Annotated in this window: 55 protein-coding genes and 1 pseudogene (2 of these 56 cut by a window edge); 30 read left to right on the top strand and 26 right to left on the bottom strand. The window is 43.6% G+C overall.

From position 1 onward, the window contains the following. Positions 1–149 carry the final stretch of a low specificity L-threonine aldolase gene (locus tag CEW93_RS05135; RefSeq protein ID WP_089538872.1) on the top strand. 904 nt of this gene lie to the left of the window's left edge, so the window shows 149 of its 1,053 coding nt (coding positions 905–1,053); its start codon lies beyond the left edge, outside the window; the stop codon is at positions 147–149. A gap of 327 nt (positions 150–476) precedes the next feature. On the opposite strand, the gene CEW93_RS05130 is transcribed toward CEW93_RS05135, so the two are convergent. Beyond that, positions 477–698 carry a YdcH family protein gene (locus CEW93_RS05130; protein WP_089538871.1) on the bottom strand — a complete coding sequence of 74 codons (222 nt, stop codon included), beginning with the start codon at positions 696–698 and terminating at the stop codon, positions 477–479. A 202-nt stretch (positions 699–900) separates the two neighbouring features. On the opposite strand from CEW93_RS05130, the gene ahpF reads away from it, so the two are divergent. Both ahpF and CEW93_RS05120 read left to right on the top strand, forming a co-directional pair. Next, positions 901–2,457 carry an alkyl hydroperoxide reductase subunit F gene (gene ahpF, locus CEW93_RS05125; RefSeq protein WP_089538870.1) on the top strand — a complete coding sequence of 519 codons (1,557 nt, stop codon included), beginning with the start codon at positions 901–903 and terminating at the stop codon, positions 2,455–2,457. Between the two features lie 142 nt (positions 2,458–2,599). Further along, positions 2,600–3,079: a hypothetical protein gene (locus CEW93_RS05120; RefSeq protein ID WP_089538869.1), complete on the top strand. Its 480-nt coding sequence runs from the start codon at positions 2,600–2,602 to the stop codon at positions 3,077–3,079. A gap of 10 nt (positions 3,080–3,089) precedes the next feature. Here the strand turns inward: CEW93_RS05120 and CEW93_RS05115 are convergent, their stop codons facing one another. Further along, positions 3,090–3,611: a cytochrome b gene (locus CEW93_RS05115; RefSeq protein ID WP_089538930.1), complete on the bottom strand. Its 522-nt coding sequence runs from the start codon at positions 3,609–3,611 to the stop codon at positions 3,090–3,092. 122 nt (positions 3,612–3,733) lie between these two features. Between CEW93_RS05115 and metN the strand changes: the two genes are divergently transcribed. The 4 genes from metN to CEW93_RS05095 all read left to right on the top strand — a co-directional run bounded on the left by metN (position 3,734) and on the right by CEW93_RS05095 (position 6,984). Further along, positions 3,734–4,777 carry a methionine ABC transporter ATP-binding protein MetN gene (gene metN / locus CEW93_RS05110; RefSeq protein ID WP_089538868.1) on the top strand — a complete coding sequence of 348 codons (1,044 nt, stop codon included), beginning with the start codon at positions 3,734–3,736 and terminating at the stop codon, positions 4,775–4,777. Next, positions 4,770–5,456: a methionine ABC transporter permease gene (locus tag CEW93_RS05105; RefSeq protein WP_222432721.1), complete on the top strand. Its 687-nt coding sequence runs from the start codon at positions 4,770–4,772 to the stop codon at positions 5,454–5,456. The genes metN and CEW93_RS05105 overlap by 8 nt, the downstream gene beginning before the upstream one ends. Before the next feature lie 126 nt (positions 5,457–5,582). Next, the gene (locus tag CEW93_RS05100; protein ID WP_089538867.1) at positions 5,583–5,951 is read left to right on the top strand and encodes a hypothetical protein; all 369 of its coding nucleotides are present in this window, start codon (positions 5,583–5,585) and stop codon (positions 5,949–5,951) included. Positions 5,952–6,111: 160 nt separating this feature from the next. Beyond that, on the top strand, positions 6,112–6,984 hold the full coding sequence (locus CEW93_RS05095) for a MetQ/NlpA family lipoprotein (RefSeq protein WP_089538866.1): 873 nt from the start codon (positions 6,112–6,114) through the stop codon (positions 6,982–6,984). Positions 6,985–7,037: 53 nt separating this feature from the next. Here CEW93_RS05095 and CEW93_RS05090 read toward each other — a convergent pair whose 3' ends face one another. Together CEW93_RS05090 and pilB are read right to left on the bottom strand one after the other, a co-directional pair. Beyond that, positions 7,038–7,511, bottom strand: a complete 474-nt coding sequence (locus CEW93_RS05090) for an META domain-containing protein (RefSeq protein ID WP_089538865.1) — start codon at positions 7,509–7,511, stop codon at positions 7,038–7,040. Positions 7,512–7,591: 80 nt separating this feature from the next. After that, a complete protein-coding gene (pilB, locus tag CEW93_RS05085) occupies positions 7,592–9,286 on the bottom strand; it encodes a type IV-A pilus assembly ATPase PilB (RefSeq protein ID WP_089538864.1) in 1,695 nt (564 codons plus the stop codon). A gap of 223 nt (positions 9,287–9,509) precedes the next feature. On the opposite strand from pilB, the gene tpiA reads away from it, so the two are divergent. The 3 genes from tpiA to CEW93_RS05070 all read left to right on the top strand — a co-directional run bounded on the left by tpiA (position 9,510) and on the right by CEW93_RS05070 (position 11,194). Next, positions 9,510–10,259, top strand: a complete 750-nt coding sequence (tpiA, locus tag CEW93_RS05080; RefSeq protein WP_089538863.1) for a triose-phosphate isomerase — start codon at positions 9,510–9,512, stop codon at positions 10,257–10,259. A 22-nt stretch (positions 10,260–10,281) separates the two neighbouring features. After that, positions 10,282–10,563 (top strand): preprotein translocase subunit SecG, encoded by a 282-nt coding sequence (secG, locus tag CEW93_RS05075; protein WP_089538862.1) that lies wholly within the window; start codon positions 10,282–10,284, stop codon positions 10,561–10,563. Between the two features lie 82 nt (positions 10,564–10,645). After that, the gene (locus CEW93_RS05070) at positions 10,646–11,194 is read left to right on the top strand and encodes a hypothetical protein (protein WP_089538861.1); all 549 of its coding nucleotides are present in this window, start codon (positions 10,646–10,648) and stop codon (positions 11,192–11,194) included. Between the two features lie 12 nt (positions 11,195–11,206). Here the strand turns inward: CEW93_RS05070 and CEW93_RS05065 are convergent, their stop codons facing one another. The 7 genes and pseudogenes from CEW93_RS05065 to CEW93_RS05035 form a co-directional block, all read right to left on the bottom strand. Then, positions 11,207–11,713: a hypothetical protein gene (locus CEW93_RS05065; RefSeq protein WP_255503954.1), complete on the bottom strand. Its 507-nt coding sequence runs from the start codon at positions 11,711–11,713 to the stop codon at positions 11,207–11,209. 122 nt (positions 11,714–11,835) lie between these two features. After that, a pseudogene (locus CEW93_RS05060) lies at positions 11,836–12,420 on the bottom strand (cation acetate symporter); the annotation flags it as partial. Between the two features lie 191 nt (positions 12,421–12,611). Then, a complete protein-coding gene (locus CEW93_RS05055) occupies positions 12,612–12,884 on the bottom strand; it encodes a DUF4212 domain-containing protein (RefSeq protein WP_089541039.1) in 273 nt (90 codons plus the stop codon). 324 nt (positions 12,885–13,208) lie between these two features. Next, positions 13,209–13,820 (bottom strand): 3'-5' exonuclease, encoded by a 612-nt coding sequence (locus tag CEW93_RS05050; protein WP_089541040.1) that lies wholly within the window; start codon positions 13,818–13,820, stop codon positions 13,209–13,211. Positions 13,821–13,863: 43 nt separating this feature from the next. Then, positions 13,864–15,669 carry a DUF294 nucleotidyltransferase-like domain-containing protein gene (locus tag CEW93_RS05045; RefSeq protein WP_089541041.1) on the bottom strand — a complete coding sequence of 602 codons (1,806 nt, stop codon included), beginning with the start codon at positions 15,667–15,669 and terminating at the stop codon, positions 13,864–13,866. A gap of 110 nt (positions 15,670–15,779) precedes the next feature. Continuing rightward, positions 15,780–16,523 carry a hypothetical protein gene (locus tag CEW93_RS05040; RefSeq protein WP_089541042.1) on the bottom strand — a complete coding sequence of 248 codons (744 nt, stop codon included), beginning with the start codon at positions 16,521–16,523 and terminating at the stop codon, positions 15,780–15,782. A gap of 117 nt (positions 16,524–16,640) precedes the next feature. Beyond that, positions 16,641–17,921, bottom strand: coding sequence for a glutamate-5-semialdehyde dehydrogenase (locus CEW93_RS05035; RefSeq protein ID WP_089541043.1), 1,281 nt, complete (start codon positions 17,919–17,921; stop codon positions 16,641–16,643). 137 nt (positions 17,922–18,058) lie between these two features. Between CEW93_RS05035 and CEW93_RS05030 the strand changes: the two genes are divergently transcribed. Continuing rightward, positions 18,059–18,451, top strand: a complete 393-nt coding sequence (locus CEW93_RS05030) for a hypothetical protein (RefSeq protein ID WP_089541044.1) — start codon at positions 18,059–18,061, stop codon at positions 18,449–18,451. Between the two features lie 72 nt (positions 18,452–18,523). On the opposite strand, the gene CEW93_RS05025 is transcribed toward CEW93_RS05030, so the two are convergent. Further along, a complete protein-coding gene (locus CEW93_RS05025; protein WP_089541045.1) occupies positions 18,524–20,002 on the bottom strand; it encodes a UvrD-helicase domain-containing protein in 1,479 nt (492 codons plus the stop codon). Between the two features lie 187 nt (positions 20,003–20,189). On the opposite strand from CEW93_RS05025, the gene CEW93_RS05020 reads away from it, so the two are divergent. Continuing rightward, entirely contained in the window at positions 20,190–20,675 is a 486-nt protein-coding gene (locus CEW93_RS05020) for a YfbM family protein (RefSeq protein ID WP_089541046.1), read from the top strand. A gap of 52 nt (positions 20,676–20,727) precedes the next feature. Here CEW93_RS05020 and CEW93_RS05015 read toward each other — a convergent pair whose 3' ends face one another. The 4 genes from CEW93_RS05015 to CEW93_RS05000 all read right to left on the bottom strand — a co-directional run bounded on the left by CEW93_RS05015 (position 20,728) and on the right by CEW93_RS05000 (position 26,366). Continuing rightward, a complete protein-coding gene (locus CEW93_RS05015; RefSeq protein WP_089541047.1) occupies positions 20,728–22,509 on the bottom strand; it encodes an FMN-binding glutamate synthase family protein in 1,782 nt (593 codons plus the stop codon). A 145-nt stretch (positions 22,510–22,654) separates the two neighbouring features. Next, entirely contained in the window at positions 22,655–23,461 is an 807-nt protein-coding gene (locus CEW93_RS05010; protein ID WP_089541048.1) for an acetyl-CoA carboxylase carboxyltransferase subunit alpha, read from the bottom strand. Between the two features lie 121 nt (positions 23,462–23,582). Next, positions 23,583–25,124, bottom strand: a complete 1,542-nt coding sequence (locus CEW93_RS05005; RefSeq protein ID WP_370511938.1) for an exopolyphosphatase — start codon at positions 25,122–25,124, stop codon at positions 23,583–23,585. 243 nt (positions 25,125–25,367) lie between these two features. Further along, entirely contained in the window at positions 25,368–26,366 is a 999-nt protein-coding gene (locus tag CEW93_RS05000) for an RluA family pseudouridine synthase (protein WP_089541050.1), read from the bottom strand. A gap of 500 nt (positions 26,367–26,866) precedes the next feature. Between CEW93_RS05000 and CEW93_RS04995 the strand changes: the two genes are divergently transcribed. Further along, on the top strand, positions 26,867–30,148 hold the full coding sequence (locus tag CEW93_RS04995; protein ID WP_089541051.1) for an Rne/Rng family ribonuclease: 3,282 nt from the start codon (positions 26,867–26,869) through the stop codon (positions 30,146–30,148). 44 nt (positions 30,149–30,192) lie between these two features. Here CEW93_RS04995 and CEW93_RS04990 read toward each other — a convergent pair whose 3' ends face one another. Further along, positions 30,193–30,618, bottom strand: a complete 426-nt coding sequence (locus CEW93_RS04990; RefSeq protein WP_089541052.1) for a YbaN family protein — start codon at positions 30,616–30,618, stop codon at positions 30,193–30,195. Between the two features lie 312 nt (positions 30,619–30,930). Here CEW93_RS04990 and CEW93_RS04985 point away from each other — a divergent pair, with 312 nt between their 5' ends. Together CEW93_RS04985 and CEW93_RS04980 are read left to right on the top strand one after the other, a co-directional pair. Then, complete coding sequence (locus CEW93_RS04985) at positions 30,931–31,506, top strand: biliverdin-producing heme oxygenase (protein WP_089541053.1); 576 nt, start codon at positions 30,931–30,933, stop codon at positions 31,504–31,506. A gap of 46 nt (positions 31,507–31,552) precedes the next feature. Continuing rightward, a complete protein-coding gene (locus CEW93_RS04980) occupies positions 31,553–32,176 on the top strand; it encodes a hypothetical protein (protein WP_089541054.1) in 624 nt (207 codons plus the stop codon). Between the two features lie 73 nt (positions 32,177–32,249). On the opposite strand, the gene CEW93_RS04975 is transcribed toward CEW93_RS04980, so the two are convergent. From CEW93_RS04975 to CEW93_RS04955, 5 genes are all read right to left on the bottom strand, one after another. Continuing rightward, positions 32,250–32,474, bottom strand: a complete 225-nt coding sequence (locus CEW93_RS04975; protein WP_089541055.1) for a hypothetical protein — start codon at positions 32,472–32,474, stop codon at positions 32,250–32,252. Positions 32,475–32,527: 53 nt separating this feature from the next. After that, positions 32,528–34,615, bottom strand: a complete 2,088-nt coding sequence (gene pnp, locus CEW93_RS04970) for a polyribonucleotide nucleotidyltransferase (protein WP_089541056.1) — start codon at positions 34,613–34,615, stop codon at positions 32,528–32,530. 196 nt (positions 34,616–34,811) lie between these two features. After that, complete coding sequence (gene rpsO, locus CEW93_RS04965; protein ID WP_089541057.1) at positions 34,812–35,078, bottom strand: 30S ribosomal protein S15; 267 nt, start codon at positions 35,076–35,078, stop codon at positions 34,812–34,814. 182 nt (positions 35,079–35,260) lie between these two features. Beyond that, the gene (locus tag CEW93_RS04960) at positions 35,261–36,787 is read right to left on the bottom strand and encodes a M48 family metalloprotease (RefSeq protein ID WP_089541058.1); all 1,527 of its coding nucleotides are present in this window, start codon (positions 36,785–36,787) and stop codon (positions 35,261–35,263) included. A gap of 9 nt (positions 36,788–36,796) precedes the next feature. Then, positions 36,797–37,201, bottom strand: coding sequence for a hypothetical protein (locus CEW93_RS04955; RefSeq protein WP_089541059.1), 405 nt, complete (start codon positions 37,199–37,201; stop codon positions 36,797–36,799). A 162-nt stretch (positions 37,202–37,363) separates the two neighbouring features. Here CEW93_RS04955 and CEW93_RS04950 point away from each other — a divergent pair, with 162 nt between their 5' ends. Further along, the gene (locus CEW93_RS04950; RefSeq protein ID WP_370511935.1) at positions 37,364–38,710 is read left to right on the top strand and encodes a YihY family inner membrane protein; all 1,347 of its coding nucleotides are present in this window, start codon (positions 37,364–37,366) and stop codon (positions 38,708–38,710) included. 2 nt (positions 38,711–38,712) lie between these two features. Here CEW93_RS04950 and hisA read toward each other — a convergent pair whose 3' ends face one another. After that, positions 38,713–39,438, bottom strand: coding sequence for a 1-(5-phosphoribosyl)-5-[(5-phosphoribosylamino)methylideneamino]imidazole-4-carboxamide isomerase (gene hisA, locus CEW93_RS04945; RefSeq protein WP_089541060.1), 726 nt, complete (start codon positions 39,436–39,438; stop codon positions 38,713–38,715). 467 nt (positions 39,439–39,905) lie between these two features. Between hisA and CEW93_RS04940 the strand changes: the two genes are divergently transcribed. The 10 genes from CEW93_RS04940 (at position 39,906) to ubiM (ending at position 50,000) form a co-directional block, all read left to right on the top strand. Then, positions 39,906–41,252, top strand: coding sequence for a Na(+)-translocating NADH-quinone reductase subunit A (locus CEW93_RS04940; protein WP_089541061.1), 1,347 nt, complete (start codon positions 39,906–39,908; stop codon positions 41,250–41,252). Between the two features lie 3 nt (positions 41,253–41,255). Beyond that, complete coding sequence (locus tag CEW93_RS04935) at positions 41,256–42,503, top strand: NADH:ubiquinone reductase (Na(+)-transporting) subunit B (RefSeq protein WP_089541062.1); 1,248 nt, start codon at positions 41,256–41,258, stop codon at positions 42,501–42,503. Further along, positions 42,487–43,293, top strand: a complete 807-nt coding sequence (locus CEW93_RS04930) for a Na(+)-translocating NADH-quinone reductase subunit C (RefSeq protein ID WP_089541063.1) — start codon at positions 42,487–42,489, stop codon at positions 43,291–43,293. The genes CEW93_RS04935 and CEW93_RS04930 overlap by 17 nt, the downstream gene beginning before the upstream one ends. A gap of 2 nt (positions 43,294–43,295) precedes the next feature. Continuing rightward, positions 43,296–43,958 carry an NADH:ubiquinone reductase (Na(+)-transporting) subunit D gene (locus CEW93_RS04925; protein ID WP_089541064.1) on the top strand — a complete coding sequence of 221 codons (663 nt, stop codon included), beginning with the start codon at positions 43,296–43,298 and terminating at the stop codon, positions 43,956–43,958. Then, complete coding sequence (nqrE, locus tag CEW93_RS04920; protein WP_089541065.1) at positions 43,958–44,566, top strand: NADH:ubiquinone reductase (Na(+)-transporting) subunit E; 609 nt, start codon at positions 43,958–43,960, stop codon at positions 44,564–44,566. Before CEW93_RS04925 ends, nqrE begins: the two co-directional genes overlap by 1 nt. 9 nt (positions 44,567–44,575) lie before the next feature. Then, entirely contained in the window at positions 44,576–45,808 is a 1,233-nt protein-coding gene (nqrF, locus tag CEW93_RS04915; protein WP_089541066.1) for an NADH:ubiquinone reductase (Na(+)-transporting) subunit F, read from the top strand. A gap of 166 nt (positions 45,809–45,974) precedes the next feature. After that, entirely contained in the window at positions 45,975–47,252 is a 1,278-nt protein-coding gene (locus CEW93_RS04910) for an O-acetylhomoserine aminocarboxypropyltransferase/cysteine synthase family protein (RefSeq protein WP_089541067.1), read from the top strand. Between the two features lie 100 nt (positions 47,253–47,352). Next, on the top strand, positions 47,353–48,411 hold the full coding sequence (locus CEW93_RS04905) for an FAD:protein FMN transferase (protein WP_255503950.1): 1,059 nt from the start codon (positions 47,353–47,355) through the stop codon (positions 48,409–48,411). Then, positions 48,408–48,806: a hypothetical protein gene (locus tag CEW93_RS04900; RefSeq protein WP_146416644.1), complete on the top strand. Its 399-nt coding sequence runs from the start codon at positions 48,408–48,410 to the stop codon at positions 48,804–48,806. Before CEW93_RS04905 ends, CEW93_RS04900 begins: the two co-directional genes overlap by 4 nt. A gap of 9 nt (positions 48,807–48,815) precedes the next feature. Further along, entirely contained in the window at positions 48,816–50,000 is a 1,185-nt protein-coding gene (gene ubiM / locus CEW93_RS04895) for a 5-demethoxyubiquinol-8 5-hydroxylase UbiM (RefSeq protein ID WP_089540725.1), read from the top strand. 31 nt (positions 50,001–50,031) lie between these two features. Here the strand turns inward: ubiM and CEW93_RS04890 are convergent, their stop codons facing one another. Next, on the bottom strand, positions 50,032–50,919 hold the full coding sequence (locus CEW93_RS04890; protein ID WP_089540727.1) for a LysR family transcriptional regulator: 888 nt from the start codon (positions 50,917–50,919) through the stop codon (positions 50,032–50,034). Between the two features lie 120 nt (positions 50,920–51,039). On the opposite strand from CEW93_RS04890, the gene CEW93_RS04885 reads away from it, so the two are divergent. From CEW93_RS04885 to CEW93_RS04870, 4 genes are all read left to right on the top strand, one after another. Continuing rightward, positions 51,040–51,375 (top strand): hypothetical protein, encoded by a 336-nt coding sequence (locus CEW93_RS04885; RefSeq protein ID WP_089540729.1) that lies wholly within the window; start codon positions 51,040–51,042, stop codon positions 51,373–51,375. A 229-nt stretch (positions 51,376–51,604) separates the two neighbouring features. After that, positions 51,605–53,863, top strand: a complete 2,259-nt coding sequence (gene metE / locus CEW93_RS04880) for a 5-methyltetrahydropteroyltriglutamate--homocysteine S-methyltransferase (RefSeq protein WP_089540731.1) — start codon at positions 51,605–51,607, stop codon at positions 53,861–53,863. 259 nt (positions 53,864–54,122) lie between these two features. Then, positions 54,123–55,565, top strand: coding sequence for a phosphatase PAP2 family protein (locus CEW93_RS04875; protein WP_089540733.1), 1,443 nt, complete (start codon positions 54,123–54,125; stop codon positions 55,563–55,565). 134 nt (positions 55,566–55,699) lie between these two features. Beyond that, positions 55,700–56,473: a phosphatidate cytidylyltransferase gene (locus CEW93_RS04870; RefSeq protein ID WP_186727898.1), complete on the top strand. Its 774-nt coding sequence runs from the start codon at positions 55,700–55,702 to the stop codon at positions 56,471–56,473. Here CEW93_RS04870 and CEW93_RS04865 read toward each other — a convergent pair. Next, complete coding sequence (locus CEW93_RS04865) at positions 56,459–57,253, bottom strand: SDR family oxidoreductase (protein ID WP_089540736.1); 795 nt, start codon at positions 57,251–57,253, stop codon at positions 56,459–56,461. The genes CEW93_RS04870 and CEW93_RS04865 overlap by 15 nt on opposite strands. Further along, positions 57,237–57,671: the 3' portion of a patatin-like phospholipase family protein gene (locus CEW93_RS04860; protein ID WP_089540737.1), read on the bottom strand. Its footprint extends 723 nt past the window's final position; 435 of the gene's 1,158 nt are visible here — the last part of the coding sequence; its start codon lies beyond the right edge, outside the window; the stop codon is at positions 57,237–57,239. The genes CEW93_RS04865 and CEW93_RS04860 overlap by 17 nt, the downstream gene beginning before the upstream one ends.

Here is a 57,671-nt window from a genome sequence, read left to right as displayed (position 1 = left end):
CAAAAGTAATCAGTCAAAAACTCCACCAAGAGTTTTCATTTTATGATTGGAATGCTCAGACAGGTGAGATACGACTGGTGATGAGTTTTGATACCACGGCGGAGCAAGTGGATACACTGATTGATGCGATAAAAGAATACCTGCATTAACACACCAGATAAACCAAGGGCATTATTGCCCTTTTTATTTTTATATAAATAAGCCTAAACCATAAAAATTTTATAAAAAAATGAAATTATATTAAAAAAAAATGATTTAAAAATCATTTTTATCTAATATGACAATTATATAAACAGATAGCAGGAAACTACCCCACGCTTATAACTTTTTAGCAATTGGTATCCCTGCACTCATCGCCACGGTGGCTATGGCGGCACTCAAAAGAATCTAATAAATGACAAAACCCCACTTAATCAGGTGGGGTTTTTCTATTGAAAAGCCTTTAAAACCCAAATATGACTTGGGTTTATCAAAAATTAGGCTTTGCTTAGTAGATACTGATAAAGCTCATCTTTTAGGGCAAGTTTTTTGCGTTTTAGCCCTTCAATTTCATCGCTACGGCTATTGGCAGCAACAGGGTCGTTTTCTAGGTTGGTAATCTCTTCATCAAGCTCATTATGCTCATCAAACAGCTTGATAAAATGCAAGTCATTTTCAGTTTTTAGTTTGGTAATAAGTTCACGATGTTCTGGGAACATGACAGACTCCATTTGATAGTGGTGGCAAAGTGCCAATAAACGTTATTATATTACCAACAATTCGCCGATTTATCAAGCCAAAAATACCCAAACGCCATTTAACTTTTATGATTTGAGTGTTTAAAAATCTTAACTTTTCATTGATGATTTGCCACTTTATAATGACACAATAACACCATTAACCATCATCACAGGCAACCTTATGTTAGACCAATCTACCCTTGATGCCGTCAAATCATACAGCACTCACATGAAACGCCCAGTTGCAATGATTATTGGACAAGGCAACCACGCAAAACGTGATGAACTGATTGATTTTCTTGAAAAAATCGCCAGTACGTCCGACAACATCATCTTTGACAAAACCGTTGTAGATACCGATTTATCGCCCATGAGCTTTAAAATCAACAGCGAAAATCGTGATACAGGCATTGTGTTTAGTGGCATTCCAGGCGGTCATGAATTTACATCATTGCTACTTGCGATTTTGCACGCAGGTGGGCACACTATGAAGCTTGATGAAGGCATTCAAGATTTGGTAAAACGTATCCAAAAACCTTTAAAATTTCAAACCTTTGTCTCGCTGTCTTGCCACAACTGCCCTGATGTGGTACAAGCACTCAACCAATTTGCCATATTAAATGATGGCATTGAAAATGAGATGATTGATGGTGGCGTATTTCCTGAATTGGTAGAAAAAAACAACATTCAAGGTGTGCCTGCGGTCTTTTTAAATGGCAAGCCGTTTTTAAATGGTAAAGTAGATACCGCTCGTATCATTGATAAACTACAAAGCGAATATGCTGACCTGCTTAGCGAAGGTGTCGCAGAAAGTCTTGAAACACAAGACGTTACCGTCATTGGTGGTGGACCTGCTGGCAGTGCAGCCGCCATTTATACCGCTCGCAAAGGACTTCGGGTGGCACTCATTGCTGACCGTATCGGCGGACAAGTCAAAGACACCCAAGACATTGAAAATCTGATTTCTGTCCCCTTAACCAATGGCAACACCCTAGCAAGCAACCTTGCCACCCACATCAAAGCATACCCCATCACCGTCAAAGAACACGTCAGCGTAACGAATATTGAAGAGGTCAAAGGTGGCTACCAAATCACCCTAAATACTGGCACAAGCTTTACCACACGCACCATCATCATCGCCACAGGGGCAAAATGGCGTAAACTTGGTGTCAAGGGCGAAGATGAAAACATTGGCAATGGCGTGGCATACTGTCCGCATTGTGATGGTCCTTTCTTTAAAGGCAAGCCTGTGGCGGTCATTGGCGGTGGCAACTCAGGTGTAGAAGCAGCACTGGATTTGGCAGGTATCGTCAAACACGTTACAGTACTAGAATTTGGTGATAATTTGCGTGCTGACCAAGTGCTGATTGATAAAGCCCAAGCTCGTGATAACATCACCATCATCAAATCTGCCGCCACCCAAGAAATCGTTGCCAAAGATGGTAAAGTCAGCCAGCTCATCTATCAAGACCGCACCACAGGCGAAGATAAGACACTGGATTTATCCGCCATCTTTGTGCAAATCGGACTTGTACCAAACTCAGAGGTGGTGAAAGGCTTGGTCAATGTTACCGCTCATGGTGAGATTGAGATTGATGCCAAATGTCGCACCAATAAAGCAGGGATTTTTGCCTGCGGAGACGTTACCACCGTGCCGTTTAAACAAATCAACATCGCCATGGGTGAAGGCTCAAAAGCAGGATTGGCAGCATTTGAATACTTGATGATGAATGCTTAATCTGCTCAACCAAAAACACGCTCTGTTATGGGCGTGTTTTTTTTATGTAATTAAGATTTTACAAATGTATACACAAACAGAAAATGTGCTAAAATGTCATTAACTCAAATATTAATCAATATCATGTCCAAAGGAGAGAGTAATGACTTTGACAACCAAAACTGCTATCGTGTTTAGTGTCATGCTATTTTCTAGTATGGCATGGGCAAATAATGCCACAAAAATCAACGTCGCCAAAGCCGCCATTAAACAAGAAAGCGTTTTTAACTACGCCAGCCCCACCTTAAAACAGCTCATACAAAAAGCCAATAAAATCCAATATCAGATAGAACCTGATATGGGTTGCGATGTGGTAGAGAATTTTTATTTGGGTTTTGGTAATGGCGGAGCAGGCGTGTCAAAACTTCAAGCTCAGGTACTCAATAATGGCGTTACCCGAGCCACTTGGGTAGAAAACTGGGGTGGTGGTCGTTATGGTGAAAAGCAAGTCATAGATTTTTATATGACCTGCACGGGCAATAAATGTGTGATTGATAACGTAAAAAATATCTCAGATAAAATTGATTTTAAACAAGATTTACAATACATCATCAATCACCGCACCTGCAATTGGGCAAACTAAAATAAGAGCATCACTTCATGCGTGCCATCAGGTTGTCCTTAACGATAAACTGATGGTATAACGCTGCACCAATGTGTGCCACCACCAAAAATACCAACACATAGAACACCATTCCTGTGTGTACGCCATTAAAAAAGCGTGCCATGTCTCTGTCAGGACTTAGCATGGCAGGAATGTCCACAATCCCAAAAATACTCACGCCTCGCCCACCATACATGGACATCAAAACTCCCGTTATTGGCAACGCCAGCATGGCAATATATAAGCCCAAATGCGTGATATGAGCAACTGCCGTTTGCCATGTGGGGGCAGGCACAGGGGCAGGGGCTTTGCTAACAAAGCGGTTGGCGATACGCAATACCGTCCACAGTAAAAAGCTTGCTCCTAATGATTTGTGCAATGCAATAAACTCATCACCCTGCTCTATGGCTATCCATGTCGTCAAAAGCAACAACGCCCCCAACCAGTGAAAAATACGAGTGGCAAGACTATATTTATCAGTGTGGCTAATGGGCGTGGTGGTATGATTCATGATGATTCCAAATGTTTTTAAATGACGATTGATAATAAGCAATTTACCATTATACAAATTTATCGCTTTTAAAACCATGATATAATAGCCGTTTTTCTATTTTAAACACGCAAGCAAAACTCATGATACAACTTAATGGCATCAGCAAGGTTTTTCATACCAAAAAAGACGGTAAAATCAGCGAATTTACCGCCGTACAGCCCACCGATTTGAGTGTCAAACAAGGTGAGATTTTTGGGGTCATCGGTGCATCAGGAGCAGGTAAAAGCACACTCATTCGTATGGTAAATCTGCTAGAAACACCCACCCAAGGGTCGGTCATCGTTGATGGTGTGGATTTAACGACATTAAGCGAACGTGAGCTTATCAAGGCACGCCGTAACATTGGCATGATTTTTCAGCATTTTAATTTACTGCACTCTGCCAGTGTTTTTGATAATGTCGCCCTACCACTTGTCCTATCAGGTACACCCAAAGCCAATATCACCCAAAGAGTCGGCAAACTTTTGGCACTGGTGGGATTATCAGAGCGACATCATGCTTATCCTGCCAATTTGTCAGGCGGACAAAAACAACGAGTGGCGATTGCTCGGGCATTGGCTTGCAACCCCAAGGTGCTACTGTGCGATGAAGCGACTTCCGCCTTAGACCCTGCCACCACAGGGGCGATTTTGGATTTATTAAAAAAGATTAATCGCACACTTAACATCACCATTTTGCTCATCACGCATGAGATGGACGTGGTCAAACGCATCTGTGATAAAGTGGCAGTCATGGATAAAGGCAGGGTTGTGGAGCAAGGAAAAGTGGCAGACATTTTTGCCAATCCCACCACCGAATTAGCTCGCACCTTTATTCGCTCTACGGTACATATTGGTTTGCCTGATGATTTTGCAGACAAGCTGTCGCCCACACAAACAGACGGTACTTATCCTGTGATTGTGTTTGAATTTACAGGAAAATCCACAGATTTGCCCTTATTTTCACAAGCCACCAAATCCTTTGGTACAGATTTTAACATTCTAACTTCACAAATGGACTATGTCGGCGGGGTTAAATTTGGCATGACGTTGGCTCAAATCATCGGCTCGCCACCAGACATCAAAGGTGCGTTAGAATTTTTGACCAAAAACGGCGTAAGCATGGAGACCTTAGGTTATGTATGAGCTATATCAAAACTTTATGAATGAGCTGACCCCACAAATGTGGCAAATGGTTTTTAAATCCACGTACGAAACCATCTACATGGGACTGGTCTCCACACTATTGGCAGTCGTGGCGGGCTTACCACTTGGGTTTTTGGCATTTTTGACAGGGCGTGGGCGAATTTTGGCAAACCCAACCTTATTTGCCGTGCTAGATGTCGTCATTAATATCGGACGCTCTGTGCCGTTTATTATTTTGCTCATCATTTTATTGCCCTTTACTCGTTTGTTGGTAGGCACCACACTTGGCACAACGGCTGCCATCGTACCGCTTGCCATTGCTGCCATGCCATTTTTTGCACGCCTGACCACCAATGCTCTTGCCGAAATCCCCACAGGTCTGACCGAAGCAGGCAAAGCAATGGGGGCAACTCGTTGGCAAATCATCAGCAAATATTACTTGCCTGAAAGCCTGCCCATGCTCATCAACGCCATCACACTCACGCTGGTTACCCTGATTGGCTACTCAGCAATGGCTGGTGTGGTTGGCGGTGGCGGACTGGGAAATCTTGCCATCAGTTATGGTGAACATCGGGGCATGATTTATGTCAAATGGATAGCCACCATCATCATCGTGCTGATTGTGATGATTTTTCAAAAATGTGGTGATGTGCTGGCACAAAAGTACGACCATCGTTAAGTGCCATTCTAGCAAGCCATCATTACATTTAAACAACAAAAGCAACCACACAAAGCCTATGATTTGCCCTAAAATAAAACCATGGTATCAATGTGGTCTATCCACACTTTACTTAGGGGATTTATAATGTTTACATTAAAAAGTGCCTTTTGTGTTGCCCTGTTAGCACTGTGTTTGCCTGCTTATGCCGCAAGTTGCAGTTTTGATGCCTACATTGAGGATGATGACTTATATAGCTCCAAAGGCGTAAAGTTATCCACTGTTGGACAAATTATCCGTCAAGACCGTGCCAATTTTTATACAGCTGCTGCTGGCACTGGCGACAGTCCTGACTATTGTGGTTTTGACAAAGCCCACAACCGTGAAGCCCTACAAAAAATCATTGACAAAAGCAAAATCAACAAAGCCACCCAAAATCGCATCAAACGTGGCAATGTCAATGTTACCGTCAATATCATTAATGGTCGCACCGCCCAAGTCAGCACTTATGACTGATTTATCAAAAAAAGCCAGTTTAACGCTGGCTTTTTCTATTTTTGCATAATCTTTTATGATTTTTTTCAAACATTCATATTGAATATACCCCCGTTTTTTGCTTTAATATGACAAACTGTTAATTTGGACAGTTATTTTTTAGCACAAATGAGTACTGATTATGACTTTTAATAAATTTTTTGGTTTATGTGCCATCGCATCAGGCATCGCCCTAGTTGGCTGCGGTGGTGAAAAACCTGCCCAAAATACAGAGCAAAAGCCAACCGAAACTCAAACCACCACTGACAGCAAAGCTGATGCCCCAGCAGGTGAACAAAAAATCAAAGTGGGCGTGATGAGCGGTCCTGAGCATAAAGTTGCTGAAGTGGCCGCCCGTGTTGCCAAAGAAAAATATGGCTTGGTGGTAGAATATGTGGAATTTAATGACTACGCCCTACCCAATACTGCCGTCTCTAAGGGCGACCTAGACGCTAATGCCATGCAGCACAAGCCCTACCTAGATGAAGACAGTCAAAAGAAAAAACTGGATAACTTAGTCATCGTTGGTAACACTTTTGTTTATCCACTGGCAGGCTACTCCAAAAAAATCAAAAACATCAGCGAACTTAAAGAAGGTGCTGTTGTGGCTGTACCAAACGACCCAAGCAACCTAGCTCGTGCTTTGATTTTGCTTGAAAAACAAGGGCTTATCAAGCTAAAAGACAACACCAATCTGCTAGCGACTTCACTAGACATCACCGAAAACCCCAAAAAACTAGAAATCAAAGAAGTGGATACGTCCGTTGCTGCTCGTGCTTTGGACGACGTGGATTTGGCGGTGGTCAATAACACTTATGCAGGTCAAGTGGGCTTGACTGCCAATGATGGTGTGTTTGTAGAAGACAAGGACTCACCCTATGTGAACATCATCGTGGCTCGCACTGACAATAAAGACAGCGACGCAATACAAAACTTCGTCAAAGCCTATCAATCCGATGAAGTGGAAGCAGAAGCTAAAGCTCAGTTTAAAGACGGTGTGGTTAAAGGTTGGTAAGAATGACAACCAAAGAAAATCCCTAAGAGTTCTTAGGGATTTTTTAAATGGTCTTATTTGGCAATGGCGATAAAGCGACTGATTTGCTCATCAGAGCTGACCACCAATGTGGGTAATTTGCCCACCGCCAGCACAAAGTCATACTGACCTTTTAGGGTACTTGGAGCAAGTCTGTCCACCGCCATCAAAGCAGGCTCGCACAGTTTCATGGTGGATGCCATATCACCAATCATCACCTTGGTATCAACCACTTGATAACTGCCCCACAGATGATTACAGGTGTTTTTAAAACGCACATTGTCTTTATCAAAACTGACCACCAAAGGTTTATTGGCAGGATGAAACAGCTCTGTTTTAATCGGTTTGCCCGCCTGATTGGTAACTGACACAAGTTGCCAATCGTACTGTTGAAGCGTGTCGCTACTGACCACCATGGCAGGTACTGTGGTCATGGGTGGCAAAGTCGCCTGACAGCCAAGCAAGCCTGCCATTGTCAAAACTGCGGTAACTGCTAATTGCTTCTGCATAAAAACCACCTTTGGTCAAAATATGGATGGTTATATTATATCACAAATCAACCAAAGGCGATAAATTTATCCAGCCATCATCATTCGGACGTTACCCGATACATCTCTTGGATACTGGTTACGCCCTGCAAAACTTTCATAATGCCTGAACGCCTTAAATCACGAAAACCATATTTTAACGCTTCATCTTTAATTTGAATGGCGTTACCGTCTTCCATGATAATTCGTGAAATGCTGGGGTAGATTTTTAGCACTTCATAAATACCCACACGCCCCTTATAGCCTTCACGACATTCTGAGCAGCCCACCGCTTCATAAATAACATTATCAGGATTTGCCAAATCTTCTTCGGTGAAACCCATTTCAAGCAGACTTTGCTTAGGGACATTGGTGGGACGTTTACACACCTTGCACAAACGGCGAGCCAAACGCTGAGCAATTACCAAATTGACAGACGTGGCAATATTAAACGAAGCAACGCCCATATTACGCAGACGTGTCAGCGTCTCTGGGGCGGAGTTGGTGTGCAAGGTGGACAGCACCATATGACCTGTTTGAGCGGCTTTGATGGCAATCTCAGCCGTCTCCAAATCACGAATCTCCCCCACCATCACAATATCAGGGTCTTGACGTAAAAAGGCTTTTAGGGCCGATGCGAAAGTTAAGCCCACCTTAGGATTAACATTGACTTGGTTGATGCCTTCTAGGTTAATCTCCACAGGGTCTTCGGCGGTAGAGATGTTGGTCTCTGGGGTGTTTAGGATATTTAGCCCCGTATAAAGCGACACCGTTTTACCCGAACCTGTCGGGCCTGTAATCAAGAGCATGCCTTGGGGTTTGTCTAATGCTTCCAAAAACAGCTCTTTTTGGTCAGGCTCATAACCGAGTGCATCAATCCCTAGCATGGCAGACGATGGGTCAAGAATACGCAGCACCAGCTTTTCACCAAAAAGTGTCGGCAATGAGCTGACACGAAAGTCAATGGCTTTGGTCTTGGAGATTTTTAATTTGATACGACCATCCTGGGGGGCTCGTCTTTCTGAGATGTCCATTTGCGACATTACCTTTAAACGAGCGGCGATTTTGCCAGCAAGTTGAACAGGCGGACGAGAGATGATTTGCATGACACCATCCACACGAAACCGCACCCGATAGGTTTTTTCATACGGCTCAAAATGCAAATCCGATGCCCCCATACGAATGGCATCAAGCAGCATTTTATTGACAAATTTAACAATCGGAGCATCTTCTTTGCTTTCGCTCTCTGTGCCGCCATCGTCTTCTTCTATACCGCCATCTATCTCACCTGACAGATTGACATCGCCAAAATCCGAGCCCATACCCCCTGCATAAACACTTTCTATTTTTTTACGCAGTTTGTCTTCTTCTACCACCACCGTCTCAACCGACAAATTAGCATTAAAAGCAATGGCATCAATGGCATCTAAGCGAGTGGGGTCGGATAAACCCACAAACAGTTTATTTCCCCGTTTAAATAAGGGCAATACACCATATTTATTGACTGTTTTTTCGTCCACAATGTCCTTAGGTATCACATCATCAGACAAAGCATTTAAGTCAAATAAAGGGTCGCCAAATTCACGTGATAACACATGAGCAAGCAAAGAAGCATTGACCAGCTTATTTTCTACCAAATACGGTACCAATGCCACCTGTTGTGTCTGCGAATCGGTCAGAGCCTGCATCATTTTATTTGGCTCAATCAACCCATTTGACACCAAAATATGTGCCAAACCGCCAAAATTTTTGGTCATATTTTCTCCTATTCTTTGGCAAAATCATCTGCCTTTTTATATTGTACTGCAATTGCGATGTTTTGTAGCAAGATTTTCGCCCAAATAGACGACTTTCGTGATTAGTGGGGAATTTTTTTGATAAAAATTGGCTGGGGCTGATTTTTTGATATGTTTTGGGGTATAATGTCATGTTTATATAAATTTTAACAAACTTAACAAATTTCACAAAAAAGGATACAAGATGAGCCAAAAATACGTCATTGGCAACTACAAACTCAACCCTGCTACCCAACAAGACGCACTCACGCTTGCCCAAAATCTCACCCCAAGTGCCTGCGTGGTGGGCATTGCCCCCAGCATACTTCATCTGTCTGCCATCAAATCTGTTTTGGCAGATGGCATCGCTTTGGGTGCACAAGACATCACCCACAAAAGTGCCGATGTTGGGGCATTTACTGGTGATGTGTCCGCCACACAAGTCAAAGACATGGGGGCAAATTTTACTTTGGTTGGACATTCAGAACGCCGTCAATACCACGGCGAGACAGATGAGATATTAAGCCAAAAAATCGCCCATGCGTTTCATGCTGGCTTGTCAGTAGTGTTTTGTATCGGCGAGACCAAAGACGACTATGACCAAAAACGCACCCAGCAAGTACTGTCAGCTCAGCTTGAACTGCTTGCTCCTTTTGCCAAGCAAATCCCCCTAGATACCGACCAAACACTGCCCAAGCTCATCATCGCTTATGAGCCTGTATGGGCAATCGGCACGGGACTAACACCCACGCTTGCTGAGATTGAATGCGTTCATAACTTCATCAGTGAAACTCTTAGTACGCTACAAATCTTTGCACCCATTTTGTACGGTGGCAGTGTCAATGACCAAAACGCCACGTCATTTGCTCAGTCGCCCTTGATTGATGGGGCATTGGTGGGTGGAGCTTCCCTAAAAACTGACAGTTTTGCTGCCATCATCACCGCTTTTTCATGATTTTTATACATAAGAGAGTTTTATGTTTAGTTTTATTTTAGCAGTTCACATCATTGTTGCCATCGCTTTGTCAGGCATTATTCTTATTCAGCACGGTAAAGGAGCAGATGCAGGGGCTTCTTTTGGTTCAGGCAGTGCAGGCACTGTATTTGGTGCATCAGGCTCGGGCAATTTTTTAAGCCGTGCCACCGCCATTTTGGCAATCATCTTTTTTTGCACCAGTCTTGCCCTAGCCTACCACGCCCAAGAACAAGCACAAGACCAATTTCGCTTAGATGTGCCAGCTTCAAACACGCCCAAATAGTACAAAATATTGATAAATTTTGTTGCTTGGTAATCAACAAATCTTCAAAACACTTAGGATAGAAAACCGATGGGGGTCATTGATGAATCAAATCATCTTAAAGCGCGTCATACTAAGCTGTTTGTTTGGCTGTCTGGGAGTGGGCGTACTATCTGCCCATGCCACCACACCAAAACAGTTTGATAACATCGCCACCAACAAAAATATCACCAAAGACAAACTGACAGAAAGACTGCTTGGCACATGGCAATGTCATTTTGATGATACTGATAACACCACAGGCATCAGTTATCGCTCCACCTTGCATTTTAATAAAAATGGTACATTTACCAGCAAAAAAATAAGCCACACCAAAAACCCTGATGGCACTTATCATGTCAATACCACTCGGGCATGGTCTTTGGCACAGTTTGATGATGTTTGGATTTTACAAGAAAAAATCATCAATATTGACTATTTTTCTTTTGATAATCCTGCGGCGGAACAAATATTTGACGTAAAACAGATGCTCAATAATCCAGAAACCCAAGAAAGTCTGATGATTTTTGAAAAAAAGGGCAATCAAGACACACTCACCCGTCTTGATGCAATATGGGGTATGGCATTTGGCGAATGTATCAAAGACGACTAATCCATCAGCTTGTTATTTGCCACACACCAGCCCTATCGCTTCATCAGTATATGCCAGCTGTTGCCAGTCTAGTTGTGCCACATCAATCTGACTGGCATTTGTGCTTTGTATATAGGCTTGTGATTTGCTTTGGCAATCAAATAACACAGGCAACTCTTGCACAGGCAAACGCCTTTCAAAAAAATACAATCGTGCTTGCTTGACATTATCTGAAATGGTAGTGGTATTTTTAGTGTCCAAGACAACAAACTGAAAAACATTGGGTTTGATGTATGACCACGGACGAAACCAAGTGGACTTTGGCACAGTTGCCACCACCACCGACCCATCAGGCAGGTTACTTTTGGTGGTTGGATACCATGTGTATTCACTTAATATCTGAAAACTGAGCATACCAAGTCCTGCCATGGTGGGAATAAACCATTTGGGTGTTTTTTTATAAAACAGCTTAATTGGCATGGCAAGCCCTGCAAACAAAAAACCTGCAAACACCATGGCGGTAATGTCCCAAAACATCATCATGATTTCCTTAGTTTATCAAAAAATGTATTATAACCAATTTAATCGCACTTTTTAAGCCACATAAATTAAACCGTCAAAAAAATGCAAGTCCGAAGACTTGCACTTTTTGTGGGGGTTGATTAATGGTCAATCGCAGCCCCAGCACCTTTTGGATAACGCACACTCTCAACAAGGTCTTGTACATCTTTTGGTGGTGGTGCAGTCATGGCAGATACAGCAAATGCTACCACAAAGTTAAGCAATGCACCAATCGGACCAAAGCCCAGTGGGTTAATGCCCATAATCCAACCTGACGCATCATCAGCCAGCATGGCAGTACCAGGGATAAAGAACCAGCCTTTGAACAAGAAGATATACACACAGGTAGTAACCAGACCTACAAGCATACCCGCAATCGCACCTTGGCTATTGATACGTTTGGAGAAAATACCCATCATCAGTACAGGGAACAAAGATGATGCTGCGATACCAAAGGCAAGAGCTACTGTTTGAGCGGCAAAACCAGGAGGGTTCATACCAAGCCATGTCGCCACCGCAATCGCCACTATCATGGATGCACGAGCTGCCATCAATTCGCCTTTTTCACTAATATCAGGTTTGATGGTCTTTTTGATAAGGTCATGCGAGATGGCAGATGAGATGGCTAAGAGCAAGCCTGCGGCAGTAGATAGTGCAGCGGCATAACCACCCATGGCAATGATACCCGCCATAGAGATGAACGATGCAGCACTCATCCAGTCTGCACCTGTCGCCATGCCGTTTACAACAGGGTGGACACCGCCACCTGCAACATAAAATTCTTTGGTAGAGCCTGCTCTTGCCCAAATGGCAATCCCAAAATATAGGGCAAAGGACAGACCCACAAAAATCAAGTTAATGGCAAATTGACTCATGGTTAGTCCTCCGATACGCCAAATTTCTTATCCAAGCGGTTCATATACCAAGTATAGAAAAAGATTAGGGCGACAAAGGTCAAAATTGCTCCTTGCTGACCAAACCACAATCCAATATCCGCCCCCATAAAGGTAATACCCATCAATGCGGGACGAAGTAGCACGGCAAAGCCAAGCGAGCAAACCGCCCACACGACCAAACAGCCCAAAATGACACGAATATTGGCTTTCCAATATTCATCGGCATTATTTTTTGAAACTTCATGTTCTGACATAAGTTACTCCTTTGGTAATGAGCAAGGAAGTTCTACCGTCATGAGTTGATTGGAGAGACTAAACGAAGTGTCTAGTTGTTCTTAGGTGGACGCTTCCTTGTCTTAATTATAGGTGTTTAAATTTCCCTATGTCGGCTATAATAGCATAATGTTTTTTGATTGCAATACATCACAGAAAATTTTTACTTATTTATTAACACAAGTGATACAAAGTGGGGCATTTTGGCGATAAAAGGTTAAAAACACCATATCAACCCATCTAATCATGACTAAAAATCAAACAAATTATTACCAAATTGTAAAAATATTGTCAGAGCTTGTCATCTAAATTCTACGGTGTTGTAACATCAGATACATCATCGCCACATTAATCGCATCATTAAGAGCATCATGGCGGGGCAAATCAGGAATGCCAAGGGTGTTTATCATGGTTGCCATTTTTAGGTCAATTTCAGCATCATAGTATTTGTGTCGGGTCTCTTGGGCGTGATAAATCCTTGATATTTCTATTTGTTTTTGGGGTAGAGTTATTCCCGCCATTGGCTTTAAAAATTTATTGACCATTGCCACATCATATTCTAAAAAATACCCCACCAATGCTCGCCCACCCACAAACTCCAAAAACTGCTTGATGGCTGTTTGGGTATCTAGCCCATCTTTTAAATCCTTGGGACGTAGCCCATGAATGGTAACATTGGTTGCTGTCATGATGCCTTCTGGCTTAACCAACACATAAAAACTCTCATTGGTCAAAATCTTATTGCCACGGATTTTTACCGCCCCAATAGAGATGATGTGAGCTTCTTTGACATTTAAGCTGGTGGTCTCACAATCAAAACTCACCAACTCATCAGGGTGAGACTCATAAAGTGGCAAATATGGTGAGTTAGGTGGCAGTTTGCGTTTTGCCAAGCTGTGTTTTAGGGCGTGCCACATAAAATGTCCTTTTTGATTGATTAATGATAAAATTCATCTGTGCTTATGTATTGGTCAATCCAAACTGTGATTTGACTTCATGTTTAAAACGTTTGACCACCGCCAACGCATCTTTTAGCAAATCACGCTCCAAGGTAGATAACAGCTCAGTATCTACTTGGTTGGGACTGATTGGCTCGTTATTTCGCACATAAAACAGCCCAGCTTTTAAACGAATGTTCATCAAATAACCCAAAGCATCTTTGGTATCTTTGGCAAGACTTTCTGTGATGATGCCCTGATTTTTTAAGCGGTTTAGCCTATCAAACGTTCCTGTTTCATCAATCCCTGCTTTTAATGCCAAGGCACGCACGCCATGCACCACAGGAAACAGCCCCATTTTTTTGATGTCCATATGATGTGTGTCGCCCTTGCCCAAAATCTTGGCAAAAAAGCCTTTATTATGCTCATCAAACTGTGTAATCGCCCGAGCAAACGTCATTTGCACGCCCGCATCATTATCTAGGTGCTGTTTTAGGTGGTCTTTGACTTCATGTAGCAGCTCACTTTTGCCCGCCACCGCTCGTGCGTCCAAAAATATCGCCAAATCCATGAGTGTCTCACCGCTTGGGCTTTTACACCAATGGGCGACTGTGCGTTTAAAGTCAGAAAGCGTTTGACACCATTTGGGATTGGACACCATAATCCCCCCAGCACAAGGCGGATAACCAAAATCGCTTAGCACCTGTGAAAAACGCACGGCATACTCATGCAGAGCCTTCATGTCCATGTCATCATCAGCGATAAGAGCATTATCTTGGTCAGTTTTGAGTACTTGCTCGCCACGCCCTTCTGAACCCATCACCAAAAGGCAACTTTTTGCCACCACATCAGGCGGAGCAATCAGCGACCACGCTTTTTCAAACAACTGTCCATTTAACACCTGCATGAGCCGAGCCAACTCCACCGCTCCCATGCCACTGGCTTGCAGTGATGAGACGGACGTGGTCATTTCATGAGCAATATCAGCAAGTTCACTTAGGCTATTGGCTCGGTGTAACCTTTCGGCAACCAAATGACTGTGGCTTGACATATATGCCAAAATGTCCATTTGTTCCAATATGCCTACAACACGCCCACCCTGCTTGACCACCAAACGCTGAATGCGGTGGCTCATCATAATCAAAAGTGCATTAAACAAAAAATCATCGCCATCAACGCCCAAAAGCTCAAAATTGGCATGACGATATAGCGGACTGTCTGCCCCCACCCCAAGGGCGACCACATCACGAAAAATCGCTTCGGTCAAAATACCAACTTGATTGCCATGTTGTACCAAAACTGATTTGGCTTTGGTTTGTCGCATCAGATGAGCAAGCTCACCTATCATCATCATGCCATCTACCCAAACCGTACCGTCATGATAGGCATCTGCCACTTTGGCATAAAACAGATTGGATACTTCTTGTCCATCATGATTGCCAAGACCGCTTAAACGCTCGGCAATGCCTGCATAAAAATACGCCCCAAAGCGGACATTGGATTGAATGATGTTTAAAATCAATGTCTTAGGAATGGCATATAACAGCGACTGCTCAGCAGCGATAAAGCTGTGGGGGCTTGTTTTTTCAAACAATGCCCGAGCTTCAAAACTGTCATTGGTGCGGTATAAGGCGACCACATCACCATCATCGCCAAGCTCTTTGACCACACCCTTAATCACCACATACAAAGCGTCCATCGGCTCGCCTGCGGTAATGATTGGGGCATTATCATCAAAAAAGACAATTTGTACTTGTTTTTGTAAATCCTTTTGTTCGGTGGGTGTTAGGGTGTTATAAGGGGCAAAATTAAAATTAAATCTATCCATGACAATATCCCTAAAAGATGTGTGCTTTTATTATAAAATAAATATTTACCCTTGCCAATAAAAATAAAAAAGACAACCCAAACAGATTGTCTTTTTAAGGCTTTCAAACACTAAAAACGTTTTGGGTCTTTTGCCGTCTCAAAAATCTCAAACGCACTATTTGCCCCCGTACTCACTTTTTTGCCTTCAATGGTTGCTGTGGCAACAAACTCAATGCCCCCACCTGAACTTTCACCTGTGATGGTGTTTGGCAAAGTCAAAGAGCGTATCACGACACGTTTATCATTCACTGCCACGTCTTTTTTGGTGAGTTTTTCGCCACGGGGCTTAAAGGTACTGCCATCAGCCAATGGTTTATTAAAATCATCATAAATAATATCCAAATCAAGCAGTACCGCCGAATCTAGTGCCACCTTGCCACCCACAACAGGAATGCCAATCAACGCCTTACTGCCACGATGAATCATGCGGTTGTCAATCACCTTGCCGTCTTTTAGGGTGCGACCTTCTGCGGCAACAGAGCTGGTGCGATTCATCACCATGATTTTATAGCCTGCGACCGCTTTGTCGCCTTGACCAGCAAAAATATCGTCCACAAGCAGTGGCTTGCCATCATTATCCGTCAAAATGCGTGCTGATGTCTCGCTGATGGGAAAAGACGTGCCATCAATCGTCATGTGGCGGTCATTTTTATAATTGGTGGCAGTTGTCATAAATGGGCTTGATGTGGCAGATTTTGCCAAATTAACCACTTTATTATCAGTCAGTTTATCACCCAATGCCTGAACGCTTTGACAGCCTGTCATACCAGATACAACAAGACCAAAAACAGATAACGCAATGATTTTATTCATAAAAAATTCCTAAAATAAAGAGCAGCATCCAAATCCAAATGCCAAAATAACTATACCTTAAAAATAAATAATTATCAATAAGTAAATTAAAATCATTTTCAAATTGGTGGGGGATTTTTAAAGACGGATTTGTCCTTGTCCAAACACCACCCATTTTTGCGAAGTTAAGCCATGCAGTCCCACAGGACCACGAGCGTGAATCTTATCAGTAGAAATGCCAATCTCCGCTCCTAACCCATACTCAAAGCCATCAGCAAAACGGCTAGACGCATTTATCATCACCGAACTAGAATCCACTTCACGGATAAAACGTTGGGCATGAGCATAGTTGTTGGTGATAATCACGTCAGTGTGATGACTGCCATAATGGTTAATGTGGCTGATGGCTTCGTCCAAATCGCTGACCACTTTGACCGCCAAAATGGGAGCAAGATACTCTGCATACCAGTCGTCTTCGCAAGCTGGCTCTATATTAAGATGTTGATTTTCTAGTATTTTTTGCGAAATATCGCACACTTTAAACACCATGGTGTCATCTTTGTCATGCATCGCTTTGGTAATGGCAGGCAAGGCAGTATCAGCAATGCCTTGATGTACGAGCAAAGTCTCCATGACATTACAGGGTGAATAACGAGACGTTTTGGCATTGGTGCAAACTTTTATCGCCATATCAAGCTGAGCAAAACTGTCCACATAGGTGTGGCAATTACCATCTAAATGCTTGATGACAGGCACACGAGCGTTATTGGCAATACGCTCAATCAACCCACGCCCACCCCTAGGAATCACTACATCCACCACGCCTGTCATACCAATCAAAGCATCCACAGCATCACGGTCAGTAGTCGCAAGCACCTGCACCGCTTCGGTAGGTAGCCCCGCACGAGACAGACCCAAATGCACGCAGCCTGCAAGGGCGTGGTTGGAATGAAACGCTTCTGAGCCACCACGCAAAATGATGGCATTGCCTGATTTGATGGCAAGGCTGCCCGCTTCTAAGGTAACATTGGGACGGCTTTCATAAATCATCGCAATCACCCCAAGTGGCACTCGCATTTTGCCAAGCTGTATCCCGCTTGGGCGATAGGTCAGCTCAGTTATCTCACCAATGGGGTCAGCCAGACCAATCACGTCATCTAGCGAGCTTAATATGCCATCAAACACTTTATCATTGATAACAAGGCGGTCAATGAGTGCACTAGCAATGCCTTTTTGTTTGGCGTTTTGCACATCTTTGGCGTTGGCGGATAAAATCTCATCTTTATGAGCGATGAGCTCATCTTTGATATAAGATAGGGCTTGGTTTTTGGTGGCGGTATCAGCACGAGCCAATAGGGCAGATGCTTGTTTGGCAGATTGTCCCACTTGGGTCATATAGGCAGCAAGGTCAGCAGTCATGGATTTTCCTTATCATAAATCAGCTAATATAAAAGGCTTGGGGTTAAATTGCAAGTACTTTTAAAATACATAAGCCACCCACCACTATTCAAAATATATTGGTTTTGTTATACTAATTTGCCAACCAAGGAGTTTTTATGCTTAAAAAAATCGCCACAATCGCCCTTTTATTGCCTTTAACATTTGCCACTGCTCATGCCAAATCCACCCCCACCGCCCAAGAACAAAAAATCTTTACAGGCTGTTCACTACTGAGCTATTTGTCTTATCAGGCGATGACAAATTATCAAAACGGACTGAGCCAAAGCCAAAACAACACACAGCTTAACCAACAGTTTGCACAAACCTTTAACCAAACCTTTGGGCAAGGCAGTAGTGATAAACTCATTGGTCGCACCTTGCAGGTGGTCTATGAACAGCCCAAAGGCAACACCAACCAAGAAAAAGAAGATTTATCAAAAACATTCGCTCTTGGGACATTACAAGGCTGTGCCGATGAGACAGGGCTGGATTTAAATAAATTTAACTGACATCAAAATCCATAAAATACAAAAACACGTTTGTTATTTTACTGGCGACAAACGTGTGATGTTTGTAGTGAGTTATGCATAAATCAGCTTTTTATCTTTTAAACCCCTAAGCAAGTCGCTGATTTTTTCTGTATCTAGCACGTCTTTGGCACGAGTACACGCCACATACAAAAGACGCAGCTCTTCGGGGCTGATTTTGACGCTTTGGCGGTTAATGTCGTACAAAAAATCATCATCTATTTGCACCCTACCCCATTCTAGCCCTTTGGCTTTGTGGGCAGTAGAAACTACATAATCGGCGGTTTGTTCGTCTGCCAGATGACCGATGGCATTGACCATGGTTTGTGTGCCATACTCATCAATGAGCCTGACCCACGTTTTTAGGTCGCTCCCATCGCTTGACTCACTAAACTCCTTGACATCATGCCAATCATTAAAAAACGCCAACTCAGCCACGCCATAAGCGGATTTGCCTTGTTGCAGGCTTTGTGCTCCTTGACAAAACTTCATCATGCGATTGGTATCCGCTTGCAAAGCCACTTTATGCCCCAGTCTTTGTCCTGCCAACAGCTTTGCCATGGCACTGGCATTGGTGCGACACAAAATGGCGTCCTTTTGGTCGGTGGCGGACAGCTTTTTGATGGCAGATGACTGATTGGGATTGCCCCTTAAAGGAATGGTTTCTTGTAGGGCGGTCAAAAACACATTGGCAACATCAGCAATCTCATCACCAAAACGAAAAGACTGCGTGAGCAAAGTGGCAGGATAAGGCAGTTTTTTCATGGCATTGGTCGCTCCACGCCACTCATAAATCTGCTGATGAGCATCGCCGACATAGATGGTTTGTTTGTCTTGTTTTAATAACGTTCCCATCATCAAAGGGTCAGCATCTTGGGCTTCATCAAACAAAATAAAATCCGCAGGAATGATGGGATTTGACAGCGTCCAAAGTTTTAAATAGACATCATGACCAATGCCGCCTTGATGACGGGGGTCAATGGACTGTTGCCAGCGATATTCAAACGCAGGATACAACAGCTCTTGCAGACGTAATTTATCATTATCAGACAGCCAAGATGGCGGTGTGATGTGGCGTGGGGCAGGATAGCTGCTTGATGTTTTACAAAAAGTGGTGATGGCATCACTTATCATACTGGCAAGTTTTGATGGGCTCAGTATCACAGGCTTTTTTATGCCGTCCATGACACGCTCCACCTGCAAGGGAGCAAGTTTTAACTCTTGGGCAAGTTTGGCAGGTGGCGTGCGTGGCAAGCTGACCTTGGCGGTGATGTTTCTTGGCACATGACGAAAGGCAAGCGAATGAAAGGTTTGGCATTTGACGTTTGCAGGAAACTTACCTTGGGCGTCTGTGGCGATGGCTTTGTTAAATGCCAAATACAGCCCTTGCCCACGCATATTTTGGCTGATGAGTTTGAGCGTACTGGTTTTGCCCGCCCCAGCATACGCCACGATTTTAAAGGACTGCCCCGTCAAAGCCATGTCTAAGGCGGACAGTTGTTCATCAGTTGGTGTGTGGGTGTGTTGGGTCATGGCATTTATAAGCAAAAGGGATATTATAGCAAAATTTTAGCAGGAAGTTTGATGACCCTATTTTTATGCTTACAATCAGCCCACTTAAAACAAAGCTCCCTCATTGCCCAAATTTTATCAGTTTGCAATCTTTTTTATGAATGGATTATAATGGGGTTTTACCGTCATTCACTCATTGGAGAAAGATATGGGCATGGTTGCGATATTGCATGGCGTTAAACCCAAGTTTTTGGAAGAATGCCTGACAAATGATGAAACGGTTCACACACTAGAAGCTGATTTTTCAGGTCAAAACCCCGATTGTTTGGATTTGGATAAATCATGGGGCGGGCTAACTTATTTGCTTGGTGGCAATGAAACAGGGTTTTCATCTGACGAGCCGACCAGTCAAGCCATCACCAACCAACAAGTCATCAACGAAGAAGACATTCTTGGGTACACGCCTGCTTTTTATTTAACTTGTGAGCAGGTCGCCCAAATCGCCAACGCACTAGGTGAGCTGTCGCACGACACCCTAAAATCACGCTACCACCCCAATGCCATGACAGACATTTATCCGTGTGGATGGAGTGATGATGATATTGAGTATTTGCTTGGTTATTTTGATGAATTACGCCAATTTTATCAAACACAAAGTCAAAAAGGTCATGCCATCATCAGTTATATTTTTTAAACAAACCACCATTTAAAAAACCCAAATCCTAAAATTTGGGTTTGCTCATCATTTATTGTGGGTCGTCTTGATAACTATAATAATTTGACCCCAAATCAAACACATTGATGCGATTTTTTTGCTTGGCAGATTGCTCATCCAAAATGTCAGGGAATTTTTGATGCACGGTGCTGTCATACGCCACCAAACTTTTATAATCCGCCCTAAAATCATCAGGGTTTGCCATCACCCACATGCGATTATAAATATCAGCACGAGCCGACAAATTAAACAGCACCCCTTTAAAGGTAAAATAATAATGCTGAGCCAAGAGCTTGATACGCCCATCTTCTAGCCGTCTGGCGATGTGATAGGGCTTTAACTCCTGTGGGTGCGTTACGCCCACCGCCCCCAAAATGCCAGCAAGTGCTTTTAGGGTATTTTTGTGAAAATTATACACACGCTGTGCTTTGTCAGGCACGTGCAGAGCCTTTTGGCGGTATGGGTCTTGGGTGGCAACACCAGTGGGGCATTTGTTGGTATGGCAAGAGCGAGATTGGATACAGCCCACCGCAAACATAAAGCCACGAGCCGAATTACAAAAGTCTGCCCCCAGCGACAACATACGAGCGATGTCAAAAGCGGTGATGAGCTTGCCACTGACTCCGATTTTAATCTTATCTCGGATGGCCGCCCCTACCAACGTATTATGCACCAATAAAAAGCCGTCCAAAAGTGGCATACCCACATTGTCCATAAACTCCACAGGAGCTGCCCCTGTACCGCCTTCTGCCCCATCTACCACGATAAAATCAGGATAATCATCTTCTTCTAACATGGCTTTGACAATCGCCATAAACTCCCAAGGCTGACCGATACACAGCTTAAACCCAACTGGTTTGCCACCTGATAACTCACGCAACTGTTGCCAAAACTTCACAAGCTCACGGGGCGTGCTAAACGCTGAATGTGAAGCAGGCGAGATACAATCCACGTCCATCGGAATGTCTCTGGTGTCAGCGATTTCTTGGGTGATTTTCTCTTTGGGCAGTACGCCGCCTTTACCGGGTTTTGCCCCTTGTGAAAGTTTGATTTCAATCATCTTGACCTGTGGGTCTTTGGCACGTTCGGCAAACTTTTGTGGGTTAAATGTGCCATCATCACTGCGACAGCCAAAATAGCCCGTACCTAGCTCCCAAATCAAATCGCCACCGTGTTTTTTGTGATAAGGGCTAATCGCCCCTTCGCCAGTATCATGAGCAAAACCACCAAGTTTTGCTCCTTTGTTTAAAGCTTCAATGGCAGCGGCCGACAAACTGCCAAAACTCATCGCTGAGATATTAAACACCGACATAGAATAAGGCTGCTGACATTTGTCGTTACCCACCATGATACGAAAATTGGTTTCTTTTAAAGGATAAGAGATGGCGGATTGTAAAAACCATTCTTTGCCTGACTGGTGTAAATCTTCAAGCGTCCCAAAAGCACTGGTATCGCTGACGTTTTTGGCTCTTTGATAGACCAACGCACGTTTTTGGCGAGAAAATGGCACTGCCACTTGGTCATCTTCAATAAAATACTGACGAATCTCTGGGCGAAAATTTTCTAAAATATAACGAATATGCCCTGACAAAGGGTAGTTACGCAGTACCGCATGGCGTTTTTGTGCCATGTCATACACACCTAGGGCGACCGACAACGCCCCAATGACAATCAGCCACCACACCATCAAATACACACCCAGCACAAGCACCAAAATCGCCAGCCCAAACACGCTATAACGCAATAAAAAGCCAACAAAATATGACTCGCCACCTGTATCATGTGGATTTTTTGGAGAAATGGAAGTTGCCATAAGTACTTGTAACTATATATGAAAAACTTTTATTTTATCATGATTCATCATAAATACTCTTTTATTTATTCTATATCATTATTAAAAAAATCAATAAAAACAAAAAAGCAGGGGGTTAGCCTGCTTTTATCATCAAAAACAAAAACTATAATGACACCTTAGAATTAAACTTCATCAATCTGTCATATCGCCCACTTAACAGCTCATTTTTGCCAAGCATTTCAAGCTCGCCAAGTTGGTTTTGGAGCAAAGTTTTTAGGTTGTTCATCACCACATCAGGCTCAATGTGTCCGCCCGCTCCTTCGTCCACTACCTCATCAATCAAACCCAGCTCGTATAAATTGGCGGCAGAGAGTTTGAGTGCTTCGGACGCATCGGCGGCTTTTTCGGCAGTTTTCCACAAAATAGATGCACAGCCCTCAGGCGAGATGACCGAATAAATGCTGTTTTGGAGCATATTGACTTTATCCGCCACCCCGATGGCTAACGCCCCACCTGAGCCACCTTCACCGATGACCGTGGCAATGATGGGCGTGTTTAGACTAGAAAAGACAGCGATGGATTTGGCGATGGCTTCGGCCTGCCCACGCTCTTCTGCTCCCACCCCCGGATATGCCCCCGGTGTGTCAATAAAGGTCAAGACAGGCAGCCCAAACCGCTCTGCCATCTGTACCAAACGCATGACTTTGCGATAACCTTCTGGGCTTGCCATACCAAAGTTATGAGCAATCCGCTCACGAGTAGAACGTCCACGATGCTGACCGACCACCATCACAGGCTTACCATCAAAACGTGCCAACCCACCCAAAATGGCATGGTCATCAGCAAAAGCACGGTCGCCATGCAACTCATCAAACTCAGTAAATAAACCTGCCACATAGTCCGAAAACAAAGGGCGGTCAGCATGGCGAGCAAGTTTTACGCTTTCCCATACAGGGGTTGATTGACTCATAGGGCTTCCTTTATGATTTTGATAAAACCCATCAATGATGATGGGCGAAAAATTACATATGTAAACTTAGGTAGTTTAACACATTTTTATGTGTTTGGGAAATTTTAACAACCACCCTTTATCACACCACCGTCAGCTTAACCCCCCATTTGGCAAACTGTGCAATGTCATTACTTAGCTCGCTTTTTATCAGCTCTTTGTGCAGACCATCACCGATACTGATTTGCCAGTGGTCTGTATTTTTATTTAAAATGGATAAATAAATCGGTGCCGATTTGATGGTGCGAGAATGATTGGCAGTTACTGCAAGGCGTAAAATCAAACACAAATACACAAGTTTACGACCGCCCAAGGCAAGGGCAGCTTCTAGGTTTTCAACTCTTAATTTACGGCGATGATTTAAAGCAATTTGAGCCATGCTCGCCTGCCCTGTCTGAGCAAAGCCTGCAATGTCGGAAAATTCAAGCAAATAAGCACTGTGCTTTTGGTAGTTACTGTGCCCCACCGCCAAGCCAATCTCATGCAGATTGGACGCTCGGCGAAGCAAATCTTTGTCTTCATCACTCAAAGCCAGCACATCACGCACCGCATCAAACAGCCGTCCGCACGTTGCCATCACTCGCCCCGCCTGCTTAAAGTCCACCGAATACCGTCCTGCCAAAGCAGATACAGAGCGGTCTCGCACATCTTCGTTGCCAAGCCGTCCTAGCATGTCATACATCACGCCTTCACGCAACGCCCCATCTGAATAATACAGCTCTGTGATACCAAAGCTCTGCATGATGGCAAGCAGTTCTGCCACTCCCGCAGGAAATACCGCTTGGCGATGCGCTTTTACCCCATCAAAAGTGATATGATCAACATGACCTAATTTGAGCAAATGATTTTTAAGTTTTATCATGCCATCAATGGTGATGACATCTTTGGCAAAGCCAAGCTCTTGTAGCACCAGTTTACATGCTTTGGCAGTGCCTGATGAAGCAATGGCGTTATCCCAGCCAACTTTTTTGTAACGCTTGGCAATGGTCAAAAGCTCCACTTCGGTGGCGGTTTTGGCATTATCAAAGGCTTTTTGGGTGATTTTACCATCAGCAAAAAACTTTTTGGTAAAAGACACACAGCCCATTTGCAAACTTTCCATTTCAATGGGTTCAAAGCCTTGACCGATAATAAACTCGGTGCTGCCACCACCAATATCAATCACCAAACGTTTGTCGGTACTGGCATTAGAATGCGACACCCCCAAATAAATCAGTCGTGCTTCTTCACGCCCTGCAATAATTTCAATCGGCTTGGGTAAAAAAGCATTGGCTCGTGTGATAAACGCTTCGGCATTGACCGCTTTTCTTAGGGCGTTGGTTGCCACAATACGCAAGCGATTTGGAGCAATCTCACTGATGTGGGGTAAAAATCTTTGCAAACAGTCCAATCCACGCTGAATGGCTTCTTCGGATAACACATTATTTTCATCAAGCCCTGCGGCAAGTTGTACTTTTTCAGAAATGCTGGCAATACGGCGAACTTCACCATGGTCCAGTCGAGCAATCGCCAAATGAAAACTGTTTGAGCCTAAGTCTATCGCCCCAAGTAGCTCATCACGAGACAGCCCTGTGTCGTGAATGGATTTGGCAATTTGTTCGTGGCGGGCAGTCGTATCAATCATGACAGGTTTCATAACATCTCTCAAAATAAATAAGCTAATTTAAAATAAAACAAAGTAATTAACAAGAAACTTTGTGTAATGGTTGGTTATTTGCTGTGGCAAACTGTTTGGTATGGGTAACGCCAAATTGACAAGTAAAAAATGACCGTTTCAAGCATTGTTAATTGGTAAAAGTGTATATTGCTCAACTGGCAGCACTTACCTTGACACTCAAGCTCTAGCATTGGCAAATACCTTAATGAACTATGATTGACACTCGCCAAAGTCAGTATTTGCCAATAAGTTTGCCATGTCATCAGCGACCACCGCTTTAAACTGCTGGCCATCTGCCAAAGTCAGTCGCCAAGCGTGCAAGCACAGCCGTTTAATGCCTTTTTGGGTCGCCAAAGTCGCCTGTTTTTCACTTTGGTATTTGTCATCACCAAGCAAAGCGTGTCCAATACTTGCCATGTGGACACGGATTTGGTGGGTGCGTCCTGTTTTTGGACTTGCCTTGATGAGACTGACCGCCATGCCATCTATATTAAAATTTGCCAAAACTGCTATCAGCGTTTGGCTAGGCTTACCATCTTTATCCACTTTGACACGGCGTTCGCCACCAGCTAGGGTGTATTTGAGTAGCGGTTTATCAATAAGTTGATTACACTTAACTGTACCATGCACCACGCACAGATAGTCTTTGGTGATGGTTTTTTGGCGAAACTGTTCTTGCAAATCTTTGAGTATGCTACGCTTTTTGGCAATCAGTAGCAAACCCGAAGTATCTTTGTCAATACGATGAACAAGCTCCAAATACTTTTTGCCAGTGGCAGCTCTTAACGCTTCTATCACCCCAAAGCTCTCGCCACTACCGCCATGCACCGCCAAGCCCTGTGGTTTGTTTAGCACCATCAAACCTTCATCTTCAAAAATAATCCTATCTAGCAGCCCACGAGCAAACTCATCAGAAATGACAGGTTTATCACGCACGGACAGCCTGACAGGTGCGATACGCAGCACATCGCCTAGATTTAGACGGTCATGGGGCTTACAGCGTTTTTTGTTGATACGAATTTGCCCATCTCGAATAAGTTTGTACACATGTGAGCGTGGCAAGCCTTTTAGGTAAGTCAGCAAAAAGTTATCCACTCGCTGACCGTCCTGATGGGCAGTGATGGTAACAAAATTCACTTTGGAAAAATCATCAATCACATCATCAACGCAGCGTGGCATGGTTGCAGATTTGGGGGATTTTTTTTGCATATTTGTAAAATTTTAATAGGAAAATTTGGGCAAATCTGATATAGTTTAACACGTTGCTCATCAAAAGTGATAATTTTGCCAAAAATGGCGTGTTTTTGAGAAATACTCATAATATTTGTGTATTTGATATATTTTATTTATCACAAGCAATCCATAACTTTTTATTTTTTGCACATCAAGGTGCGTAAGAACTGACCTAACCACCCACAAAAGCACAAGACAAACACTGCTTTTGTAGAAACTTGGTGGTAAAGTACATCGGTGCAAGCGATGATGACAGATTTTGAAGACGGTATTTTAACCATTTTATGATAGGTGTTGAACTGATTTGGTGATTTTTGTCAAATGGGTTTTAATGTAGATATTTTGTGCCAAGACGGTGCAAGATTTAATTTGACACGATTAAATAAATTAAATTTAACATAAAAACCCAACCATTTGTCTAATAGGCAACGCCCCATCTTACTGCCTTGATGTGCCTTTATTATTTAAGGAACATCATGAAACGCATTTTAATTAACGCCACCCACAACGAAGAGATTCGTGTGGCATTATGCAAAGACAGCCACCTTTACGATTTTGACTTGGAAAATCGCACGCGTGAACAAAAAAAAGCCAATATTTACAAAGGTCATATCACCCGTGTTGAGCCATCGCTAGAAGCGGTATTTGTGGAATATGGCTCGGTACGCCAAGGCTTTTTGCCTTTGCGTGAGATTGCCCCAGAATACCTAAATAGCAATGTTCGCTCTGACAATATTCGTGAACTCATCAAAGAAGGCGATGAGGTCATCATCCAAATAGAAAAAGAAGAGCGTGGCAACAAAGGAGCGGCGGTTTCTACTTATCTCTCTTTGGCAGGACGCTATCTTGTGCTGATGCCAAACAATTCAAAAGGTGGTGGCATCAGTCGCCAAATCTCTGGCAAAGTGCGTGAAGAGATGAAACAAATCATCGCCAGTTTATCCATTCCAAAAGGCATGAGCGTGATTGTTCGCACCGCAGGGATTGGTAAAGGCTTTGAAGACCTACAAAATGACTTAAATCATCTGCTTGATATTTGGTCATCTATTCAAGAACAAAACCGCACTCGCCCAAGTCCCTGCCTTGTTCACCAAGAAGCTGGCGTGGTTACTCGTGCGGTGCGTGATTATTTGCGTGATGACATTGGCGAAGTTTGGATTGACAGCGAACACGCCTATAATGAAGCGGCTCATTTTATCGCTTCTGTCATGCCCAATCAAATGAGCAAGCTGCGTAAATATACCGATTATGAGCCATTATTTAGCCGTTTTGGCATTGAGCGTCAGATTGAAACTGCTTATCAGCGCGAAGTACGTCTGCCATCAGGTGGCTCTATCGTCATTGACCAAACCGAAGCGATGGTCGCCATTGACATCAACTCCGCCAAATCCACCAAAGGCTCAGATGTCGCCGAAACGGCTTATCATACCAATTTAGAAGCGGCTGATGAGATTGCTCGTCAGTTGCGTTTGCGTGATATGGGCGGGCTGATTGTCATTGATTTTATTGATATGAATGACCCCCGCCACCAAAAAGACGTAGAAAAACGCCTGATTGATGCCACCAGATATGACCGTGCCAGAGTGCAGTTTGCTGAGATTAGCAAATTTGGGCTGATGGAGATGAGTCGCCAACGTCTGCGTCCATCATTAGATGAAGCCACAGGTTATATTTGCCCACGCTGTCATGGTAATGGCATGATACGAGATTTACGCTCACTTGCCCTATCCATCATGCGTCAGATTGAACAAATCGCCCTAAAAGAGCGTATGGGTGAGATTCAAGCCGAAGTGCCCACCGAGATTGCCGCATTTTTACTCAACGAAAAACGTGAAAGTTTGGTGTATTTGGAGCAAGACAGTGGTGTAAGAATCACCGTTTTACCGCACGCACACCTTGAAAGCCCCAATTTTAGCTTACATTTTAATCCTGATGGCTTTGCACCATCTAGCTATGAGCGGATTGTGGATGTTGAAGAACGTGAAAGTGGCGATTTGGGTTATGACACCAATTGGCACACCAAAGTGGACGAAACCACAGGTGAGAACCGTTGGCAAAAAGCCCAAAGCAACAAACAAAAACAAACCGACAAACCACAAACCAAAGACACCCCAAAAAGCGATGTCAAGCCCCAAGCCGTGGCGTGGCTGTCCAATTTGTTTGCCCCAAAACCCCAAGCCAAACTTGCTCACAGCCTAAATACCAGTGATGTGGCAGCGGCGATTGAATCCATCGTAAATGATGGTGCAGTTAGCCTAGGAGCAGCAGGGCAACTGGCAGAACGCCCTAGCGATGATGAAAAAAAACCCAGACCCAAAAAGGTTTTTGTAAAAAAAGAGCCTGAAAAAGCTGAGACAAAAACCGACAAAACTGAGCCAAAAAGCGAAAAAAGACCCAAAAAAGACAATGACTACCCAAGACGAGAGACGGGCTCACATCGTCCACCCCGCAGTGAAATGGTGCGTGGTGAAACCTTAAAAGCGGACAATAAGAACGAAAAACCCATCAAAAAAGAGCATTCTGTCCATCTTGACAGTCAAAAAATCAGCGATAAAGCAGATGAAAAAGCCCCAGTTCAACGCAAAGAAAAACCCGCTCGTAAGACAGCTAACCCCAAAGATGTGGTCATTCATATCGGTCATCACACACAGAGCGTCCCACCCAAAGAGACCATTCATCTGTCGTTAGATAACAGCAAAGGCACACCATCAAAAGCAGATGACACTGCCAAAGTAGCCACAAATGAAACAGCCACTCACGCAAAAACAACTGATAACACAGCGACAAGCCAGCAAGTCCACAATCCAGAACCTGCTGACATCAGCAATCCGCCAAGTGTTCATGTTAATAAAACAGCTGACACACCAACTGTTAGCTCCGCTGATGACACGACAGCTGCGGACAAAGCACAAAACCAAAATGGCGAAAATTTAAATAAAACCATCGCCAGTGAGCCATCAGATACGGCAAACCAAGACAAATCCACCCACCCCACACGTGCAATCAACGACCCACGTGTGGTCATGGTGTCCCAAAAACGCCCCGCCATCACAGGCAGTGCAGAAGCGTTTATCGTAAGTATGCTGGGTGAATATCAGGGCGACTTTGTGGCAAGTTTCTTAAAGGCGATGAACCTATGGCAACAGCCCGTTTTTGACTTTACCAACTATGGCTATGAGCCACTCGCCGCAGACTACCTGCTGACATTTACCAGTAGCATCACGCCCAGTGGTCAGTACCAAACCCCGCAAGGCAAAACTCATGTTGCCCCACCTGTTGCATTGATGCGTGCTAAAAACGACCCTCGTGGACAGCTTGTTACGCCCACACCACAAGAGACGGCAGATGACACAAACGAGACCTTGCCTGACACCCATGTTGGCGATGATGTGAATGATGACACTCATCCTCTTATCACTGACGCCAACACAAATGCACTGGGTGATAATACCGCCAAAGAGCCTGTTGTGGATACCACCACAGAGACTGCTGATGTGTCTGATGATACAGGCGACAAGCCAGATGACAAAAAACGCTTAAACAGCTATAAAGATATGATTGAAAGCGTGTCAGGTCAGCTATTGCCACAGGTTGGGATTTTAAATTTAGTGGCAGCCAAAAAGAAGGTTACCAAACCCAAAACTCCAAAAAATCCTGTCAAAAAAACCTCCAAAGCCGCCCAAAAAGCAGAAGTCGTCAAACGGGTTAAGACAGATGAAACGCCCAGCGATAATCCACCTGATGACGCTCAGTCCTAACAAAAAAACCGCTCAATATTGGGCGGTTTTTTATCCTATCACAATCACGCGTCAGGCAGTCGTGCCATCCAAATGCTTGTTATCAAACAAATAATTGTTGTAATCAATGCAATCCACAACTTATCATTTGGTAATTTGTAAAATAAAAACGCACTAGACATTGCCATCATGCTCCATGCCAAATATTTAGCAAAACGTGGCATGGCTCGGCGTTCTTCCCAATCCATCAGCATTTTACCAAAAACCTTATGACGCATCAGCCAGCCATGAAACCGCCGTGAACTTTTTGCCCAACAATAGCCTGCCAACAAGATAAATACGGTTGTGGGCATACCGGGCAATATCGCCCCCAAAATTCCAAGCCCCACAAACAAAAAGCCCATGATAAAAAATGCCCAACGTATCAAAGGATTATCGTGGGGCTGGTGGGTTTTATTACCAGAGCTTTCTTGATGTACAGGGTCAGACATGGTGGGATAAACGCTAAAAATGGCGATGATTTGATGAAACAGTTAAGAAAAGGTGATTACCTTTAATATACTTAAAAATAATATTATTGTAACATGATTAATGCTTGAAAATTTATCAAGCCACCCTAATACCAGGGAGCATTATATCATTTTTAATACAAAAATACGTTAAAAATAGATATGATAGACTTGTGGCAATAAGGATAGCACAAAAAATGCACCCTTGTAAATAAAAATAAGAATTATTTATTTACAAATCACCAAAAATCAGTTATCTTATTGTCATTCTTTTAACAAAATCATAGGTGAATTATGAGCGAACTTACCCTAACCGAAGCCTTAAAAGAACATTCTCGCACCACGCATGATGCGGTGGACAACCTTGTGATGAGTATGCAACCTTTTGCCAGTCATGACAACTATCGCAAATTTTTGCAAGCCCAATATGAATTTCACACCACCGTCAATCCCATCTATCACAACCAAACGCTCGCTGAGCAGTTAGATGGCTTGGCGAATCTGGCTCGCCTTGACCGTGTCAAATCTGACATGAAAGACCTAGAAGTAGAGCCATTTGGCAAAGACGTAGAACAACCCACTTTTACCGACAGTGAAGCGATTGGCTGGCTATATTGTGTGGAAGGCTCAAACGTGGGGGCAGCGATTTTGTACAAAGAAGCGGGTAAAATTGACCTAAGTGATGAGTTTGGTGCCTCACATTTGGCGGCTCACCCTGACGGACGTATGCCACATTGGCGTGATGTCAAAGGCAAAATTGATGCTCTGCCCGTGTCTGATGAAGACAAACAAGCTGCCATGAAAGGTGCTGATGACGCATTTGCTTATTTTAAGCGAGTGATTCGCAAGATTTATGATGTGGCTGAATAGCATTCCTACAACCGCTCAAAATTTGGGCGGTTTTTATTGACTCATCATGGATAAAATCAACTTCTTAAATGCCCAATGGCGGTCGGTATTTGGTGGCATGGATACTCATCAGCCACTTTTTGATAAACTCATCGCACATTATCAACAGCCAAATCGCCATTATCACAACATCACACATTTATATGAATGCTTTTTGTGGTTTGATGAAATTAAAGACAAACTTTATCAAGCAAACTTGGTGGCGATGGCATTATTTTATCATGACGTGATTTATGACAGCAAAAGTCGCCACAACGAACAAATGAGTGCTGATATGATGAAAGCTGAGTTATCAGGCATTTTGGATAACACAAGCACAAACATCATTTATCAATACATTCTTGCCACCAAAAACCATCATAATTTCCTGCCTTTACATAACAAATATAAAAATGATTTGGATTATTTGCTGGACATGGGTTTGGCGATTTTGGGAAACAATCCACAAAGATTTGATGAATACCAAACTCAAATCCGCCAAGAATATGCGTGGGTGAACTGCTTGATTTATAAATTTAAAAGAAAATCTGTATTAAAGCAATTTTATGATAAAGACAGAATTTATTTAACGGATTATTTTTATGATAAATTAGAAAATAGAGCAAGAGAGAATTTAAAGACGACATTATAATAATGGCATAATTTAAGTAAAAATTTTATTATGTTTGGTTGTTGGTCTTATAAAACCAAGTTTATCAATATTTTTATTCTTTATCGTCATTTTTAGAATTGCCATTAATATGATTATTGATAAGTGTTTGTAAATTTACCATACTATAAAGAAATCCAAGTAATCCAATTCCACCACAGATTTGTGCCATATAAAAACCCAACTTATCAAAAATCCAAAACAATAATAACGCAATAATAAACACAAACAATCCAATATTGACAGGTCTATAAACTTTCTTTTGATTATTACCCATCATCATTCTCTTATTTAACAAAACCGCCCTATTAAGAGCGGTTTTTTGATGGACGATTATTCAACACCTTTCATGGTCAGTTTAATGCGTCCACGATTATCAATGTCTTGAACTTGTACTTTGACAGTTTGACCTTCTTTGAGATAATCAGTTACGTTTTCTACACGTTCATCAGAAATTTGGCTGATGTGTACCAAACCATCCGTACCCGGCAAAATGGTGATAAACGCCCCAAATTCCACAATACGTGCCACCGTGCCTTCGTACACCGCACCAATTTCCACCTCAGCAGTAATCGCTTCAATCTTGGCAATGGCAGCACGAGTAGAAGCCTTAGACTCACCAAAAATGCGGATGGTGCCATTGTCATCAATATCAATGGTCGCCCCTGTTTCTTCGGTGAGCTGACGAATGGTTGCCCCACCCTTGCCGATGATGTCGCGGATTTTTTCAGGATTGATTTGTAACGTGGCATAGTTAGGAGCATACGCACTGATTTCGGTGCGAGATGTGGCAATGACTTCATTCATGGCATTTAGGATGTGAATACGACCTGCATGAGCTTGTTTTAAGGCTTGCTCCATGATGTCAGCAGTAATGCCTTCAATCTTGATGTCCATCTGCAAAGCAGTAATGCCATTGACCGAACCTGCCACTTTAAAATCCATGTCGCCCAAATGGTCCTCATCACCTAAAATATCAGACAATACCGCAAAGCGTTCGCCTTCTTTGACTAAGCCCATAGCAATGCCCGCCACAGGGGCTTTTAGGGGAACGCCTGCATCCATCAACGACAATGATGCACCGCAGACAGATGCCATGCTTGATGAGCCATTAGATTCGGTGATGTCAGACACCACACGAATGGTATAAGGGAAACGTTCTGCCTTAGGTAGTACCGCTTGCACCCCACGGCGAGCTAGACGACCATGACCAATCTCACGGCGTTTTGGACCACCTTCACGACCTGTCTCACCCACAGAATACTGTGGGAAATTATAATGAAGCATGAAATGGTCTTGCTTGGTGCCTGCCAACGTATCCACCAAATTGACATCTCGGGTTGTGCCTAATGTGGTGGTTACCAAAGCTTGGGTCTCGCCACGGGTAAACAATGCTGAACCATGCGTATAAGGCAACACGCCCACCTGAATGTCCAACGCACGCACCGTTTGCAAATCACGCCCATCAATGCGGGGTTTGCCTGATAGGATATTATCACGCACCGTGCGGTATTTTAAGGCTTCAAACAGCTCTTTGATTTGAGCTTGTTTTTCATCATAATCCTCTGCCGTCTCATCGCCAGCCAATGCTAACGCTTCACTTGCCAGCTCATCAAGGCGAGCATAACGCTCTTGTTTTACGGTGATGGTATAAGCCTCACTGACTTTGTCAGTAAATTGGGCTTTTAGCTGTGCATTTAGCTCTTCGTTGATGGTAGGGGCGACAAACTCCGCTTTGGCATTACCTACCGAAGCAGCAAAAGCGTTGATGTTATCAATGACGATTTGCTGTTGGGCGTGTCCATATAATACCGCTCCAAGCATTTGGTCTTCTGACAGCTCATCAGCTTCCGACTCCACCATCAATACCGCAGACTTGGTGCCTGCCACCACAAGGTCTAGCGAGCTGTCTTTCATTTGGGCAAGTGTTGGGTTTAAAATATATTCGTTATTGATAAAGCCCACACGAGCTGCCCCAATAGGACCATTAAACGGAGCAGGAGAGATGGCAAGAGCAGCACTGGCACCAATCATCGCCGCAATGTCAGCATCTTGGGTTTTGCCTGATGAGATGACGGTGGCAGTAACTTGGATTTCGTTGTAATACCCTTCTGGAAATAGCGGGCGAATTGGGCGGTCAATCAGACGACTGGTCAGCGTTTCAAATTCAGAAGCACGTCCTTCACGCTTGCCATAACCACCTGGGATTTTACCCGAAGCGTACATTTTTTCTTGGTAATTTACCGTCAAAGGAAAAAAGTTTTGCCCTGCGACTGCTTCTGGACGCACCACCACTGCAACCAACACCGACACATCACCCATATGCACAAGCACACTGTTGGCTTGGCGAGCGATACGCCCTGTTTCTAGGACGATTTGTTGATTGCCATATTGAAATTCTTGACGAACAATATTAAACATAAGTTTTCCTATTTTAAAATTTGCTATGATGATTTGGATAAGGTTTAAAGCCCTAAGAGATGTTTTTTAACGCTTATTTTGTGTTGTATTTAAAAATATCTCTTAGAGTTCTAAATCCAACTATCCAAAATCAACCACTAAAAATACAAAAACGGCACGCAAACGCACACCGTTTTTAGGTCTAAATGAGCCAAAATTAACGGCGTAGTCCAAGCTCGCCGATAAGGGCGGTGTAACGGTCTAGGTCTTTGCCTTTTAGGTAATCAAGTAGTTTGCGACGTTGGTTTACCATACGGATAAGACCACGGCGACTGTGATGGTCAGCTTTGTGGGCTTTAAAATGGTTTTGTAGGTCGTTGATGCGAGCGGTCAATAGTGCCACTTGCACTTCTGGGCTACCTGTGTCGTTTTCACCACGTTTAAATTTGGCGATAATCTCTTCACGGTCTTGGTTGGTTAGCATAACTCATTCCTTCATAACTGCAATGCGGATAATTCAGGCAAACATTGCATTGCCAAAGTCTGCCTAGTTCTATGAATGCACCTTTAAAATCATGGCACACAAATTTTATTATACCACATAAATTTTTAAAAGTCTTTAAAATTACAACTTAAAATCCCACAAACACATAAAAGTAATCTGGCTTAGGGCTTATAATCTTTTGCTTGTATCATCGCTTGTTTACTGCTCTCCAACATGGATAACAAACCTAAATTTGGGTGCTGTTTGGCAAGTTTTATTGCTTGGGCGTTAGATTGCAATGCTCCCTGGTATTGACCGCTCCACAGCTCCACTTGCGAGCGAGCGTGTAGAGCATAAATGGCAGATGATGTGTGATTGGTGGTGGATTTTTCGTGGATTTGTTGGGTGATACGCCACGCTTGTCGGTCGTGGTTGTTTTGGTTGGTCAAAGGCGTAACCAGCGACAATGCCAAAGCCGTCTGCCCCACCTGTGCCAACTCACTTGCCAAATGCAATCGCAAATCTCGCCGTTCAGGGTACAAAGCATGACAAGATTTGAGTACCGCCACCGCTTGTGTGTGGTCGCCTTGTTTTGCCAACACATGAGCATGGGTGATACACACCAAAGGGTCGGTACGCTCAAAATCACCTGTCTGCAATAGCTGCAAAGCCTGCTTGGTATTACCATCATCACTTAGGGCATTTATCCACGCCAGTTTTGCCCCTAGGCTGTGTGAGCTGGCGTTTTTTAAGTCGGTCATGCTGGCTTGCTTGGTGAGATATTTAAGTCGCCATGACAGTTTATCAAACATCTTAGCATGATTATTTTTGGCTATCATGCTCATCACAGGATACTGACTGGCTCGGCTGGTGGCATCAGACAACCGCTCAGCAGTCAAAGGGTGCGACTGCACAAAACTGGGTATGAACGCATCTTTTTGCAAATGTGCCACTTGTTTGTATAATTTACCAAAAAACACCGCCATCGCTCGGGCATCATAGCCTGCTTGCGACATGATTTGCATGCCAATGCGGTCAGCTTCTCGCTCATGGTCTCGGCTGTGAGTTGCCATACTCTCAGCCGTGGCAGTTTGTGAGCCAATGAGTGCCGTGGTTGCCAAATCGCCACTGACCGAACTTGCCAGCACCGCCGCCAACAGCCCACCAAGCTGTAATGCCATCAGTTTGCCTTTTTCGTCTTGGCGTTGCTCATAGTGGCGTTGGGACAAATGGGCGATTTCATGAGCCAACACGCCTGCCACTTCATCCATCGTCTCTGATGATAAAATCGTTCCTGTATTAATGCCAATCAATCCCCCTGGCACAGCAAAGGCATTGATGTTGTCATCATGAATGATGGGCAGTGCAAACAAAGCCTGCGTGCGAACTTGGGCATTCATTTGGGCGCTCATCGTTAGGATTTGCTCATTGACCCAAGGGTCATCTATCAGCCGAAGCGAATCGTTTACCTGCCGTAGCGACCACTCAGCAATGGCACGATTGATGTGGTTTTCATTAAAACGACCGCCTGTTACCACCGATGGCACTGCCAGACTCTCTGGGGGGATTTTGCGGTGTTTGTCGCTAAAAATTGCTCGTGATGATGATTGACCAAGATTTTTTTTGAGTGTGTCAGTATCTATATGAATCTCATGAGCCATCAACGCAGATGACCACAAAGCAGATAATAACACCAAATACATTTTCATGACCGCTCCTTATTGTTTTTTATACATTGGCGGCAAACGCTTGATAAGTGCCATCAACATGACATTAATCAGTAGCAAAAACAGCACTTCCATCCCAAGCCCCATCTTTATCCAAAAGGGGGCATTTTCATATAAACGTATCGCAAAAAACACCCCCACGCCTGCTAAATAAATCAGCATGAGTAAACTTGCCAAGATGAGCCGATAAGCAGATTTTGCTTGCATGATGGTTGGGGTAAATGCCAGTACAGGCAGTAGCACCAAAATTTGCCAAAGCACGCCATAAAACATATTTGCCTGTGTGGTCGCACCCAAAATCATCACATGAATCACCAACCGATACAGCAGCCACGACAGCCACACAAAAATTAGGGCTTGATGGACAGAAGCGATGGGTTTATGAGTGTTTGACATGATAAATTGATGATGATATGAATGATTAAAAATGCCATTATACCCAAAAATTTTAGCCTTGCCACCTTTTCATCACACAATCACCCCATAAATTCTTTCACAATTTTTAAGAAAAATTTGTTACACTATGAAAAATTGACATCATTGTTTATTATGAATTTTTTGAAAAAATTACCTTTTACCAAACACCCTTGGTTTGTTTATCTTAGTTATTTGGTGCGTCATTTTATTGATGATGAATGCTCACAAAAATCTGCCAGTTTGACCTACACCACCCTACTATCGCTTGTGCCGATTATTACTGTCATGCTTGTGCTATTTTCAGTCGTCCCTGCCATGGCACAAATGCGTGAGCAACTGCAAGAGCTAATTTACAACAACCTGTTGCCAACATCAGGAGAAGCGATTCGCACTCATTTAGACAGTTTTGCCGAAAAATCCAGCAATCTGGGCATCATTGGTGTGGCAGGAGTATTTGTTACCACCATAATGACATTGCTGACCATAGAAGGGGCGTTTAACAAAATCTGGCGAGTAGAAGAAACAAGCAGTCTATTAACAGGATTTTTGCGTTACTGGACAATGATAACGCTTGCTCCGATTGTGCTGGGCGTGGCATTTGGTGCATCTAGTGCCATCAGTGGCTTGTCTTTTTTAAATCAGCAGTTTATGGGCTATGGGATAGACTGGGCGATATGGGCAAAAATCGTTTCATTTATCGTGATGACCACAGGATTTGTGGGTATGTATTGGTTTATCCCCAAAACCCAAGTTCCCATCAAAAATGCCGCGATTGCAGGGGTGGTTGTGGCGATTTTGTTTGAGACGCTCAAAAACGCCTTTGGTAGCATCATCACCAATTTTACCAGTTATGAAGCCATTTATGGGGCATTTGCGGTTTTTCCTGTGTTTTTGATGTGGATATATTTGTCATGGAATGTGATTTTGCTTGGGGTAGAGATTAGTTATACCCTAACCATTTTTGATACCAAACACGCTCCGAGTCGCCATGCGTTTTTAAGTGTGTTACAAATGCTTCATCTGACACACGAACACCACCAAAACGGCAAAACCGTCAGCGAAAAAGAACTTCGGGCAATCCTAAGCCCCCAAGAGCTGACGCATTGGAGTACATACATCAATAAGCTCATAGAAAGCAAACTCATCACCCCCACCCAAAACCACGAATACGTCCTATCTACCGACCTAGGCACAATCAGTCTGTGGCAGTTTCATCAAAGCCTGCCATATCGTTTGCCATTTAGTGATGAGCTACAAAATGTCATGAGTGATGAGTCTGGCGACCAGATGTGGCTTCACAAGCTCCACACACGTCTAAGCCAAGCCCAAAAACACACCCAAAACGAGCTAAACGTCTCCTTAGAACAGCTATTTAATGGCAAGCCTGATAATGATACGACCGATTTACCTGTTGTGCCCACCGATACACCCCAAACGCTGACAAGTTGGCTTAGCAAAAAGTCTGCTCAGTTTTTTAAAAAGCCCTAAAATCAGCCATCTAAAAATGCCTGTGCTTGTGCCAAATCCAGCGTGCCTTCATAGATGGCACGCCCTGTAATCGCTCCAAGCAGATACTCGCCATAAGGTTTTAATGCTTGAATATCACCCATGTCAGTAACGCCCCCTGATGCAATGACAGGCAGACCACAGGCACGAGCAAGCTCAACCGTTTGTTCAATATTAACGCCAGCCATCATGCCATCTTTGGCGATGTCAGTATAAACAATGGATGACACACCAGCATCAGCAAAACGTTTGGCAAGGTCGGTAGCTTTGGTGTCAGTAACATTTGCCCAGCCATGTGTCGCCACAAAACCATCTTTGGCATCAATACCCACCATGATATGCCCTGCAAAATTGCGACACGCTTCATCAACAAAACTTGGCTCTTCTAGCGCCTTGGTGCCAATGATGATGTAGCTAAGTCCTGCCGACAAATAATGCTCAATCGTGGACAAACTACGCACGCCACCGCCTAGCTGTATGGGCAGCTTTGGGTGAGCCTTAGCGATTTGCTCAACCACCGTTTTGTGTACAGGCACACCATCAAATGCCCCATTTAAATCCACCAAGTGCAGCCGTCTTGCTCCTTGCTCCACCCACTGATTTGCCATCAAGACAGGGTCATCACCAAACACCGTATCATCTTCCATGCGTCCTTGTTTTAGGCGAACACACTTGCCGTCTTTTAGGTCAATGGCAGGAATAATCAGCATAATCACAGCTCCAAATTTAAAATTTATGATTGTAACAAATTATCATTGCTCAATTCAAGCACTCCTACAAAACACGCTGACACCGCCTAAAATTTGCGATTTTATCCACAAAACACATCTGCATACTTCAATCACTAATCTGTTGATAATGTTTTGATTTTTTTATGTGATGTTTGGTTATCAACAAAAAAATTAAACAACTGTATGGTTTTAACAAGGTTTTATTTAATGGTTGAAAACACTATAAATTTATGTCTTTTTATCGTATAATAGAAAGGTTTATTGTATCTATAAAGAATTGATAGCAAACATTGGGTAACAAATTGGAATGTTACTTAATTTTTATCAATCCATTAAGTTGCAATCAAAAAATTGGTAGCCAGCCACTTAGGTAGCCACCTAACACCATACAATCTGTTGGGTTTGCCTGTGCTGGTGTGTTCTGGTCTTAATTTAAGTATCCGCTTATGATTACCATAAAAAAGGGGTTGGATTTACCAATTACTGGTGAGCCAACCAAAGAAATTAGCGAACACACACCCACTCATGTTGCCCTTATCGGTTATGATTATATCGGTATGCGTCCTACCATGAGTGTCAAGGAAGGCGATGTTGTCGCCAAAGGGCAGGTGTTGTTTGAAGACAAAAAGCGGGCGGGCGTCAAATACACCGCTCCTGTCAGTGGTAAAGTTGTCGCCATCAATCGTGGCGAACGCCGTGTCTTTGAAAGTTTGGTGATTGCTGCTCAGGCAGGTGATGAGATTACTTTTAAAGCACATTCATCGGACGCCCTAACTAAGCTAAGCCGTGATGATGTGGTAACTCAGCTCAATAACGCAGGTGAATGGGTGGCGTTTCGTACCCGTCCATTTAGTCGCACACCTGAGCTTGACAGCGTACCATCTGCCATTTTTGTAACCGCCACCGACACCAACCCACTGGCCGCCGACCCTGCTGACATCATCAATGCCAATATTGATGCCTTTAATGACGGTCTTGCCATCATCTCTGTGCTATCACCCAAAACCTTTGTGTGTCATGGAGCGACAGCCCCCACCAAGACAACAAACCTTGCCACAGGCAACCAAACCGAATATCATGGTTTTACAGGCAAGCACCCTGCTGGCAACGCAGGCACGCACATTCACTTTTTGCACCCCTTGGCTCGTGGCGTGGTGGTTTGGACGATTGGTTACCAAGATGTGATTGCCATTGGCAAACTGTTTACCACTGGTAAAATCCACACCGAACGCACCATCAGTTTGGCAGGCACCACAGTTGCCAAGCCACGTCTTATTAAGACCACTCGTGGGGCAGACTTAAATGAACTGACCCAAAACCAGCTTAATGGCACAGACAACCGCATCATCTCAGGTTCGGTATTGTCAGGGCGTAAAGCCAGTGGCACGGTGGCGTATTTGGGACGTTTTCACAACCAAGTATCTGTACTTGCCGAAGGTCGTGAACGCCCTGCTATGCACTTTTTTACGCTGGGAGCAAATCGCTTTTCTGCCTTACCGATTTATATTTCACAGTTTTTCAAAGGCAAAAAGTTTGCTTTTACCACATCAACCAACGGCTCACCACGTGCGATGGTACCCATTGGCACTTTTGAGAAGGTCATGCCCCAAGACTATCTGCCTACTCAGCTACTTCGCTCACTCATTGTTGGCGACATCATAGAAGCGGTGGAGCTTGGGGCGTTGGAGCTTGATGAAGAAGATTTGGCACTTTGCACCTTTGTATCGCCCGGTAAATATGAATTTGGTGATATTTTGCGTGATAACTTGACCCGTATTGAGCAGGAAGGCTAAACGATGAAATTTATTCACAATATCTTTGACCGTATGGAGCCGTCCTTTACCAAAGGTGGCAAATACGAAAAATATTATGCCGTGTTTGAGATGTTTGACACCTTTTTTCGTCAGCCATCATCACAAACCTACTCGGCAAGCCATGTGCGTGATGGGATTGACCTAAAACGCATCATGATTACGGTGTGGCTATGTACCTTCCCTGTGATGTTTTGGGGGATGTATAATGTCGGCTTTCAAGCACTGACCGCCATACAGTATTTTGGCATCACCCCAACAGGTTGGCGTACCGCTATCACGAGCATGGCAGGCTATGACCCCAGCAGTTTTTGGGCGTGCTTTGTTTATGGTGCGATGCAGTTTTTACCCATTTATATTGTTACCTTTGCGGTGGGGATTTTTTGGGAAGTCATCTTTGCGGTGGTGCGTGGACATGAAGTCAATGAAGGCTTCTTTGTAACGTCCGTACTATTTGCCCTATCGCTACCCCCCGACATTCCACTATGGCAAGTGGCTTTGGGCATTAGCTTTGGTGTGGTGGTTGCCAAAGAAGTCTTTGGCGGTACAGGCAAAAACTTCCTTAACCCCGCTTTGGCAGGTCGTGCGTTTTTGTACTTTGCTTATCCTGCCTATATGTCAGGGGACGCCGTATGGACAGCCGTTAAAGGACTTGCCAGCGTAGACGGTTATAGTGGTGCTACTCCCCTAGGTCAAGCTGCTGCTGGCACACCTGCCGATGCTTTTGTCAATGCCTATGGTCAAACCATCACTTGGGCGGATGCCTTTTTGGGTAATATGCAAGGCTCTATCGGTGAAGTGTCCACCCTTGCCATTTTGATTGGTGGGGCGGTGCTGATTTACACCAAGATTGCCAGTTGGCGTGTGATACTCGGTGCGGTGATTGGACTGCTACTGACTGCCTTTATCTTTAATATGATAGGTGGCGACAACCCCATGATGAGCCTAGCTCCGCATTGGCATTTGGTCATCGGTGGCTTTATGTTTGGGGCGGTGTTTATGGCAACTGACCCTGTGTCAGCAGCTCACACCAATACAGGTCGCTGGTGCTATGGACTGCTTATCGGTTTTATGACGGTGGTCATTCGTGTGGTAAACCCAGCATTCCCAGAAGGCATCATGCTTGCCATCTTGTTCGCCAACTTGTTTGCCCCACTGTTTGACTATTTTGTCAAACAAGCCAACATCAAACGTCAAACAGCACGGAGATTAGCTCATGTCAGCCAAAAATAGCAACGTTACGACCATCGTAACTGCACTGGTACTGTGCTTGGTTTGCTCCATTGCGGTATCATCGGTGGCGGTTGGTCTAAAACCAAAACAAACCGAAAACAGCACATTAGACTTTAACAAAAACGTCTTGATTGCCACAGGTAAATTTGACCCTGCCAAAGACACCAACAGTGTGGTGGCAGAGCGTTTTTCGGCTTTTGAAGTTAAAATGGTCAATCTTGAAACAGGTCAATTTGCCACAGACGAAGAGCTCGCCCAAGCAGGGATTAGCGACATCAACAGTTATAATGTCGCCAAAGCCGCTCGCACGCCCGCTCTTAGCACGCCACTAAGCAATGACATAGCAGGCATTGGTGGCAAACCTAAGTTTAGTAAAGCCTATATCGCCAAAGACGCAAGCGGTCAAATTGAAATGCTCGTGTTGCCATTTCACGGAGCGGGTCTGTGGGGTCAAATCTATGGACTGCTTACACTGGACAAGGATTTTAATACCATCAAGGGCGTAAATTTCTACGAGCATAAAGAAACCCCCGGTTTGGGTTCTCGTATCGCTGATGAACCTTGGCGTGCCTTATGGGTGGGTAAAAAAGCCCACAACGACAATGGTGATGTCATCATGGGTGTTGCCAAAGCAGGGACTGCCAAACCTGAACAGGTGGACGGCATAAGTGGTGCTACCTTGACAGGTCGTGGTGTAAATAACATGGTTCAGTTTTGGCTAGGGGCAGACGGTTACAAGCCGTTTTTGGATAACCTAAAAGCCAATAAAGCTGACGGCAAAGGAGCATAATCATGGCGGACACCAAAAAGATTTTAACCACGCCGATTTTTAATAACAACCCCATCGCCCTGCAAATCTTGGGCATTTGTTCGGCACTTGCAGTAACCACCAGCGTCAAAAACGCTTTGGTGATGTGTATTGCCCTAACTTTGGTAACGGCGTTTTCTAGCTTTTTTATCTCCATTATCCGTAACAAAATCCCATCATCCATTCGTATCATCGTACAGATGGTGGTGATTGCATCGCTGGTGATTGTGGTAGACCAAATCCTAAAAGCGGTCGCCTATGATGTCGCTAAATCCTTGTCGGTATTTGTTGGACTGATTATCACCAACTGTATCGTCATGGGCCGTGCCGAAGCCTATGCCATGAGCAACCCGCCCATTCCTAGCTTTTTGGACGGCATTGGTAACGGCTTGGGCTATTCAGCGGTGCTGATTTTTGTGGCAAGCATTCGTGAGATTTTAGGTAATGGCAGTTGGTTTGGCATTCAGCTTTTGGAAAAAGCCACAGATGGCGGTTGGTACATTCCAAATGGTTTGCTGTTGCTGCCACCATCGGCGTTCTTTGTGATTGCACTATTTATCGCCATCATTCGTATTTGGAAACCTGAACAAGTTGAACCTGCCGAATACACCCTAAAACCACAATCTAAGGGCATGGGAGGACACTAATGGGACACTATATCAGTTTATTCATCACGTCCGTATTCATTGAAAACATGGCACTTGCCTTTTTCTTGGGTATGTGTACATTTATCGCCATCTCCAAAAAAATCTCCACCGCCATCGGTCTTGGTATCGCAGTTGTGGTGGTGATGGCAATCACCGTTCCCCTAAACAACTTGCTCTATCAATTTTTGTTGAAAGATGGGGCGTTGGCATGGGCAGGTTTTCCTAGTACCGATTTGTCCTTTTTGGGCTTTTTAAGCTACATCGCCTTGATTGCTGCCGTGGTACAAATCATGGAAATGTTTTTGGACAAATTTGTCCCAAGCCTATATAACGCATTGGGGGTATTTTTGCCACTGATTACTGTAAACTGTGCCATCATGGGTGGCGTACTGTTTATGGTGGAGCGTGATTATAACTTTGGCGAATCCATTGTTTATGGCGTGGGTTCTGGCTTTGGCTGGGCGCTGGCGATTGCCACTTTAGCAGGTGTACGTGAAAAGCTCAAATATTCAGACGTACCAGCACCGCTACGTGGTCTAGGCATTACCTTTGTTACTGTTGGTTTGATGTCGCTTGGCTTTATGTCATTTGGCGGTATGAGTCTATAAGGAGAAACCATGTTTGGTACAGCATTCGGTGGTGTTGCCATGTTTACCGCCATCATCATGAGCCTTGTGGTGATTATTCTTATCGCTCGCTCACGATTGGTAAGCTCTGGCAACGTAACCATCAATATCAATGAAAACCCTGACAATAATGTCGTAACACCCGCAGGTGGCAAGCTTTTACAAACTTTGGCTGCTGAGGGCATCTTTTTATCATCTGCTTGCGGTGGTGGTGGCACTTGTGGTCAATGTCGCTGTAAAGTTTTGGACGGTGGTGGCTCTATTTTACCCACCGAAGAGGGGCATTTTACCCAAGGTGAGATTCGTGATGGCATGCGTTTGGCGTGTCAGGTCGCCGTCAAACAAGACATGAAAATTGAGATTGACCCTGAGTTTTTTGATGTCAAAAAATGGGAGTGTGAGGTCATCTCTAACGACAACGTGGCAACCTTTATTAAAGAGCTGACACTCAAAATCCCCGAAGGGGAAGTCGTGCCGTTTCGTGCTGGTGGCTATGTGCAGCTAGAAGCTCCGCCACATACGGTGCATTATAAAGATTTTGACATTGCCAAAGAATATCACGAAGATTGGGATAACTTCAACCTATGGCGTTATACATCTACCGTTACTGAGCCTGTCATTCGTGCCTACTCTATGGCAAACTATCCCGAAGAAAAAGGCATCATCAAATTTAACATTCGTATCGCCAGTCCACCACCACGTGAACCCGAAGGCACTCCCCCAGGTAAAATGTCATCGTATGTGTTTAGCCTAAAACCAGGTGATAAGATTACCGTATCTGGTCCTTATGGTGAGTTCTTTGCCAAAGACACCAAAGCTGAGATGGTCTTTATCGGTGGCGGTGCGGGTATGGCACCCATGCGTTCGCACATCTTTGACCAATTAAAACGCCTAAATTCTGACCGCAAAATCAGCTTTTGGTATGGTGCACGCTCCAAGCGTGAGATGTTTTATGTGGAAGACTATGACGGACTGGCTGCCGAGTTTCCTAACTTTGAATGGCACGTTGCTCTATCTGACCCACAACCAGAAGACAATTGGGAAGGCTATACAGGCTTTATCCACAATGTCCTGTATGAAAACTATCTAAAAGACCACCCAGCCCCAGAAGACTGCGAGTTTTATATGTGTGGTCCACCAGTGATGAATGCTGCGGTCATCAATATGCTTAAATCGCTAGGCGTAGAAGATGAAAATATCTTACTTGATGACTTTGGTGGCTAATCCTAGATTTGGGATTGACACAAAATCCGCTCCATTAGGGGCGGATTTTTTATGACAAATTTTTATACTGATAAAAAATTTATCGCCTTGTCTTTTTTGATAATTTTGTTATGATATTACTCATTTTTATCCAAAAATACCATCATACCAAACCATAAGGAACATCATGAGCCACAAAGACGAAACCCTTGCCATTCACGCAGGATTTAGCCCAGAACCAACCACCAAAGCTGTGGCAGTACCAATTTATCAAACCACCTCTTATGCCTTTGATGACACACAACATGGGGCAGATTTGTTTGATTTAAAAGTACAAGGCAACATCTACACTCGCATCATGAACCCCACCACCGCCGTACTAGAAGCTCGCTTGGCTGCTCTTGAAGGGGGCATTGGGGCATTGGCGGTGTCCTCGGGCATGACCGCCATCACTTATGCCATACAGACCATCACCGAAGCAGGCGACAACATTGCCTCTGTCAGTCAGCTGTATGGTGGCACTTACAACCTATTTGCTCACACATTGCCCAAACAAGGCATTGACGTACGCTTTTTTGATGGCAATGACCCTGAAAGTTTGCGTGATAAGATTGATGACAAAACCAAACTGGTTTTTGTAGAATCCATTGGCAACCCTTTGGGTAATATCGTGGATTTAGAAGCCATCAGTGCCATCGCTCATGAGTTTGGTGTGCCTGTGGTGGTGGATAACACTGTTGCCACGCCTGCCCTACTCAAACCCTTTAAACATGGGGCGGATATTGTGGTACATTCTTTGACCAAATACATCGGCGGTCATGGCACAAGCCTAGGCGGTATCATTGTTGATGGTGGCAAATTTGCTTGGGGGGATTATCCAGAACGTTTTAAATCACTTAACACCCCTGACCTAAGCTATCATGGTGTCAATTATGTAGAAGCACTTGGGGCAGCGGCGTTTATTGCTCGTGCCAGAGTCGTGCCACTTCGTAATACTGGCGGAGCAATTAGCCCCATGAATGCATTTTTGATTTTACAAGGGCTAGAAACTCTGTCTTTACGCATGGAACGCCACACCGAAAACGCCCAAAAAGTCGCCCAATATCTACACAACCACCCCAAAGTTAGCTGGGTAAATTATGCAGGACTACCAAGCCACCCACAACATGAACTTGCCAAAAAATACTTAGGTGGCAAACCTTCTGCTATCTTGTCTTTTGGTGTACAAGATGGCGTTGCAGGTGGCACTCGCTTTATTGATGCCTTAGGATTATTTACTCGCCTTGTCAATATTGGTGATGCCAAAAGTCTGGCTTGCCACCCTGCCAGCACCACACACCGTCAGCTGAGCACCGATGAGCTTGCCAAAGCTGGGGTGAGCGAAGACATGGTGCGTTTGTCCATTGGTATTGAGCATATTGATGATTTGATTGCTGATTTAGAGCAGGCTCTTGATAAGGTGTAAGATTGATTTGTTTTAAAAATCCGCTTGATGGGCGGATTTTTCTTATTTGCCTTGGTTTTTATTTGACTGCTTGTGTTAAAATACAAATTTTTACCCATTTATGATGAAAACATCTATTGCCACCACCTGCCTAACAATCACTCTACTAACCGCCTGCCAGCCTGCCCCATCTTATCAAAAAATAGACGGGCAAACGATGGGAACAAGCTATCACATCACCTTTGAAGCCCCCAAAAACGTTGCCATCAGCGACATTCAAAATAGCATTGATGAACGCCTAGCCCAAATCAATGCCAGTATGTCCACCTATGACAAAAACAGCACCATCTCCAAATTTAACGCCCTACCAGCAGGGCAAACGATACAAATAGACAGCGATTTTATCAAAGTATTAGATGATAGCCGCATGATTTACAAAAAATCCCACCACGCCTTTGACCCTACAGTTTACCCTTTGGTGGAGCTGTGGGGATTTGGTAGCAGCATGAATATTGAACGCCTACAAAATCCCCCAACCGCCGACCAAATCCATGCTGTACAAGACAAAATTGGGCTAGATAAAGTGGTGCTATCAGGTGATAAGCTGACCAAAACCAACAATGGCGTGGGGCTTGATTTTTCAGCGATTGCCAAAGGCTATGGTGTGGATGCCATCGCTGATGTGCTAAAATCTCAATACCACATTAAAAATTTTATGGTGGAGATAGGCGGAGAGATTGCCACAGGTGGCGTTAATAACAAAGGCAAACCGTGGACACTCGCCATTGACAAGCCCATTGTTGGCAGTACGGTATCAGAACGTGAAATTATGACCACCGTCTTACTAAGCGGTCAAAGCATGGCAACCAGTGGTAATTATAGAAATCGTTTAGAATATGATGGTCAAACATACAGCCATACCATCAGCCCCATCACCGCACACCCTGTCCAAAATGGCTTTGCCAGCATCAGTGTCATTAGTGATACCACCGCCATTGCAGATGGTTGGGCAACCGCTTTATCGGCCGTCCCTGCTGATAAAGCCATACAGATGGCAAATGATAATGACATCATCGCCATTTTTATTGGTGAAAATAACCAAAAAACCCTAGAAATTATTTATTCACAAGCCTATACTAACACCTTTAACCCTACTAACAAAACAGAGAATCGTCCATGAGTGTGTTTAGCCCATCTCCCCAATTTTCCAAACGTTGGTTATCCATACCTGTCATCGCCAAACAAGCCTTTCACCAAGAGCTTGAAGACATCATCGCCCTACTAAAAAGCAACCAGCCTGCCCAAGAGTTTCGTTTTAGTCATCAAAATTTTGATGAAGACATCACCAAACTTTTGCACATCTATGACACCACGCCCACCAGCGACAACACACCCACATCAGCCAATACACCAAGCAATGAAGAGTTAAATGCCTTAGAAGATGTGATTTATAAAAAATTATCCAATCAGCTTGATGATTTTTTAAGTGAGCAAATGGCACAGCAGTCCGAAGACCTAAAAGTTTGGCTAAGAAAACTCATCAAAGAAGAACTGTCCATCATACAAAACCCCTAGGAGTGCTTCATGACTTATGACATCATCATCATCGGAGCAGGACCTGCTGGTCTTGCCTTTGCTCGGCATTTTAAAGACACTGATTTACAAATCGCCATCATTGAAAAAGCCCCCCTTGATGGCATTGCACACCCTGCTTATGATGGGCGTGAGATTGCTCTGACGCACTTATCTCGTGAGATTATGCTCAACTTAGGTGCATGGCAACGCATACCTGATGATGAGATTTATAAACTTGCTGATGCCAAGGTGTATAATGGTGATTTTAGTTATGCCTTACATTTTAAAGTGCCAAAAGATTTACGCCTGATGAGCAGTATTGACCGTCTAGGCAATCTCATCTCAAACCACAACATCAGACAAGCCTTTTATGATGAAGTCAAAGAACTGGCAAATGTAAAAATCCTAACCGAACAAAACGTCCAAGACATCAAAACAGACGACAAACAAGCCACCATTACCCTAGCAAATGGCGAAAAATTAACTGCCAGTCTGCTGATTGGGGCGGACAGCCGTTTGTCTTTTGTGCGTAAAAAGCTGGGCATTGGGGCACAAATGAATGACTTTGGGCGGACGGTCATCGTGTTTCGTGTGTCGCACCCATTATCCAACGAAGCGACCGCCAGAGAGTGCTTTTTGTATGGCAGAACACTTGCCTTATTACCACTACATGACCACTTGACCAACTGCGTCATCACCCTTGATAATACCCAAACTGACACCCTGCTTAATATGAGTGGTGATGAACTTGCCTTGGAAGTACAGCGTATGATGGGCGACCAACTTGGTAAACTGACCTTAGCAGGAACCGTGCACCACTACCCACTCATGGGCGTACACGCCAACACTTTTGTGTCAGCACGCTCAGCACTCATTGGTGATAGTGCGGTGGGTATGCACCCTGTAACCGCTCATGGTTTTAATCTGGGACTGATGGGAGCAAACACACTCGCCAAACTTGTGCTAGATGCCCACCAACAAGGTCAAGACATCGCCAGTGCTGCCCTACTTCAAAAATACAACGTCCGCCATCAAGCCCACACTCGCCCACTTTATCATGGCACAAATTTGATGGTCAATCTATTTACTGATGACAAAAAAAGCATGCAAGCACTTAGAGATTTGACACTTAGGGTCAGCAATCATCTGCCCCCCGTCAAACGATGGATATCAGGACAACTGACAGGCAAATAAAAACACACCCCACAAACTGGGGTGTTTTATGTTAGGGCTTTTTTATTTCATCCAACAGCTCCAAAAAACCCGCCATATAAGCAAGCCCAATACTACTTTTACGCACGCCTGCATATAGCTGACAATACACGCCCGACCCCAAGGGACGACTGACCACCCAGCCTTTTTTTTCATATTCGCTCGCCACCCAATCAGGCAATGCCGCCACGCCCCGCTCACTTGCCACCAGTTGTATGAGCATGGCAGTCAGCTCGGTTGTGCGGATACTTTTGGGAGAGACCCCTGCTGGCTCTAAAAACTTGGCAATCACATCAAGGCGTTTATGCTCCACAGGATAAGCAATGAGTGTCTCTTTTACCAACTCATCAGGCACAATCACCCTTTGACTTGCCAAACGATGTGCAGGCGATAACACCAAACGACTTTCATAAGTAAACAAAGGTTGATAACTAATACCTTCTATTGGCAAATCACTGGCAGTAATCAGCAAATCAATATCACCATCAATGAGCATTTGATGTGGCTCTGGCTCAAATCCTGTGGCAAAATCTAGCTCCACATCGCCATAGCTTTTGCGATAGATATTTAAAATGGGCATCAACCAATCAAAACAGCTATGACACTCACTTGCCAAACGCAACCTGCCTGCCTGCCCATACGCCAAACGCCTAATATCAGCTTTGGTGCGAGCCACTTGTGGTAGGATATTGTTAGCAAGCTCCAACACCAGTTTACCTGCTGGGGTAAAACTGACAGGACGTGTACGGCGATTAACCAGTGTGATGTCGTAATAGTGTTCTAGCTCTTTTAATTGATGAGAGATGGCAGAAGCGGTTAAATTTAGCTCATCAGCAGTAGTAGCAAGCGAGCCATGACGAGCAAGGGTGGAGAGCATTTGTAGATGACGGATTTCTAACATGGCAGTTTTGATTAAAAATTTTCACCATTTTATCATAAAATCAAAATATTTTCATGATATAATGCTAATTGATGAAAAATACTCTCATAATACTGACTGCCACATTTTAGGAAAAAAACAATGCCACACCAAGAAAAAGACCCCATCATACAGATTGCAGACCTGACCCACATATTCGTGCTTTGTATTGCCATATGGGTGCTTTCTTATGTTGTACCATATACTGATGCACTCAACTTTCTAAAACTGAACGGTTGGCAGTATTGGGTGGCATTTGCAACATATATGCTGATGATACAAATCATCAGTTTTTGGGCAAAGTTTATTATCAAACAACGACTTAAACGCCAATCAAAAGCATGGCTTGATAAATGGAGTCAGCGTGTGCCACTATTGCGACTGGTGCTGATTTTAGCAATTTATATATCATTGCTATTATGTATAGCATACTCATAAGAATATCAAACGGTAGGGTTTTAGCAATGGCTTTTAACAACATGAAACGGACCATTATTTAAATGTGGCAGTTTAGATTTTATATCAAATAAAATTCATCTAAAATTGAAAAACTTGATTTTTATTCACTTAAAAAATCGGTTATGATAGCAATCATCAAAATTATTCATGAATATTTTATAAAAATGAATATTTTTAAACTTAAAATCAACACAGTTAAGGTACTATCATGACCACACCCACCACACACATTCTTGGCTATCCCCGTATCGGCGACAAACGCCAAAGCAAGTTTGCCCTAGAAAAATACTGGAAAGGCAAACAAGACAAGACTGCCACGCTTGAACAGCTGCAAGCAGTCTTTGACACCAACATTGCCGACCAAATCAACGCAGGACTTGATGTCATCACCACAGGCGATTTTGCCCATTATGATTTGGTGCTTACTTTGGCAACTGCTTTTGGTGTTGTACCGCCACGTTTTGCAGGGGCGGAGACCCTAGATACCTTTGACCGCCAGTTTTATTTTGCTCGTGGTCGCGACCACACAGGCTTGCTTGCCGATACTGCCGCTTGGCAGATGACCAAATGGTTTGACACCAACTATCACTACCTTGTGCCAGAGCTAGAAGCCGACCAAGATTTTAGCAACACCGATTTTACGCAGATTTTTAAACAAGTGGCTGATGCCAAAGCTGTACTTGCCAAACATGGCGTGGACAAAGAGCTAAAAGTGGTGCTCGTTGGTCCTTTGAGCTTTTTATATTTATCATCTTCAAAGGCAAATGACAAACTTGACCATTTGGACAAACTGCTACCCACTTATGCCAAACTACTTGCCGAACTTGGTGAGCAAGGCGTAGCATGGGTACAACTTGATGAGCCGATTTTGAGCCTAGATTTGGACGGCAAATGGCAACAAGCCTTTGAGCGAACCTATAATGGTTTGCAACGCACCCCGCCCAAACTCATTGTCGCCAGCTACTTTGACACGCTAGGCAATAACACCAACATCGCATGCAACCTACCTGTGGCAGGCATTCACATTGACATCACGCGTAGCGACTCACCAAAACAGTATCTGACCCAAGTCATTGACCATCTGCCCACCCACAAACTCCTATCAGTGGGCGTGGTGGACGGTCGCTCAGTATGGACAACTGACCAAGTGGCAGCTGCCGACATTTTGCAAGGGGCGTATGAACGTTTGGGCGAACGTCTGTGGGTAGGCACAGGGTCGTCTTTACTACATTTGCCTGTGGATTTGAGCCATGAAACTGTGCCAAGTGAGCTAAATGGCAAACTTGCCTTTGCCAAACAAAAACTGTCCGAAGTGGTGATTTGTGCCAAACTGGCAACGGGTGAAAAGACGGCTGACAGCAACGCCACCGCCCTACATTTAACCCCACTTGCCAGCCAAGCCAAAGCTCGCAGTGGCGAATTTGCCGAGCGTTATACCGCCCAACAAACCAAGCTAAATTTGCCATTGTTCCCCACCACCACCATTGGCTCATTCCCCCAAACAGACAAAATCCGCAAAGCTCGTAGCGACTGGAAAAAAGGCATACTCAGCGATGGTGATTATGAGCTTGCCATGAAAGCCGAAATTCAAAAGGCGGTTGATGAACAAGAAAAACTTGGCATTGACGTACTGGTACACGGCGAAGCGGAACGCACTGACATGGTGGAGTATTTTGCTCAGTATATGGACGGTTTTTGGTTGTCAGAAAATGGCTGGGTGCAAAGCTATGGTACTCGCTGTGTGCGCCCGCCGATTGTGGTTGGCGACATCACTCGCCCCAACGCCATGACCGTTTCTTGGACAACTTACGCCCAAAGCCTGACCGATAAGCCCATGAAAGGCATGCTCACAGGTCCTGTTACCATTCTTAACTGGTCATTTGCTCCAAGCGACACCGCCACACGAGATATTTTACGTTTGCAAATTGCCGAAGCGATTAACCAAGAAGTCGCCGACTTACAAGCATCAGGTATTGGCATCATTCAGATTGATGAGCCTGCTTTCCGTGAAGGCTTGCCACTCAAACTATCCGCCCAAGCCCATTATTGGCAAGAAGCAGTCAATGCCTTTAAGCACGCCTGCTCCATTGCTGACACAGATACTCAGATTCACACGCACATGTGTTATTCAAGTTTTCATGACTGCTTGCCCCACATCAGTGCCATGGACGCTGACGTGATTACCATTGAAACGGCTCGCTCAGGCTTGCAGCTTCTTGACGCTTTTAAGGGCAACGGCTACACCAACGCCATTGGACCAGGGGTTTATGACATTCACTCACCACGCACGCCATCAGCAGAAAATATGCAAGTGGTGATTGATGAAGCCATCAAATACGTCCCTGCCGAGCGTCTATGGGTCAATCCTGACTGCGGTCTAAAAACTCGCAACTGGGATGAGACGGTTTCTGCTCTTGCCAACATGATTGACATGACTAAACAAGTGCGTGAAGTGTACACCAAATAAACCCATAGGCAACCATCGCTTTGGGTTTTGGGTGGTTGCCAGTCTAGTCAAAAAGGAAAATTTATGTGTGAAGCCTGCAACGTCCATGATGACGATGAGATTGATTATGATAACGAGTAAGTCAGTTTGTCATCTTAGTTAATCTACCAAAACCGCTCAATCTGAGCGGTTTTGTTTTTGATTACAATTAAAAACATCAAAGGTAGAGCAATGTTGCTAATATAAGAAAATCCCAAATTTAATTTACTCAATTCGCCCGATGAATAAACCCCACTTTTACTGCACCTACTCATCTTGGCAAAGCCTACTGTATGCAGGTGGTATTTTTGTACTTATTTATAACCTAACCAATGCTTATGCCCAAATTATAGATAATACTTATGGACTCAGTCATATCACTGGTGCAGTTGATAAACACATTCCCTTTATCGCTCCTATGATTGTGCCTTATGCACTGTCATTGCCGTTATTTGTAATGAGTTTTTTTATTATTGACAGAAAGAGCTTATCTAATCTTACTTATCGGCTGATTTTAATTACTTTAATTTCTGGACTTGTTTTTTATTATTTTCCTTTAAAGTTTTCATTGGTTATCGATGTTTTTTATGATTGGGGGGTGGATTGGTCGTGGGCGTATCAGATTTTATTTTTCATAGATAAACCTTATAATCAGCTACCATCATTACACGTTGGTTTTGCTGTACTGATTGGTGTTTCGCTATATGGCACACTAAAATCTTGGCATATTTTATACACTTGGCCACTTATTATTATCTGTTTTTTAATTACCATCTCTACTGTTTTTACTTATCAGCACCAAAGCATTGATGTGTTGGCTGGTTTAATTTGTGCATTATTGGTTTATTGTGTTGAGCGTTATTTATCATCTACTTATACAGAAATACTAAAAGCAAATATTATCAAATATATCAGCCTTGCTACTGTGTGGCTGATTGTCATAAAAACACTGCCTGTTATTATATCGCAATTACCCATCACTGGCATTGCCAGTTTAATAATTGATTTTATCGCCTATCATGGTTTTATTTGCTTTTTATTGCTAGCATTTAGCTATCATCATCATAAAAACTACATTCCTGATAAATTATTATGCCAATTATTTAATAAACAACAAGGCAGATTTACGCCATTGAGCCGATTTATCTTTATCTATTTTTATGGTATTTATTATCTTCTTTGGCAAATTGCCAAATACAGCCGATTTTTACAAACAATCCAAAAGCCCATAAAAATAGACCATCATAGTGATATTTTAGCCATTGGCAGATTGCCTAAATCCCATTATGATGATAACTTTTTTCATCAATACCAAGCAATTATTTGGCTAGATATTAGTGTTGAGCTGTCTTGTGAAATAAAACATAGTAAACTGGCCAATAAAAGCCATTATATCTATCTGCCCATGCTGGATTTAACTGCTTATCAAGACTGTCATCTAATGCAATTACAACAGCAATGCCAAACCATTCAATCCATGAAAGAGAATTTATCAACCGCTCAGACGCTGATTGTCTGTCAATGTGCTATGGGGTATTCTCGCAGTGTGGTAATGATGGCGTATTTGCTCGCTTATATGGGCAGATACTCAGCCGATAATATATATACACTGATTGACAGTTATTACCCCAAAAACCGTGCTAAAAAATACATTGAACATAAACTTTTAACCGCCCTACAATAGAGTTCTTGCGAAATTCAAAAATTTTAGCTCTCAAGACTTGATTTTATTGAGTCTAAAATTTCAACAAACCTTATAAAGTGCTAATTTCTCAAGATGTCTAATCAACCAAGCTATAGTCAAAATAAGGAATGCCCATGCCTAATCATGACATTGTTTTTATGGCAAGCCTATTTATGGTGGTGATAATATTAAGACTGCTACTTGTATTTGCCAAATCTTCTGCTTTGGTGGTGATTAAGTCCATTGTTTCTTCTTGGATTTTTTTATTGGCGGTATTGTTTGTTTTTTATCTGCTTGGGTTTTGGGCAGTTGTACTGCTGTCTGTCGCCATGCTTATAAAAGGCATACATGAAATTATTAAACTTTGGCAAAGTGATATCAATAATCCACAAAAAATCATCCAGCTGTTTTTGGTTGATTTGATTTTATTGGCGTGGTTAATTATTTATTGTCTTAGCTTTGCCTGTTTATATTATCAACTTAATCAATATGGACAAACATCTATTTTACTGTGGCTAATATTTTGTGTACAAGTCAGCGATGTTTGTCAGTATATTATGGGTAAATCGCTGGGTCAGTGTTTTTTTATAGCCAAGCTCGCTCCCAGCATCAGCCCCAATAAAACCATTGAAGGTATAATATTTGGCATTCCTTTGATGGCATTATTGGCTACTTTTTTAGGCAATTATTTAACACCTTTTAATCATATGCAGAGTTTTTTATTGGCAGTGTTGTTGGGTGTATTTGGTGTGGCAGGGGATTTATTTCAGTCTTTTGTTAAAAGATGTCATCAAATTAAAGACATGGGCACTTGGCTAAAAGGTCATGGTGGCTTATTAGACCGCATTGATAGTTTGTTATTATCCCTACCTTTATTTTGGGGAATTTATCTCTTATTTTTGGTGTAATTTTTTATCTTGCTGTTGGTATTGCAATTTCATGATTTGGCTTAATAATAGCTCTGGCAAACCAGATAAAGCCCTCACCACATATTTCATTGGCTTGGGGAAAATATGTAATTTACTATTACGGTGAATGGCATGGTTAATTTCATGAACTGCTTGCTTTTCAGAGCATAAAAATGGCTTATGATGAGCATTGCCAGCATTTAATTCACGCAGTTTTTGCGTATTCACATAACCGCAAGCAATGCAATTCACGCCAATACCAAAGGGCGCTAATGCCAATTGATACGCCTGACAAATCTCTATCATTACACGTTTACATCTGGCGTATAGGCTCATTTGCTCAAAATTCAATAATCCTGCCACAGAAGAAATGGCAATGAGATGGGTGTTTTTGGGGTGCTGTTTTAATTGCGTACTCGCCCATTCAAAACACTGACAAAAGGCTTGCAAATTTACCGCCAATATTTGCTCACTTTGGACTTTGGATAAGTTTAATTTGCGTTCATTATAATACATCCCTGCACTATAAATAAAATGCGTCATGGGTGTATTAGCCAATTCATCAAATAACTGCTGTCTTTGGCGGGCATCAGTAATATCGCATTGCTTAATGGTGAGATTATCGTTAGTTTGATAATACGAATTTAAGGTATTGATTTTATCGGCATTGCTACCAACGATGGTTACTTGCCATGATTTGTCCAGATAATCATTGGCAAGTGCCAGCCCAATACCGCTGGTACCCCCGATGATTACGCAGTGTTTATGATGAGTTGTCATGATTTAATAAATACGCCTTGGTTGTTTGATAGCCATAGTGGTATTGTTGATGGGCGATTTGTTTAAATGTATTAAATGTCGGATATACGCCCTGAATACAGCCCTTTTGCCAATGAAAACGCTTGCCAATGAGCGCGGGCACATGTCGCCGACTGTCCGCTAAGGGTAGCCAATGCACCATCGCAGGGTGTGTTTTTTGTTTGACTTCGCTTAGCCTGACATTGGGGTCAAAGCCAAAGCATGAGCCTATTGCGGGGCTGGCAAGTAGCTTATCATAGGGCGTTTTGTCATCAATAAATACTTCATCAGCAAGCACACTCGCCAGCTCCACAGGAGTCAAATCCAGCACCCCGCCAAACAGCGTCTGCCCGTCATGGTGGGTGGGCGACAGATAATACATATCACTAATGGAAGCACG

The sequence above is a fragment of the Moraxella sp. VT-16-12 genome (assembly GCF_002224245.2).
In the GTDB taxonomy this organism is placed as follows: Bacteria; Pseudomonadota; Gammaproteobacteria; order Pseudomonadales; family Moraxellaceae; genus Moraxella.
The sequence above is the reverse complement of the archived record's forward strand: the minus strand, read 5'-3'. Positions and strand labels throughout refer to the sequence as shown.

What these genes read in the sequence shown, in the direction of transcription:
- CEW93_RS05070 (WP_089538861.1), top strand. Translation starts at nt 10,646, where the DNA reads ATGAATCAAATCATCTTAAAGCGCGTCATACTAAGCTGTTTGTTTGGC.
- CEW93_RS04875 (WP_089540733.1), top strand. Translation starts at nt 54,123, where the DNA reads ATGAATAAACCCCACTTTTACTGCACCTACTCATCTTGGCAAAGCCTA.
- tpiA (WP_089538863.1), top strand. Translation starts at nt 9,510, where the DNA reads ATGAGCCAAAAATACGTCATTGGCAACTACAAACTCAACCCTGCTACC.
- CEW93_RS04980 (WP_089541054.1), top strand. Translation starts at nt 31,553, where the DNA reads ATGGATAAAATCAACTTCTTAAATGCCCAATGGCGGTCGGTATTTGGT.
- nqrE (WP_089541065.1), top strand. Translation starts at nt 43,958, where the DNA reads ATGGGACACTATATCAGTTTATTCATCACGTCCGTATTCATTGAAAAC.
- CEW93_RS05005 (WP_370511938.1), bottom strand. Translation starts at nt 25,124, where the DNA reads ATGATTGATACGACTGCCCGCCACGAACAAATTGCCAAATCCATTCAC.
- CEW93_RS04955 (WP_089541059.1), bottom strand. Translation starts at nt 37,201, where the DNA reads ATGTCAAACACTCATAAACCCATCGCTTCTGTCCATCAAGCCCTAATT.
- CEW93_RS05130 (WP_089538871.1), bottom strand. Translation starts at nt 698, where the DNA reads ATGTTCCCAGAACATCGTGAACTTATTACCAAACTAAAAACTGAAAAT.
- CEW93_RS04960 (WP_089541058.1), bottom strand. Translation starts at nt 36,787, where the DNA reads ATGAAAATGTATTTGGTGTTATTATCTGCTTTGTGGTCATCTGCGTTG.
- CEW93_RS04995 (WP_089541051.1), top strand. Translation starts at nt 26,867, where the DNA reads ATGAAACGCATTTTAATTAACGCCACCCACAACGAAGAGATTCGTGTG.
- pilB (WP_089538864.1), bottom strand. Translation starts at nt 9,286, where the DNA reads ATGACCAAAAATTTTGGCGGTTTGGCACATATTTTGGTGTCAAATGGG.
- CEW93_RS05015 (WP_089541047.1), bottom strand. Translation starts at nt 22,509, where the DNA reads ATGGCAACTTCCATTTCTCCAAAAAATCCACATGATACAGGTGGCGAG.
- CEW93_RS05065 (WP_255503954.1), bottom strand. Translation starts at nt 11,713, where the DNA reads ATGATGTTTTGGGACATTACCGCCATGGTGTTTGCAGGTTTTTTGTTT.
- CEW93_RS05000 (WP_089541050.1), bottom strand. Translation starts at nt 26,366, where the DNA reads ATGCAAAAAAAATCCCCCAAATCTGCAACCATGCCACGCTGCGTTGAT.
- CEW93_RS04990 (WP_089541052.1), bottom strand. Translation starts at nt 30,618, where the DNA reads ATGTCTGACCCTGTACATCAAGAAAGCTCTGGTAATAAAACCCACCAG.
- CEW93_RS04910 (WP_089541067.1), top strand. Translation starts at nt 45,975, where the DNA reads ATGAGCCACAAAGACGAAACCCTTGCCATTCACGCAGGATTTAGCCCA.
- rpsO (WP_089541057.1), bottom strand. Translation starts at nt 35,078, where the DNA reads ATGCTAACCAACCAAGACCGTGAAGAGATTATCGCCAAATTTAAACGT.
- metE (WP_089540731.1), top strand. Translation starts at nt 51,605, where the DNA reads ATGACCACACCCACCACACACATTCTTGGCTATCCCCGTATCGGCGAC.
- CEW93_RS04935 (WP_089541062.1), top strand. Translation starts at nt 41,256, where the DNA reads ATGAAATTTATTCACAATATCTTTGACCGTATGGAGCCGTCCTTTACC.
- CEW93_RS04900 (WP_146416644.1), top strand. Translation starts at nt 48,408, where the DNA reads ATGAGTGTGTTTAGCCCATCTCCCCAATTTTCCAAACGTTGGTTATCC.
- hisA (WP_089541060.1), bottom strand. Translation starts at nt 39,438, where the DNA reads ATGCTGATTATTCCTGCCATTGACCTAAAAGACGGCAAGTGTGTTCGC.
- CEW93_RS05025 (WP_089541045.1), bottom strand. Translation starts at nt 20,002, where the DNA reads ATGACCCAACACACCCACACACCAACTGATGAACAACTGTCCGCCTTA.
- CEW93_RS05095 (WP_089538866.1), top strand. Translation starts at nt 6,112, where the DNA reads ATGACTTTTAATAAATTTTTTGGTTTATGTGCCATCGCATCAGGCATC.
- CEW93_RS04890 (WP_089540727.1), bottom strand. Translation starts at nt 50,919, where the DNA reads ATGTTAGAAATCCGTCATCTACAAATGCTCTCCACCCTTGCTCGTCAT.
- CEW93_RS05100 (WP_089538867.1), top strand. Translation starts at nt 5,583, where the DNA reads ATGTTTACATTAAAAAGTGCCTTTTGTGTTGCCCTGTTAGCACTGTGT.
- CEW93_RS05035 (WP_089541043.1), bottom strand. Translation starts at nt 17,921, where the DNA reads ATGACTGCTGACCTTGCTGCCTATATGACCCAAGTGGGACAATCTGCC.
- CEW93_RS05055 (WP_089541039.1), bottom strand. Translation starts at nt 12,884, where the DNA reads ATGTCAGAACATGAAGTTTCAAAAAATAATGCCGATGAATATTGGAAA.
- nqrF (WP_089541066.1), top strand. Translation starts at nt 44,576, where the DNA reads ATGTTTGGTACAGCATTCGGTGGTGTTGCCATGTTTACCGCCATCATC.
- CEW93_RS05040 (WP_089541042.1), bottom strand. Translation starts at nt 16,523, where the DNA reads ATGAATAAAATCATTGCGTTATCTGTTTTTGGTCTTGTTGTATCTGGT.
- CEW93_RS04870 (WP_186727898.1), top strand. Translation starts at nt 55,700, where the DNA reads ATGCCTAATCATGACATTGTTTTTATGGCAAGCCTATTTATGGTGGTG.
- metN (WP_089538868.1), top strand. Translation starts at nt 3,734, where the DNA reads ATGATACAACTTAATGGCATCAGCAAGGTTTTTCATACCAAAAAAGAC.
- CEW93_RS04985 (WP_089541053.1), top strand. Translation starts at nt 30,931, where the DNA reads ATGAGCGAACTTACCCTAACCGAAGCCTTAAAAGAACATTCTCGCACC.
- CEW93_RS04940 (WP_089541061.1), top strand. Translation starts at nt 39,906, where the DNA reads ATGATTACCATAAAAAAGGGGTTGGATTTACCAATTACTGGTGAGCCA.
- CEW93_RS04885 (WP_089540729.1), top strand. Translation starts at nt 51,040, where the DNA reads ATGCCACACCAAGAAAAAGACCCCATCATACAGATTGCAGACCTGACC.
- CEW93_RS04865 (WP_089540736.1), bottom strand. Translation starts at nt 57,253, where the DNA reads ATGACAACTCATCATAAACACTGCGTAATCATCGGGGGTACCAGCGGT.
- CEW93_RS05020 (WP_089541046.1), top strand. Translation starts at nt 20,190, where the DNA reads ATGGGCATGGTTGCGATATTGCATGGCGTTAAACCCAAGTTTTTGGAA.
- CEW93_RS05115 (WP_089538930.1), bottom strand. Translation starts at nt 3,611, where the DNA reads ATGAATCATACCACCACGCCCATTAGCCACACTGATAAATATAGTCTT.
- CEW93_RS05050 (WP_089541040.1), bottom strand. Translation starts at nt 13,820, where the DNA reads ATGTGGCACGCCCTAAAACACAGCTTGGCAAAACGCAAACTGCCACCT.
- CEW93_RS04925 (WP_089541064.1), top strand. Translation starts at nt 43,296, where the DNA reads ATGGCGGACACCAAAAAGATTTTAACCACGCCGATTTTTAATAACAAC.
- CEW93_RS04930 (WP_089541063.1), top strand. Translation starts at nt 42,487, where the DNA reads ATGTCAGCCAAAAATAGCAACGTTACGACCATCGTAACTGCACTGGTA.
- CEW93_RS05105 (WP_222432721.1), top strand. Translation starts at nt 4,770, where the DNA reads ATGTATGAGCTATATCAAAACTTTATGAATGAGCTGACCCCACAAATG.
- CEW93_RS05120 (WP_089538869.1), top strand. Translation starts at nt 2,600, where the DNA reads ATGACTTTGACAACCAAAACTGCTATCGTGTTTAGTGTCATGCTATTT.
- CEW93_RS05030 (WP_089541044.1), top strand. Translation starts at nt 18,059, where the DNA reads ATGCTTAAAAAAATCGCCACAATCGCCCTTTTATTGCCTTTAACATTT.
- pnp (WP_089541056.1), bottom strand. Translation starts at nt 34,615, where the DNA reads ATGTTTAATATTGTTCGTCAAGAATTTCAATATGGCAATCAACAAATC.
- CEW93_RS05045 (WP_089541041.1), bottom strand. Translation starts at nt 15,669, where the DNA reads ATGGATAGATTTAATTTTAATTTTGCCCCTTATAACACCCTAACACCC.
- ubiM (WP_089540725.1), top strand. Translation starts at nt 48,816, where the DNA reads ATGACTTATGACATCATCATCATCGGAGCAGGACCTGCTGGTCTTGCC.
- CEW93_RS04975 (WP_089541055.1), bottom strand. Translation starts at nt 32,474, where the DNA reads ATGATGGGTAATAATCAAAAGAAAGTTTATAGACCTGTCAATATTGGA.
- CEW93_RS04905 (WP_255503950.1), top strand. Translation starts at nt 47,353, where the DNA reads ATGATGAAAACATCTATTGCCACCACCTGCCTAACAATCACTCTACTA.
- secG (WP_089538862.1), top strand. Translation starts at nt 10,282, where the DNA reads ATGTTTAGTTTTATTTTAGCAGTTCACATCATTGTTGCCATCGCTTTG.
- ahpF (WP_089538870.1), top strand. Translation starts at nt 901, where the DNA reads ATGTTAGACCAATCTACCCTTGATGCCGTCAAATCATACAGCACTCAC.
- CEW93_RS05090 (WP_089538865.1), bottom strand. Translation starts at nt 7,511, where the DNA reads ATGCAGAAGCAATTAGCAGTTACCGCAGTTTTGACAATGGCAGGCTTG.
- CEW93_RS05010 (WP_089541048.1), bottom strand. Translation starts at nt 23,461, where the DNA reads ATGAGTCAATCAACCCCTGTATGGGAAAGCGTAAAACTTGCTCGCCAT.